At 54.8% G+C, this 40,840-nt stretch carries 41 protein-coding genes and 8 pseudogenes; 19 read left to right on the top strand and 30 right to left on the bottom strand.

The window, feature by feature from the left end; genetic code table 11:
* The 9 genes and pseudogenes from JCM2850_RS21500 to cutA all read right to left on the bottom strand — a co-directional run.
* Window positions 1-494: zinc-ribbon domain-containing protein (locus tag JCM2850_RS21500; RefSeq protein ID WP_199898376.1), on the bottom strand; the 494-nt coding region annotated here is incomplete at its 3' end.
* A gap of 9 nt (window positions 495-503) precedes the next feature.
* Window positions 504-1,390, bottom strand: a pseudogene (gene prmA, locus JCM2850_RS19905) (50S ribosomal protein L11 methyltransferase).
* Window positions 1,390-2,738: pseudogene (gene accC, locus JCM2850_RS19900) on the bottom strand (acetyl-CoA carboxylase biotin carboxylase subunit). The pseudogenes prmA and accC overlap by 1 nt, the downstream one beginning before the upstream one ends.
* An 8-nt stretch (window positions 2,739-2,746) precedes the next feature.
* Entirely contained in the window at window positions 2,747-3,199 is a 453-nt protein-coding gene (gene accB / locus JCM2850_RS15285) for an acetyl-CoA carboxylase biotin carboxyl carrier protein (RefSeq protein ID WP_025873023.1), read from the bottom strand.
* A 25-nt stretch (window positions 3,200-3,224) separates the two neighbouring features.
* Entirely contained in the window at window positions 3,225-3,680 is a 456-nt protein-coding gene (aroQ, locus tag JCM2850_RS15280; protein ID WP_025873021.1) for a type II 3-dehydroquinate dehydratase, read from the bottom strand.
* Between the two features lie 101 nt (window positions 3,681-3,781).
* The gene (locus JCM2850_RS15275; RefSeq protein ID WP_025873019.1) at window positions 3,782-4,342 is read right to left on the bottom strand and encodes a TlpA family protein disulfide reductase; all 561 of its coding nucleotides are present in this window, start codon (window positions 4,340-4,342) and stop codon (window positions 3,782-3,784) included.
* The gene (gene dsbD / locus JCM2850_RS19895; RefSeq protein ID WP_234406308.1) at window positions 4,323-5,768 is read right to left on the bottom strand and encodes a protein-disulfide reductase DsbD; all 1,446 of its coding nucleotides are present in this window, start codon (window positions 5,766-5,768) and stop codon (window positions 4,323-4,325) included. Before dsbD ends, JCM2850_RS15275 begins: the two co-directional genes overlap by 20 nt.
* Window positions 5,726-6,256: a protein-disulfide reductase DsbD N-terminal domain-containing protein gene (locus JCM2850_RS23165; protein WP_234406307.1), complete on the bottom strand. Its 531-nt coding sequence runs from the start codon at window positions 6,254-6,256 to the stop codon at window positions 5,726-5,728. Before JCM2850_RS23165 ends, dsbD begins: the two co-directional genes overlap by 43 nt.
* Window positions 6,253-6,663, bottom strand: a complete 411-nt coding sequence (gene cutA, locus JCM2850_RS15265) for a divalent-cation tolerance protein CutA (RefSeq protein ID WP_025873017.1) — start codon at window positions 6,661-6,663, stop codon at window positions 6,253-6,255. The genes JCM2850_RS23165 and cutA overlap by 4 nt, the downstream gene beginning before the upstream one ends.
* Here cutA and JCM2850_RS15260 point away from each other — a divergent pair.
* Both JCM2850_RS15260 and JCM2850_RS19890 read left to right on the top strand, forming a co-directional pair.
* Window positions 6,662-7,126 (top strand): FxsA family protein, encoded by a 465-nt coding sequence (locus tag JCM2850_RS15260; protein ID WP_025873015.1) that lies wholly within the window; start codon window positions 6,662-6,664, stop codon window positions 7,124-7,126. The two genes, cutA and JCM2850_RS15260, sit on opposite strands and share 2 nt — an antisense overlap.
* 61 nt (window positions 7,127-7,187) lie before the next feature.
* Window positions 7,188-8,212, top strand: a pseudogene (locus JCM2850_RS19890) (CDP-6-deoxy-delta-3,4-glucoseen reductase).
* 69 nt (window positions 8,213-8,281) lie between these two features.
* On the opposite strand, the gene JCM2850_RS23160 reads toward JCM2850_RS19890, so the two are convergent.
* From JCM2850_RS23160 to JCM2850_RS19875, 10 genes are all read right to left on the bottom strand, one after another.
* Window positions 8,282-8,875, bottom strand: a complete 594-nt coding sequence (locus JCM2850_RS23160) for a heme biosynthesis protein HemY (protein WP_234406306.1) — start codon at window positions 8,873-8,875, stop codon at window positions 8,282-8,284.
* The gene (locus JCM2850_RS23155) at window positions 8,856-9,299 is read right to left on the bottom strand and encodes a heme biosynthesis HemY N-terminal domain-containing protein (protein ID WP_234406305.1); all 444 of its coding nucleotides are present in this window, start codon (window positions 9,297-9,299) and stop codon (window positions 8,856-8,858) included. Before JCM2850_RS23155 ends, JCM2850_RS23160 begins: the two co-directional genes overlap by 20 nt.
* Window positions 9,290-9,460, bottom strand: coding sequence for a hypothetical protein (locus tag JCM2850_RS23150; protein ID WP_234406304.1), 171 nt, complete (start codon window positions 9,458-9,460; stop codon window positions 9,290-9,292). The genes JCM2850_RS23155 and JCM2850_RS23150 overlap by 10 nt, the downstream gene beginning before the upstream one ends.
* A complete protein-coding gene (locus JCM2850_RS15245) occupies window positions 9,460-10,551 on the bottom strand; it encodes a uroporphyrinogen-III C-methyltransferase (RefSeq protein WP_025873013.1) in 1,092 nt (363 codons plus the stop codon). Before JCM2850_RS15245 ends, JCM2850_RS23150 begins: the two co-directional genes overlap by 1 nt.
* Before the next feature lie 9 nt (window positions 10,552-10,560).
* Window positions 10,561-11,148 (bottom strand): uroporphyrinogen-III synthase, encoded by a 588-nt coding sequence (locus tag JCM2850_RS19880; protein ID WP_369384944.1) that lies wholly within the window; start codon window positions 11,146-11,148, stop codon window positions 10,561-10,563.
* Window positions 11,142-11,327, bottom strand: coding sequence for a uroporphyrinogen-III synthase (locus tag JCM2850_RS24180; RefSeq protein ID WP_369384943.1), 186 nt, complete (start codon window positions 11,325-11,327; stop codon window positions 11,142-11,144). Before JCM2850_RS24180 ends, JCM2850_RS19880 begins: the two co-directional genes overlap by 7 nt.
* A 6-nt stretch (window positions 11,328-11,333) precedes the next feature.
* A complete protein-coding gene (gene hemC / locus JCM2850_RS15235) occupies window positions 11,334-12,338 on the bottom strand; it encodes a hydroxymethylbilane synthase (RefSeq protein WP_081775107.1) in 1,005 nt (334 codons plus the stop codon).
* A 98-nt stretch (window positions 12,339-12,436) separates the two neighbouring features.
* Window positions 12,437-13,192, bottom strand: coding sequence for a LytR/AlgR family response regulator transcription factor (locus JCM2850_RS15230; protein WP_025873009.1), 756 nt, complete (start codon window positions 13,190-13,192; stop codon window positions 12,437-12,439).
* Window positions 13,189-13,344, bottom strand: a complete 156-nt coding sequence (locus JCM2850_RS24175) for a sensor histidine kinase (protein WP_369384942.1) — start codon at window positions 13,342-13,344, stop codon at window positions 13,189-13,191. The genes JCM2850_RS15230 and JCM2850_RS24175 overlap by 4 nt, the downstream gene beginning before the upstream one ends.
* Window positions 13,345-13,436: 92 nt before the next feature.
* Window positions 13,437-14,186 carry a sensor histidine kinase gene (locus JCM2850_RS19875; RefSeq protein WP_369384941.1) on the bottom strand — a complete coding sequence of 250 codons (750 nt, stop codon included), beginning with the start codon at window positions 14,184-14,186 and terminating at the stop codon, window positions 13,437-13,439.
* A 59-nt stretch (window positions 14,187-14,245) separates the two neighbouring features.
* On the opposite strand from JCM2850_RS19875, the pseudogene argH reads away from it, so the two are divergent.
* Window positions 14,246-15,649 (top strand): annotated as a pseudogene (gene argH, locus JCM2850_RS19870) (argininosuccinate lyase).
* Between the two features lie 87 nt (window positions 15,650-15,736).
* On the opposite strand, the gene JCM2850_RS21310 reads toward argH, so the two are convergent.
* The 8 genes and pseudogenes from JCM2850_RS21310 to JCM2850_RS15185 all read right to left on the bottom strand — a co-directional run bounded on the left by JCM2850_RS21310 (window position 15,737) and on the right by JCM2850_RS15185 (window position 22,269).
* Window positions 15,737-16,144 (bottom strand): GGDEF domain-containing protein, encoded by a 408-nt coding sequence (locus JCM2850_RS21310; protein WP_088177772.1) that lies wholly within the window; start codon window positions 16,142-16,144, stop codon window positions 15,737-15,739.
* A complete protein-coding gene (locus tag JCM2850_RS19865; protein WP_051525458.1) occupies window positions 16,141-17,313 on the bottom strand; it encodes a GGDEF domain-containing protein in 1,173 nt (390 codons plus the stop codon). The genes JCM2850_RS21310 and JCM2850_RS19865 overlap by 4 nt, the downstream gene beginning before the upstream one ends.
* A 198-nt stretch (window positions 17,314-17,511) precedes the next feature.
* Window positions 17,512-18,780 carry a radical SAM family heme chaperone HemW gene (gene hemW / locus JCM2850_RS15210; protein WP_025873007.1) on the bottom strand — a complete coding sequence of 423 codons (1,269 nt, stop codon included), beginning with the start codon at window positions 18,778-18,780 and terminating at the stop codon, window positions 17,512-17,514.
* Window positions 18,749-18,991 (bottom strand): hypothetical protein, encoded by a 243-nt coding sequence (locus JCM2850_RS15205; RefSeq protein WP_025873005.1) that lies wholly within the window; start codon window positions 18,989-18,991, stop codon window positions 18,749-18,751. The genes hemW and JCM2850_RS15205 overlap by 32 nt, the downstream gene beginning before the upstream one ends.
* Window positions 18,988-19,593 (bottom strand): RdgB/HAM1 family non-canonical purine NTP pyrophosphatase, encoded by a 606-nt coding sequence (rdgB, locus tag JCM2850_RS15200; protein WP_025873003.1) that lies wholly within the window; start codon window positions 19,591-19,593, stop codon window positions 18,988-18,990. The genes JCM2850_RS15205 and rdgB overlap by 4 nt, the downstream gene beginning before the upstream one ends.
* Before the next feature lie 2 nt (window positions 19,594-19,595).
* Window positions 19,596-20,311: pseudogene (rph, locus tag JCM2850_RS19860) on the bottom strand (ribonuclease PH).
* A 114-nt stretch (window positions 20,312-20,425) separates the two neighbouring features.
* Window positions 20,426-21,328, bottom strand: coding sequence for a PP2C family protein-serine/threonine phosphatase (locus JCM2850_RS15190; RefSeq protein ID WP_025873001.1), 903 nt, complete (start codon window positions 21,326-21,328; stop codon window positions 20,426-20,428).
* On the bottom strand, window positions 21,325-22,269 hold the full coding sequence (locus JCM2850_RS15185) for a serine/threonine protein kinase (RefSeq protein WP_025872999.1): 945 nt from the start codon (window positions 22,267-22,269) through the stop codon (window positions 21,325-21,327). The genes JCM2850_RS15190 and JCM2850_RS15185 overlap by 4 nt, the downstream gene beginning before the upstream one ends.
* Window positions 22,270-22,407: 138 nt before the next feature.
* Here JCM2850_RS15185 and JCM2850_RS15180 point away from each other — a divergent pair, with 138 nt between their 5' ends.
* The 15 genes and pseudogenes from JCM2850_RS15180 (at window position 22,408) to erpA (ending at window position 35,414) form a co-directional block, all read left to right on the top strand.
* Window positions 22,408-23,274: a YicC/YloC family endoribonuclease gene (locus JCM2850_RS15180; protein ID WP_025872997.1), complete on the top strand. Its 867-nt coding sequence runs from the start codon at window positions 22,408-22,410 to the stop codon at window positions 23,272-23,274.
* A 56-nt stretch (window positions 23,275-23,330) separates the two neighbouring features.
* Window positions 23,331-24,371, top strand: coding sequence for a DUF475 domain-containing protein (locus JCM2850_RS15175; RefSeq protein ID WP_025872996.1), 1,041 nt, complete (start codon window positions 23,331-23,333; stop codon window positions 24,369-24,371).
* Window positions 24,372-24,427: 56 nt separating this feature from the next.
* Entirely contained in the window at window positions 24,428-25,036 is a 609-nt protein-coding gene (gene gmk, locus JCM2850_RS15170; RefSeq protein WP_025872993.1) for a guanylate kinase, read from the top strand.
* 44 nt (window positions 25,037-25,080) lie between these two features.
* The gene (rpoZ, locus tag JCM2850_RS15165; protein ID WP_025872990.1) at window positions 25,081-25,293 is read left to right on the top strand and encodes a DNA-directed RNA polymerase subunit omega; all 213 of its coding nucleotides are present in this window, start codon (window positions 25,081-25,083) and stop codon (window positions 25,291-25,293) included.
* Window positions 25,294-25,388: 95 nt separating this feature from the next.
* A pseudogene (locus tag JCM2850_RS19855) lies at window positions 25,389-27,604 on the top strand (RelA/SpoT family protein).
* A gap of 59 nt (window positions 27,605-27,663) precedes the next feature.
* Entirely contained in the window at window positions 27,664-28,050 is a 387-nt protein-coding gene (locus JCM2850_RS15155) for a RidA family protein (RefSeq protein WP_025872988.1), read from the top strand.
* A 42-nt stretch (window positions 28,051-28,092) separates the two neighbouring features.
* Window positions 28,093-30,186: an ATP-dependent DNA helicase RecG gene (recG, locus tag JCM2850_RS15150; RefSeq protein WP_305080001.1), complete on the top strand. Its 2,094-nt coding sequence runs from the start codon at window positions 28,093-28,095 to the stop codon at window positions 30,184-30,186.
* 12 nt (window positions 30,187-30,198) lie between these two features.
* Window positions 30,199-30,762 carry a chorismate--pyruvate lyase family protein gene (locus JCM2850_RS15145; RefSeq protein ID WP_025872984.1) on the top strand — a complete coding sequence of 188 codons (564 nt, stop codon included), beginning with the start codon at window positions 30,199-30,201 and terminating at the stop codon, window positions 30,760-30,762.
* Window positions 30,759-31,643, top strand: coding sequence for a 4-hydroxybenzoate octaprenyltransferase (gene ubiA / locus JCM2850_RS15140; protein WP_025872983.1), 885 nt, complete (start codon window positions 30,759-30,761; stop codon window positions 31,641-31,643). The genes JCM2850_RS15145 and ubiA overlap by 4 nt, the downstream gene beginning before the upstream one ends.
* 118 nt (window positions 31,644-31,761) lie before the next feature.
* Complete coding sequence (gene rplM / locus JCM2850_RS15135) at window positions 31,762-32,202, top strand: 50S ribosomal protein L13 (protein ID WP_025872981.1); 441 nt, start codon at window positions 31,762-31,764, stop codon at window positions 32,200-32,202.
* Between the two features lie 12 nt (window positions 32,203-32,214).
* On the top strand, window positions 32,215-32,607 hold the full coding sequence (gene rpsI, locus JCM2850_RS15130) for a 30S ribosomal protein S9 (RefSeq protein ID WP_025872979.1): 393 nt from the start codon (window positions 32,215-32,217) through the stop codon (window positions 32,605-32,607).
* A gap of 187 nt (window positions 32,608-32,794) precedes the next feature.
* Window positions 32,795-33,837 (top strand): annotated as a pseudogene (gene argC / locus JCM2850_RS19850) (N-acetyl-gamma-glutamyl-phosphate reductase).
* Between the two features lie 30 nt (window positions 33,838-33,867).
* Window positions 33,868-34,569 carry a DUF6776 family protein gene (locus tag JCM2850_RS20725; RefSeq protein WP_148301309.1) on the top strand — a complete coding sequence of 234 codons (702 nt, stop codon included), beginning with the start codon at window positions 33,868-33,870 and terminating at the stop codon, window positions 34,567-34,569.
* A gap of 39 nt (window positions 34,570-34,608) precedes the next feature.
* Window positions 34,609-34,998 carry a bactofilin family protein gene (locus JCM2850_RS15115; RefSeq protein ID WP_025872975.1) on the top strand — a complete coding sequence of 130 codons (390 nt, stop codon included), beginning with the start codon at window positions 34,609-34,611 and terminating at the stop codon, window positions 34,996-34,998.
* Window positions 34,999-35,060: 62 nt separating this feature from the next.
* Window positions 35,061-35,414 (top strand): iron-sulfur cluster insertion protein ErpA, encoded by a 354-nt coding sequence (erpA, locus tag JCM2850_RS15110; RefSeq protein ID WP_025872973.1) that lies wholly within the window; start codon window positions 35,061-35,063, stop codon window positions 35,412-35,414.
* A 93-nt stretch (window positions 35,415-35,507) separates the two neighbouring features.
* Here erpA and gltA read toward each other — a convergent pair.
* From gltA to JCM2850_RS15095, 3 genes and pseudogenes are all read right to left on the bottom strand, one after another.
* Window positions 35,508-36,799 (bottom strand): annotated as a pseudogene (gene gltA / locus JCM2850_RS19840) (citrate synthase).
* 45 nt (window positions 36,800-36,844) lie between these two features.
* Window positions 36,845-37,942 (bottom strand): anhydro-N-acetylmuramic acid kinase, encoded by a 1,098-nt coding sequence (locus tag JCM2850_RS15100; RefSeq protein WP_025872971.1) that lies wholly within the window; start codon window positions 37,940-37,942, stop codon window positions 36,845-36,847.
* Complete coding sequence (locus tag JCM2850_RS15095) at window positions 37,942-39,288, bottom strand: peptidoglycan DD-metalloendopeptidase family protein (protein ID WP_025872969.1); 1,347 nt, start codon at window positions 39,286-39,288, stop codon at window positions 37,942-37,944. Before JCM2850_RS15095 ends, JCM2850_RS15100 begins: the two co-directional genes overlap by 1 nt.
* Before the next feature lie 106 nt (window positions 39,289-39,394).
* Between JCM2850_RS15095 and tyrS the strand changes: the two genes are divergently transcribed.
* Window positions 39,395-40,597 carry a tyrosine--tRNA ligase gene (gene tyrS / locus JCM2850_RS15090; RefSeq protein ID WP_025872967.1) on the top strand — a complete coding sequence of 401 codons (1,203 nt, stop codon included), beginning with the start codon at window positions 39,395-39,397 and terminating at the stop codon, window positions 40,595-40,597.
* The last annotated feature ends 243 nt before the right edge of the window (window positions 40,598-40,840 follow it).

Below are 40,840 nucleotides of genomic sequence, written 5' to 3'. Positions count from 1 at the left end.
ACTTCCTCAACCGGGACTTCCTCAACCGGGACTTCCTCAACCGGGACTTCCTCAACCGGAGCTTCCTCAGCCGGAGCTTCCTCAGCCGGAGCTTCCTCAGCCGGAGCTTCCTCAGCCGGAGCTTCCTCAGCCGGAGCTTCCTCAGCCGGAGCTTCCTCAGCCGGAGCTTCCTCGTCAGGCGGAGTATCCGCTAGCGCCTTGTCTTCAACTGCAGCAGGCTCGTGGTAGTGGCTGTGCGCTTCGAGGTCGTAGTCCGTGTCCTTGGGCGGCGCACTATCATAGGAAATAGGGGGTATTTTGACTTCAGGGTAAACGTAATCGGGCTTGAGCTCAGGCAGCAGGGACTGCGGCTCCAGCAAGGTATAAAGCCGCGGCCTGACATTGAATACTTCTCGGCATAAGCCGCAGCGGACTTCTGTTTGGGCTGGGCTGAGCTGTTCCTGCCGGACATGGAATAAGGTATTACATGCCGGGCAGGAGGTGACTAGCCGCATATGGCCTGCTTACCTTTTGCTTCCTGTCAGCAATACCCAGCTATCCATGAAGACTGGGGCTTGCATATCAAACCAGGGGGCGTAGATGGCGCTGACCTGCTCAGCCTGCTCACGCAAGATGCCTGAGAGTGCAATCTGGCCACCGGATTTGCAGGCGCTGGCAAGCGCCGGAGCCAGCACTGAGAGTGCGCTGGAAAGAATATTGGCCACCACGATGTCAAACTGGCCACCAGGTAGCTGGTCTGCCAGATAAAAATCGGCGCTGACCTGGTTTTGTTCAGCGTTGTAGACACTGGACTGAATAGCCTGGGCATCAATGTCCACGCCTATCACGCGCTCTGCACCGAGTTTGCTGGCGGCAATCGCCAGAATGCCAGAGCCACAACCGTAATCCAGTACGCTGACATGGCTTTGTACCGTATCAGCCAGCCAGGCCAGGCACAGGTGGGTGGTGGGGTGGCTGCCAGTGCCGAAGGCCAGACCAGGGTCGAGCACGATATTGAGTGCATCCTGGTTGGGGCTTCATGCCAGGTGGGGACTATCCACAAATCATCACGAATGCGTATGGGGGCAAACTGGGACTGCGTTGCACGCACCCAGTCCTGCTCTGCAATCACTTCCGTGCTGTAGCGCAGCTGGCTGACGGCGGTTTCCTGCTCCAATGCCTGGATGAGTGCAGGGACGTCACTGCCTTCTTCCAGCAGTGCGCTTACGACGTTCTGATTCCAGATGCCGGGTGGTGGGTCACCCGGTTCGCCGAAAATAGGCTGTTCATCTGGGGTTTCGGCATTGGCGTCCTCTATACTGGCAGAGAGGGCGCCAAGTTCCATCAGGGTGTCGCTCAGTAGCTCGGCGTTGTCTGCCTGCGCTTCGATTTTCAGCGAAATCCAGCCCATTATTTGGTCGCAATACCCAGCTTGTGTTCCAGATAATGAATGCTGGTGCCGCCTTGATGGAAGGCTGCATCTGCCAGCAGTTCCTTGTGCAGGGCGACATTGGTCTTGATGCCTTCAATCACCATTTCCGACAGGGCGATCTGCATGCGGGCGATGGCCTGCTCGCGCGTATCACCGTAGGCAATCAGCTTGCCTATCATGGAGTCGTAGTTAGGCGGCACCATATAGCCCTGATAGGCGTGGGTATCTACGCGGATGCCGGGGCCACCAGGCATATGGAAGGTGGTCAGACGGCCTGGGGATGGCACGAAGTTGAACGGGTCTTCCGCATTGATGCGGCACTCGATGGCGTGACCAGCCAGCTTGACATCCTTTTGCTGGATGCTGAGCTTTTCGCCCGCGGCAATCAGGATCTGCTGCTTGACGATATCAATGCCAGTGATCATCTCGGTGACCGGATGCTCCACCTGTACGCGGGTGTTCATTTCAATGAAATAGAACTCACCGTTTTCATAGAGGAACTCGAAAGTACCTGCACCACGATAGTTGATGCGCTTGCAGGCATCAGCACAAGCTGTGCCTATTTTTTCACGCAACTGGTTGGTGATGCCGAAGGCAGGCGCTTCTTCCAGCACTTTCTGGTGACGGCGCTGCATGGAGCAATCACGTTCACCCAGATAGATGGCGTTGCCATGCTGATCGGCCAGTACCTGAATTTCGATATGGCGTGGCTGCTCAAGGAATTTCTCCATGTAGACCACGGGGTTGTTGAATGCGGCCTGGGCTTCAGCCTTGGTCATGCTCACCGAGGTCAGCAGAGCTGCTTCGGTATGCACCACGCGCATGCCACGACCACCACCACCGCCAGCGGCCTTGATAATCACCGGGTAGCCAATTTCCTTGGCCGTGCGGATGATTTCATCAGGATCGTCGCCCAAGGCACCATCGGAGCCAGGTACGCAAGGTACGCCAGCCGCCTTCATGGTGTCCTTGGCGCTGACCTTATCACCCATCAGGCGTATGGTCTCGGCGCGCGGGCCTATGAAGGTAAAGCCGCTTTGCTCAACACGCTCGGCGAAATCGGCATTTTCCGAGAGAAAACCGTAGCAGGGTGTATGGCCTCGGCGTCTGTCACTTCGGCCGCACTGATCACGGCTGGAATGTTGAGGTAGCTCTGGCCGGAAGGAGCAGGGCCTATGCAGACAGATTCATCGGCAAGCTTGACGTATTTGGTTTCACGGTCTGCCTCGGAGTGCACGGCGACAGTCTTGATACCCAGCTCGCGGCAGGCGCGCTGGATACGCAGGGCAATTTCCCCACGGTTTGCTATGAGGACTTTATCGAACATGGTGATTCCTAGCCTATGATGAACAGCGGTTCGCCATACTCGACGGGTTGGCCATTCTCGACCAGGATTGCCTTGATGACGCCGGACTTGTCGGCTTCAATTTCGTTCAACAGCTTCATGGCTTCAATGATGCACAGGGTGTCACCCGCACTCACCGAGCTGCCGATATCAACAAAGGACTTGGCATCTGGGGATGGTGCGCGGTAGAAGGTGCCCACCATGGGGGACTTGACCACATGGCCTTCAATCGCAGGCGCGGCACTTTCTGTAGCAGCGGCGCTAGCGGCCACAGGGGCTGCCGCAGGTGCTGCCATATAAGGTTGGGCAAATTGAACTGGAACCTGGCTAGCGGGCAGGTGACGGGAAATGCGTACCTTTTCTTCGCCCTCGGTAAGCTCGAGCTCGGAGATGCCGGACTCTTCGACCAGGTCGATCAGTTTCTTCAGTTTGCGTAAATCCATGGTTAACCTCTAGTGTGTTTGCCCGTCAGGCACGGGTGGTGTTGATTGCATAATCCAGCGCGAGTTGATAACCCTTTGCGCCCAGACCACTGATGACGCCAACCGCGAGGTCAGAGAAATACGAGTGCTGGCGAAAGGATTCTCGCGCATGAATATTGGAAAGATGAACCTCAATGAAGGGGATCTTGACCGCGGACAATGCGTCACGCAATGCCACGGAAGTATGGGTGAAAGCTGCTGGATTGATGATGATCATGCCGACTGGTGCCTGCGCCAGGGTATGAATCTTATCGATTAACGCCGCTTCATGATTGCTCTGGAAGGTTTCAATGGCAAAACCAGCAGCATGGGCTTGCTGCGTCAGGGTGAGATTAATACTTTCCAGGGTAGTCGTGCCGTAATGGGATGGTTCTCGCAGGCCAAGTAGATTCAGATTGGGCCCGTGCAACACCAGTACGGATTTGGGTGACAGATCAGCCATAAAGGGGGCGATAAACGCCAGTGCAACTTTGATGGCTGCAAGTTTGCCGTAGTTTGGGGTATTTTGTCTAGAGAATTGACGAAATTTAGCGAAATTGCCAATCAGGGTTTGGGGCTTAATAAGCCCTGCAAACTATCCATCAACAGGGCCTGGCTGACCCTGCCAAAGTAGCTGCGCAGGATTTTACCATCGCTATCTATGATCACGGTATAGGGCACTACACTTTTGATATTACCCAGTGAGGCGCTCAGGGCCATGCCTTCAATGTCGGCTGCCAGCAGCGGGTAGCTCACCGGGGATTGCTGGGCATAGGCCTGGGTTTTGGCAAGATCATCCAGCGAGATACCTAATACGGTGAGTTGATCAGCATGGGCTTTTTGCAGAGCATCCAGCTCTGGCATTTCCTCACGGCAGGGCGCGCACCAGGTGGCCCAGAAATTAATCACCAGCAACTTTCCGCGCCATTGTGACAATGTCTGGGTTTTACCCGCAATATCCTGCACGTTGGCAGCAAAGAAAGCCTCGGTGGAGGCATGGACCTGCACTGGTGTGGCCAGCACCGCTTCGCTGCTGTTGCGCTGTATGAGTTGTATCAGGCTGATCAACAGCATGATGCCTAGCGCAAGTAGAGCGAAATGCCATTTATTCTGCAGTTTGCGCATGGGCGAGTTGGCCTTTTGCCTGATTGAGGGTTGCGAGGAATGCCTGGCTATCTTGATAACCAATGACGCGCTTGCTGCTTAATTCACGCTGCTGGCTGAAAAACAAGATAGCAGGCGGGCCAAACAAGCCAAACTGTTTCAATAGCGCCTGGTCTTGCGCGTCATTGGCGGTGACGTCGGTTTGCAGCACCAGCACTTGCTGCAAGCTGGCTTGCACTTCTGCATTGCGGAAGGTGAATTGCTCCATTTCCTTGCAGGATACGCACCAGTCCGCATAAAAATCCAACATCACCAGCTGGTCCGGATGGGCAGCCAGTGCCTGCTGTAAGCCAGCTAGCCCTTTGATGGGTTGAAAGGTCAGGCGTGGTGCGGGTGTGCCCGCCCAACCCTCCAGCGGGTGCAATGGAGATTTCGCCCCTGAGGCTGCGCCCACAACCAGGGTGGCACCCAGCAGCAACATGATAATGGCAATGCCTTTCCAGAAGCGCTGCCAGGCGCTGGCACCTTCAGGCAATCTATCCAGCGCACGCATAAAGATGGCGGGGACGATGAGCAAAGCGGCCCAGAGGATGAGTTGCAAGGCGCTGGGTAATAAAGATGAAACCAGCCACAAGGCCACCGCCAGCATCAGCACGCCAAAGAATTGGCGCACCGCCAGCATCCAGGGGCCGGACTTAGGCAGCCAGGCAGCCGAGCTGGCACCCAGCAGTAATAGGGGCAGGCCCATGCCCATGGAAAGTGCAAATAGCGCACTGCCACCCAGCAGCACATCACCGCTCTGGCTGATATACAGCAGTGCGCCCGCCAGCGGCGCGGCAACGCAGGGGCTGACAATCAGTGCGGAGAGTACGCCCATGGCAAACACCCCAGCCAGTTGCCCGCCAGGCAGGCGCTGGCTGGTATGCAATAAACGATTTTCAAGGCGGCTGGGCAGCTTGAGCTCATAAAAGCCGAACATGGAGAGCGCCAACAGCACAAATACCAAGGCACTGGCCAGCAATACCCAGGCATTTTGCAGCGCAGCACTCAACAACTGGCCGGAAAGCCCGGCCGCCACCCCGGCGGCGGTATAGCTCAAGGCCATGCCCAGGGTGTAAGCCAGTGAAAGTTTGAAGCCGCGCCAACGCTTGCTGCCCGTTGCTGGCTGCTTACTGTGCTGAGCCTCAGCGGCAGTGCCGACTATGATGCCGGAGAGAATCGGGATCATGGGCAAGACACAAGGTGTCAGGCACAGCAATAAGCCAAAGCCGAAGAAGCCCGCAATAATCAGCCAGGTGTTGCCGCTGGCCAGCAAGGCGCTGGCCTGGTCATGGGCTGGGGGTGGGCTGTCGTTGTCTGGCGCGTTTTCTGCAGGGGTATTGCGCGGCAAGTTATTTGAACCTGCTATGCCTGGCGGGGTCGCATGCTTGGCATCAAGTTCAAACACCTGGTGCGCGGGCGGGTAGCACAAACCTTTTTCGCTACAGCCTGATAGCTGGCCTTGACTCTGAATGCGCCTGTGGCTGCTTGTTGCAGGGTCAGTGGGGTACTAAAGCTGTGATGGAAAACTTCACTACGGCCAAAAGTGGGGTCTTGTTTCCAATCACCCGCTGGCAGGGCAAGCGCATCAAGTTTTAATGTGGCAGGCTCCAGCTCGAACTTGATTCTGTCCTTGTATAAATAGTGGCCAGGGGCGATTTTGAAGGCTGCGCGCAGGTGTTGCGCATCAATTAATTCGACCTGGAGCTTGAAAGCTTGCTCAGGCGACAGAATATTAGCGCTATCGTCGCCGAGGAAAGTCTGGCGTCCCTTGCTGATCCACTCACCAAACTGGCTGCTACCTGCTGCTTGGGTCAGCATAGGCAAAACCAGCGTCAGGGCGATGAGTGTGGAAGTGAGTAAGCGCTTAGTAAAGCGTGGCAATGCTGAGATCAAGCCTGCGGGTCCTGTGGTGATGAATTTGCCTGGGGCGAATGTTCCAGAGAGGAAGCTTTCTGAGAGGCAGTTTCTTGCACCAGCCAGGTCAGATAAGCCTCAGAGCCGCCGCTGATAGAGACATGAATGATTTCGGGAAGTTCGTAGGGGTGCAGGGCCTGAAGACGCGCTTCAAGCTCGGCATAACGGGCTGTAGTGGTCTTGATCAGTAGTGGTATTTCCTCAGCCTGTTCAAGTTTGCCTTGCCAGCGGTAGGTGGAAACACAGGCTGCCAGTTGATTAACACAGGCGGCGAGACCGCTTTGTACTAGCTCACGCGCAATTTTATCGGCGCATTGTTGGTCTGGCACATTGGTCAGCACCAGCAAGCCGCCTGGCTTATTTGAAGATGGAGAAAGTGTTTTCATGCGGTTTATATTCCTTTTGTTGATTTTACTCGCATTCCCGGTTGCCGAGATATGGGTGCTGGTGGAATTGGCGGCCCGTTATGGCTGGCTGGTATTGGTGTATCTGATATTGGTAGGTGTGCTGGGCTTGCGCCTGATTCGCGATGAAAAGTCCATGATGCTGGGTCGCATGGCGCAAACCATACAAAGTGGCGGCACGCCTATGCGCGCGTTGTTTGGCAGTGCCAAAAACCTGTTTGCCGGGGTGTTGTTGTTGATTCCTGGGGTGATCACCGATGCCTTGGCGGTGATTCTGCTGCTGTTGCCGGGTGGGGCCAAACCCGTTAACGCTGGCTCTGCGGTGAATGATGATGAATACGTTTCACGTGAAACCACGCAGCAAACGCGGCGCGGTACGCAACGTTCAGGGGCAGGTTCACAAGGTGGCGACGTGATTGAGGGTGAGTTTAGGCGCGAGGATTAGCCTGTGCTAGACTGCGGCGCTTTTCAAGCCTGGTAAGCACTGGGCCGATTCAAGGAATGCCATGTCGTTTCAAGTCATTATCAAACCCAGTGATAGAGTCCTGACCGTCACAGACGGTGCCACTGTGCTGGATGCCGCCATAGAGGCTGGCATCAATATGCCTTATGGCTGCCGCAATGGTACTTGTGGTGCTTGCAAGGGGCAGGTGCTGGCGGGCGATGTCGATTATGGCGATTACTTCGAAAGTGCCTTGAGCGACTATGAGAAAAAAGCCGGCAAGGCTTTGTTCTGTTGCGCCCAGCCATTGTCCAACCTGGTGATTGACTGCCGCGAGGTGGCGGGTGAGGGCATACCGCCCCGTATCATGCCGGTGCGCGTGGAAAAGCTGCAACGCTTGTCCCACGATGTCATGGGCATGACACTGAAGCTGCCCAGTAATGAGCGGCTGCAATTCATGGCCGGGCAATATCTGGAGTTTTTGCTCAAGGATGGCAGGCGGCGCGCGTTTTCCATTGCCAGCGCACCGCATCAGGACAGGTTTCTGGAGCTGCATATGCGGCTGGTGCCAGGCGGGCAGTTTACCGCCTATGTGTTTGAGGAAATGGCCGAGAAAACCATATTGCGCATGGAAGGGCCGTTTGGCAGTTTCTTTCTGCGTGAAGACAGCCACAAGCCCATTATTCTGTTGGCGGGCGGCACGGGTTTTGCGCCAGTCAAAGCCATGGTGGAGCATGCGCTGCAACATGGGCTGACACGCCCGATTCAATTGTATTGGGGGGCGCGGGCGCTGGAAGATCTGTATCTGGATGCGCTGCCGCGACAATGGACGGAGCAGAACCCATTGATCCAATATATTCCGGTGTTATCAGAACCTGCGCCGGAAGATGGCTGGTTGGGCAGGACTGGCTGGTACATGAAGCGGTATTGCAGGATCACCCTGATCTGGCGGCTTACCAAGTGTACTGTTGTGGCGCACCGCAGATGGTGGAAGTGGCACACAGAGATTTCCAGCGCCACGGTCTGCCTGAACATGAGTTCTTTTCTGACGCCTTCACCTTTGCCAATCCGCAGGCCAATAAATCCTGACCTAAGTGCGGGCTGTGGTGTAGGCTTTTTGCGGCGGCGGCTGGGCCGCTGCCGCCAGATAATACCGCGCTATTCCGCGCGGCAGAATTCCACACTTAATCGATAGTGACGATTGGCGGCATCACTCTCGCCACGGCTTTCCAGCAGGCGCGCCAGTGTCAGGTGCGCCTCGGCACTGGGGGCCACGCTAATGCTGGCTTCCAGATAGCTTTGCGCCTTGCCCCATAGGCTGAGGCGTATACACATCTTGCCCAGTGACAGCAGCAGGTTGGCATCGCCCTCATGGCTAAGCAGCCAGTGCTCGGCCTGTTGCAATTGCTTGTGCGGGTTGGTGCTATGGCAATCACCCAGCTTGGCAGCCAGCTCGCTGTTCCATTGCTTGGTCAGGCTCATTTCCAGCACTTCCTGTGCCTGATTGCCCGCGCCCAGCTTGATGAAGGCTTCCGCACCCATCAAGGCCACACGGCCATTAAGCCTGTCTTCTTCCGGCACTTTTTTCCAGTAGGCCATCAAGGCATTGAGATCGCTGCCATGGCGCAAGAGCAAATGCTGGTGCGCCTGATGGCGGATTTCGCGTGCTTGCCAGCTTTCCATGCCGTCATATTTTTCCAGTTGCTGCAGCAGCACCAGCACTTGTTCCCAGTTATTCAGGCGCAGTTGCACCTTTGAGTTCCAGACGCATGGCAGGGGCAAAGCGGGCTTCCAGTTTCTCGATTTTTTTCAGTACCGCCAGGGCCTGGCTGTAAAGCCTATCGTCCAGCAGCAATTCTGCATTGAGCAACAAGCGCGCAACATCGGCTTCCGGCGCCAATCGCTCAGCTTCAGCCAGGTAGTAATCGCGCTGGCTCTTTTGCTTGAGCTTGTGCGAAGCGCGCGCGGCCAGCAAGGCGGTCAGGCTTGGGTCTTCACCCAGATCCAGCGCCTTGGAGGCGGCTTTCTGCGCCAGTTGGTATCTGCCCTGGCCCAGTGCATGCAGGGCTTCGAGCAAGGCAGCATGACCTTTGCGTATACGGCGGTTTTCGCGGTAGTTGCGCACATTGGCGGGCAGCTCGCGTGCATAGTTGATAAAGCGCAATATCAGGTGCAAGGAGCAAAGGCCAGAATCACCAAAATCAGCAATAAATTAAGCGATAACTCCAGGCGATAAGGCGGGCGCACGATCAGCACATAACCCTCGTTGCTGCCCACTATCAGTGATACGCCTATGGCCAGCGCCAGTATCAGCAGAATCCAGATCAGTACACGCACTATTGACCTCGTTCCAGATTGTTACGGTCATGAGTGCGCTCCGAGTTGTTGGATCGCTCCAGCGTCAATTTATATTTGCTGGCCAGGCCCAGGGTTTCCGAGATATCAGGCAGCTGAATCACGATGCTGTTGGACGACAATTGCTTGAGCGTTGCCAGAGCGGTGGTGGTGGGGTTTTCCCGCAGATCAAAGTAATTGCGTATCCACTTGTCCGCCTGCTCCAGATCGGCGCGATAGGACGGCTCGTCATGCTGCAACAGGGCAATGCGCGCTGTCAGCAAGTGCAGCTTGAGATTTTCGCGCAGGAAGAAGGTCTGGTCTGGTGCCAGCAGGGGCGGTTCTGGGCGGTCTACGCGCTCTAAACGTATCATCTGCTTGAGGTCATCCCATACCTCGCGTACCAGGCGGCGGAATTGATTTTCCTCAACCGGGCTGAACTGGTGCGCCGCTGCCTTGGGGTGGCGCTCACTCACCAAGGGCAGTTTATCCACGCTGTCTATCAGGTTTTCCAGCTTGAGGCTGATGCCAATCAAATCGACCTGTGGCAGCTCTTGCAGGCGCTGGATATCCTTGGCTATGCCTTTGCGTAATTGCACCGCCAGCGGGCTATCCACATGTTGCAGACGCGAATCGGCAGTTTGCAACGCCAGTAGCGCAGGCTTGACGTTGCCCGCAAGTTGCAACTGCTGGTTGGCGATGATGAGTAATTGTTCAACTTCGGCAATCAGGCGTTCGTCATGATTGTTGACCAGCTCCAGGTACAGTGTCTGCAATGATTCCAACTGGTCACGCGATTCTGCCAGTTGCTGCTCCAGACGCATGGTGCGGGCGCTGGCTTCAGTGCTGCGTTCATCGGCATTCTTTGCCAGTGCCAGGCTTTGCTGGTTATAGCCGTTGAACTGCTCCAGGCGCTGGGTCAGGTCCTGTTGTAACTCATTGAGTTTGTGTCGGCTGTTAAGCCATTGCCACGACACCACCGCCAGCGCAATGATGGCCAGCAACAATGCCAGCACGCCTATAAATGAAGAGGGACGGCTCTGGCCAGCGGGGGAAGCTTCTGGAGTCTGGATATCAGGTGATTGTTCAGTCATGGTTGGGCTTTATGCTAACGGTACAGCGCTTAAACAGTGCAACATGGCCTCGTCTCCCGGGGCGTCTGCCACCAGGACACGCAGGCCAAGATTCATGGGCAATTCGGCAATGCGGGCATGATTCACATGGATGGTGCAGTGTTGTAGCCATTCTGCGCTGCCATTGGCGGTCAATGCAAGCAAATGCCGCATGGCTTCGCTACTGGTGACCACCAGAGAATCCAGTTGCCCATTTTGCCATAGGCCTTGTAGTTTATTGCTATTGCTTTGTGGATTGATGCGGCGGTAGCACTCGGCAAATCTGACCTTGGCACCGCGCTGGCCTAGGGTGTCGGCCAGCAATTCGCGGCCACCGACACCGCGCACTATCATGATGTTCTTACCTTCTACCGCATGCATTTCATCCATGGCCAGCAGAGACTCGCTATCAAAGCGCTTGGCGGGTTGTAGTACCTGCTGGATGCCAAATTGCCCCAGCTCAGCCGCGGTGACCGGGCCTATGGCCGCGCATTGGGTATGTGCCGGCCAGCGCGGAAACCTGGCTAGCAGCCTGGGCATGGCATGCTGCACGGCATTGGAGCTGATGAAAATCAGCATATCCTGGACTGGCAACTGCGCGATTTCAGCCTCAAAGGCTGGTAATCCTCTAGCGCACTGATGGCAATCAGCGGAAAGCTCACCGGAGTGCCACCTGCCGCCAGGATAAGTTCTGACAGGCGCTTGGCCTGGTTTTCAGGGCGGGTGATGGCGATATGCCTGCCGTGCAGCTCAGTCATGATGCCTTAATGTTGGCCCAAGCCAGCCAGCAGGCGATCAGCCCCACGCGCAATCAGCTTTTGTGCCAGTGACTGGCCCAGCGCTTCTGGCGTATTGACCGTGCCTTGCAGGGATTCACGCAGGATTTCCTTGCCATCCAGGCTGGCGACAAAGCCCGACATCTGCAAAGTATCGCCATGCAGTTCTGCATAAGCGCCCAGTGGCACCTGGCAACTGCCTGCCAGCGCGCGGCTCATGCCACGTTCAGCCTCCACACAGGCGGCAGTGGCAGCGTGGTTGAGCGGCGCCAGAATGGCATAAAGGTCTTGGCGCTCGGCATTGATCTCAATGCCAAGTGCGCCCTGGCCGACCGCCGGGATGCTGGTTGTGGTATCCAGCGCCTGGCGGATGCGGTGTTCCAGCCCCAGGCGCTTCAGGCCTGCAGCCGCGAGAATAATCGCGGCATATTGGCCTTCATCGAGCTTGCGCAAACGCGTCTGCAAATTGCCGCGCAGGGATTCAATCTTGAGGCCAGGAAAGTGGGCTTGCAACTGGCTTTGCCGTCTTAAGCTGGAGGTGCCGACCACGCTACCTGCGGGCAGTGCTTCTAAAGAATCATAATCATTGGAGACAAAGGCATCGCGCGGGTCTTCGCGCTCGCCTATGGCTGCCAGCGCAAAGCCTGGCGGCAGGTGCATGGGCACATCTTTCATCGAATGCACGGCCAGGTCGGCACGGCCATCTGCCAGGGCTTGCTCCAGTTCCTTCACAAACAAACCCTTGCCGCCTATCAGGGCCAGCGGGGAATCAAGAATCTGATCACCCGTGGTGGTCATGCCTAGTATGCTGACTTCGGTAGTGGGATAGAGCGCTTGCAGTTGGCTCTGGATATGGCGGGCCTGCCACATGGCAAGCGCGCTTTCACGCGAGGCAATGACCAGTTTCTTCGGGGCATAGTCGCTAGAACTCAAGTTGGAACTCAAATTGGGATTCAAGCTGGAATTCTGGTCGGCATTCTGGGATGCATTCATGGACGAAAAGTGAGCCGTGACAGCTAAAGTGAACAGGCTGCTATCTTAACATAGCCGCCCCAGGCTTTAACCCCGGCCCGGGCAAAGCCAGTTAGCGTTTAAGGTGTTGAGAGCTTGCGCAGCAGGTGCATTTGCCTACGGCTGACGGCGATTGTTTCTGGCACATCCTTGAGTAGCGCCACGCAGGCAGCCTCACCCTCATGCTCGCGCTTTTCGTAACCCAGGATGCTGGCCTGCGCCACCAGGCAATTGCGGTGCAGACGCAGAAAACGCTCACCCAGCTCCTGCTCCAGCGTAGTCAGGGATTCTTCTATCAGGTATTCCTGATCACGCGTGCGCAAGGTGAGGTATTTCAGCTCTGCCCGCAGGTAAATGACTTCCGCAACCGGGATCAGCAACATACGGCCATGGTGCTGCACACTGAAATGTGTGCGCGCACGCTGCAAGGGCTTGATGGCGGCGAGCTGCGAGGGCAGCAGCAGGCGTGCCTTGGTCAGCGCGGTGTTGAGACGCTCCTGACGGATAGGCTTGAGCAGATAGTCGACAGCATTCATATCGAATGCCTGTATGGCATAGCCATCAAAAGCAGTGGTGAAGATGATGGCGGGTGGCTGTGGCAGCTTGAGGGCATGACCTGCGGCTTCAATACCATCCATGCCTGGCATGCGGATATCCAATAACAGCAGCTGCGGTTGCTGCTGCTGGGTGAGCTCCAGCGCTTCCAGGCCATTTTGCGCCTCGCCGACTAGCGTGATGTCAGGGCACTCGCTGAGTAGCTCTCGTAGCCGATTGCGTGCCGGGGCTTCATCATCGGCAATCACAACCTTCAAACTGGCAGTTAGCGCGGTGGTCATGACTGAGCACCCTGGCGGTAGGGCAGGGTGATATGCACTTGGTATTCGCCTGCTGTCTGGCGTATCTCCAGGCTGGCTTCGGCATCAAAATGCAACTGCAGGCGCTCGCGGATATTGTTCACCGCCATGCGATTGCCCTGATGATGCGCCACTCCAGCCTGATAAGGATTGCTGAGGCGGATATGCAGCTCTTTGCGCGTGCTGTTGATCTCTATGCGGATAACGCCGCCCCCTTCCAGCGGCTCTATGCATGGTAGACGGCATTTTCCAGCAGGGGCTGCAATATCAGCGGCGGAATCATGGCATCTGGCGGCATAGTATCTATCTGCCAATCCAGATTGAGCCTGTCCTCCAGGCGCAGCTTTTCCAGCGCCAGATATTGCCGACACAAGGCTAACTCTTCGGCCAGCGAGGTCAGCTCACGATTGTCGGCCATCAGCACCCGGAACAGGTCTGCCATATCCATCAAGGCGTTTTCTGCCTGCCTGGGATCGCTACGCACGATAGAGAGCACAGCATTGATGCTGTTGAATAAAAAGTGCGGACGTATTCTGGCCTGCAAGGCTTGCAGCCTGGCCTCGGTCAGGGCAGGGGCCAGGGAGCGCTGGCGCAGATGCAGATAACCCAACACCGCCAGTGTGAACAGCAACACAATGCTGCTGGTGCGGGCAGCACTGCCCAGGCCACTGATACCCAGGGCCTCGCTGGCCAGCACATGCACTAGCAGCCCAGCCGCAGTAGTGACCAGCACTATGCAGCCCACACCATAATGCCAGGGTAATCTCGCGAGCGCGCGGTGCAACCCGGCCAACGTCAACAGGCTTAGCATCAGCACGGGCAGGATAAAGGTGCACCAGCGCGCAAATACGGGCAAGATCTCACTGAGGTCTGTGCTGCCTACCAGGGCGGCAAACAAGCCCAAAAGGTTGACCAGCACCAGAACGCGCAGGGCGATACCCAGGTTGCGGAAGTCAGGCAACCTGGCGGAATTCATGGTGTTTTGCTTTATAATGCCCATACTTTTTGCGTGTCCCGCAATCATCCCGCAACGTCATCTTAGAGAAGCCTACAATCTTGAATCAACAAGCCAACAAGACCTGGTCAGGTCGTTTCAATGAGCCGGTTGCCGAGCTAGTCAAACAATATACTGCATCGGTGGGCTTTGACCAGCGCCTGGCTGAATACGATATTCAAGGTTCCCTCGCGCATGCCCGCATGCTGGGTGCCCAAGGCATTATCAGCCTGGCTGATGTGGCCTGATAGAGCAGGGTTTGGCCGCTATTCTGCAAGAAATCCGCCAGGGTGAGTTTGTCTGGCTGCTGGACCTGGAAGACGTACACCTCAATATCGAGAAACGCCTTACCGATAAGATTGGTGACGCAGGTAAGCGCCTGCATACTGGCCGCTCGCGCAATGACCAGGTGGCTACCGATATACGCCTCTGGCTGCGTGATATGACCGATGCCGCTATCCGTGGCATACGTCAGTTGCAGCAATCTATCGTAGACCTGGCAGAAGAACATGCGGATACCGTCATGCCAGGCTTCACCCATCTGCAAGTGGCGCAGCCTGTGACCTTTGGTCATCATTTGTTGGCTTACTTCGAGATGCTGCAACGTGACGCTGAGCGTTTGGCCGATGCCCGCAAGCGTATCAACCGCTTACCTCTGGGTGCTGCCGCGCTGGCGGGCACCAGCTACCCCATAGACCGTGAGCGCGTGGCACGTGAGCTGGGCTTTGACAGCGTGTGCGAAAACTCACTGGATGCGGTTTCTGATAGAGACTTCGCCATCGAATTCACCGCCGCCGCCGCCTTGCTGATGACGCATCTGTCACGTTTCTCGGAAGACTCATACTCTGGTCCAGCCCACGTTTCGGCTTTATTGATATCGCCGACCGTTTCTGTACCGGATCTTCCATCATGCCGCAGAAGAAAAACCCGGATGTGCCTGAGCTGGTGCGCGGCAAGACCGGGCGCGTCAACGGCCATCTAGTGGCCTTGCTGACCCTGATGAAGAGCCAGCCCCTGGCTTACAACAAGGACAACCAGGAAGATAAAGAACCCTTGTTTGATACCGTGGATACCCTGCTGGTGACGCTGGAGATCTACGCCGATATGTTGCGCGGCATCAAGGTAGATAAAGCCGCCATGCGCCTGGCTGCGGCTGAAGCTTTGCCACCGCCACAGACCTTGCCGATTACCTGGTGAAAAAAGGCATGCCGTTCCGCGATGCACATGAAGTGGTGGCCTTGGCTGTACGCCATGGCGTAGAACAGGGCTGTGATTTATCCGAACTGAGTTTAGAGCAACTACAGCAGTTCAGCGCCATGATAGAAGATGACGTCTACGGCGTACTGACACTGGAAGGCTCACTTGCCAGCCGTAACCACAGAGGTGGCACAGCGCCTACCCAGGTGCGGGAAGCCTTGAAACGCGCCAAGGCCTTGCTGAGTTAGGTAGTGAGTAAGTGCATGGCGGTGACTAGACTAGCGCCATGAATTGAATAAGCTTTAATGAAAAACCCCCGCATGCGGGGGTTTTCATTACTGGGTGATATGCGCTTGTTCCATGTTATCCGCACCTATCACGCGGTTGCGGCCGCTATTCTTGGCGCGGTAAAGCGCGCGGTCAGTACGGCCTATCACGGCGTCAGCCGCCTCGCCTGAGCGCCGCTCTGCCACGCCTGCGCTGAAGGTGATCAAGACACGGTTGTTGTCATGCATAAAGAAATTACGCGTGAGCTCGCGCTGCGCGCGCGTGATGACGCTGATGGCATCTTTTTCTGCCGTGCCTGGCAGCAAAATAATGAATTCCTCGCCACCATAGCGCGCTATCACGTCGGTGGCGCGTAATGACTCTTTAATCACAGAGGCCAGATGGGCCAGCGCCTGGTCACCCGTAGCATGGCCCATGCTGTCGTTGATCTGCTTGAAGTGGTCTATATCCATCATGCGATGCTGAGTGGCATGCCAAATCGATCCGCACGGTTGAATTCGCGCAGCAGCGCTTCATCCATGCCACGACGGTTGAGGGTGCCAGTCAAATAATCTTCGTGCGCGATCTCGTTGATATGGTCTAGCTGCAAGGTCAGTTCGTAGATTTGCTTTTCGGCCTCACGCACCTTGTTCTGTGCTTCCAGTATCTCCACACGTGAGCGCTGGGTGACGGTGGAAATAACCTGGGTGTCTTCCAGCAGGCGGCTCAATACCTGATTGAGATCCTGAATTTCGTCGCTATGGCTGATTTCCTCACGGTAATTTTCCAGTTTGGATTGGTAATCACCCGTGGCTTCGCTGATCTCGGAAAGCTGGCTAACAAAGATGGAAGCCATCTTTTTCAGGGTTTTCTTCGCCTCTATCAAGCCAGGCTTGAGCTGGCCCTGCATAAAGATCAGCTCTTTCAGTGTGGTTTCTGCCTTGGCCAGAGATTCGATATTCAAAGGCTGGGAGAGGATGTCACGCACGGCCGCGGTGGGGCCTTGCAGCCATTTGTCTTCCAGTAGCAAGGCTTCCATGCTGACTAGCAGCAGGCGCAGCAATTGCAGCAGATGCAGTTGCAACTGGCTTTGGGTATCCAGATGCATTTCCAGGGTGAAGAGGATTTCCTTGAGGGCGTCTTCCAGCCCGAGGATGGTGTCGCGGGTCTGTGCTTCACGGGCTTTATGCAGCAGGTCCTGGGCACGTTGCTGTGCCTCTGGCATATCCTTCAACTGGGGCACTACCACCAAATCCAGTGTTTTCACCAGCATGGTGCGCCAGAGTTCCACCATGTCTAGGTGTTGCTCGGAAGGGGCATGGTAAGGGGTATGTGGCAGGGGGGCGGTGAGTGGCAGGTTGGCAAACAGCTTGCGTAATGCAGGCTCCAGTTCTGCCCAGTTCTGCGTTTCAATCTGGAAGATAATCTGTCTTACGGAGTCTTCATGGTGTGGGTGTTGCGAGCCAATCTCTGACAAGACCTTGCCCAATAATTGGCTGACGGCGGCGCTGCCGTCTGCGGTGGATTTGCCAACAATGGCGTTGTACACCTTGCGGTAATTGTCAGGTGTGGGTTCGATGCGGCTTTTGGCAAGCTGCATCAGGGTTTGTCTTGCAGTTTCTACTGATTTGTTATGTTGATCCATAGCTGATCCGTGGTTTTAAAGCCATGTTTTTGTTCAGTTACCCCTCTTATCCAGTGTCAAGTCTTTGGTGTGCATCGTGAATGCCGTCAGCAGAAATTCCCCATCGCTGTACGCGCCTGACTTCCAGAACCGCTGTATTGTAATACAGACAATCTCCTACAAATGGTAAGCCCTTGTAAATTTCGATTAAATTCAGTACTAAATTAGGAATAGTTGCAGTAGTTCATTCAAAAAACGCTGGCCTAATGCAGTAGGCGCAATGGTCGTGCTGCTCAAATTTTCAGCACCCGCCACATGATTTGGCGCTTGGCTTATCTGCGTACGGCTGAGCAAACCTTTGCTGATCGCCAGTTGCAGCGTGTCTTCAATCTCAGATAAGGCCAGCCCGGTGCGCTGCTCGAATAACTCGGCCGAAAACCCTGAGGTAAGGCGCAAGGCATTCATCATGAACTCAAATGGCAGTTCATCTCGCGGGATAGACCATTGCTGATCCATGGCATTGCCCTGGGCTGCATGTTGCAGGTATTGCCTGGGGTGCTTGTGGCGGCTTTCGCGCGTGATACGGTCATGAAAACTCAGCTTGCTGTGCGCGCCCGCGCCTATGCCCAGGTAATCACCAAACAGCCAGTAGTTCTGGTTATGGCGGCATTGCTTGCCGGGGCGGGCAAAGGCCGAGGTTTCGTAATGCTGGTAACTATGGCCGATCAAGATGTCTTCAATCGCTTCCTGCATGCTGGCGCTGGTGTCGTCGTCAGGAAGTGCCGGGGGTGTACGATGAAATGGGGTGTTGGGTTCCAGCGTCAGGTGATAAAAGGACAGATGCGCTGGCCCCAGCTGGCAGGCGCGCTCGGCGTCGGCAAGGGCATGCGCCAGGGTCTGGCCCGGCAAGGCATACATCACATCGAAGTTGACCGAATCAAAGGTGGATAAGGCCAGCTCGGCAGCGGCCATGGCCTGATGCTCATCATGAATGCGGCCCAGTTTTTCCAGATAATGGCTGTCAAAGCTCTGTATACCCAAGGACAAGCGATTGACCCCGGCATCGCGGTAGCCACGGAAATGCTGGGCATCCACCGTGCCTGGGTTGGCCTCCAGCGTGACTTCGGCATGGCTGCTGAGCGGCACCAGGGCGCGTACCTGACTCAGGATGCGGTCTATGGATTCGGCCGAAAACAGGCTAGGGGTGCCGCCACCAAAGAAGATGCTTTGCACGCGCCTGCCCCAGATACGCGGCACGGATTGCTCCAGATCGGCCACCAGGGCATCTACATAAGCCGCTTCCGGGATTTCGCTACGCGATTCGTGCGAGTTGAAATCACAGTAGGGGCATTTGCGCACGCACCAGGGAATGTGGATGTAGAGCGATAAAGGCGGCGAAACGGTCAGGCCGGAAGAAACAACTTCTTCCTGCTCTGGCGCCTGTGACGAGGTAGCGTCAGTCGGCGTTATTGGAATTATTTGGCTGATAAGGGTTCACCAGTTCATCTATCAATTGATGCAAGGCCTCGCGCATTTGCGCTTCTGAGACTTCCATCAGCAGTCCATCTTCCAGGGCATCCTGGGTAATCTGGCGCAGTTCGTCAAAGTTCTCGGTCATGACCTTGACCTTTTCGGTGCAGGACACCACGCTGCCGTCATCGCGCAGCCATTTTGGCCAAGCATTTGCAGGCTTGCTCATAAGGCCAGCCTTTCAAGTTGATGCAAGAGCCGACTCAGCGCATGACCACGGTGGCTGATGCGATTTTTAATCTCTGCAGACAGCTCAGCCGCGGTTTGCCCGGTCTTGGCATCCAGAAACAGCGGGTCGTAACCAAAGCCACCCTCGCCACGGGCGCTGGTGAGAATTTCACCTTGCCAGATACCCTCGGCTATCAGGGGTTGCGGGTCATCGGCATGGCGCACCAGCACCATCACACAATAATAGTGCGCGTGGCGATCTTGCACGCCGCTCAGGCTTTGCAGCAGTTTTTCGTTATTGCGGGCGTCGGATTTAGGCTCGCCGGCGTAGCGCGCGGAATATACCCCGGGCGCACCTTGCAAGGCATCCACACAAATACCGGAATCATCTGCCAGCGCAGGCAGGCCAGTATGACGGCTGGCATGGCGCGCCTTGGTCAGGGCATTCTCGACAAAGGTGACAAAAGGCTCTTCCGCCTCGGGCACATTGAAGGCAGACTGCGGCAGCACTTCCAGCGCAAGAGGGGCCAGCAAAGCCTGAATTTCTTTGAGCTTGCCCTGGTTGCCGCTGGCGATGACCAGTTTTTGGAAGGGTAGGGCCACGATCAGATACCCAGCGCCGCTTTCTGCTTGGCCAGCAGATCACGAATACCAGCTTCGGCCAGTGACACCATGCTGTTCATGCTTCACGCTGGAAGGGTTCTCCTTCCGCGGTGCCCTGAATTTCCACAAAGCCACCCTTGCCAGTCATGACGATGTTCATATCGGTATCACAGTCAGAATCTTCGATATAGTCGAGATCGAGTACTGGAGTGCCTTTGTAGACACCCACGGAAATTGCCGCCACTGCATCACGCAGGGGCGATTGCTGAATCTGGCCTTTTTTCAACAACACACTGATTGCGTCATGCAGGGCGACATAGGCCCCGGTAATGCTGGCGGTGCGGGTGCCGCCATCGGCCTGGATCACGTCACAGTCGAGGTGTATGGTACGTTCGCCCAGTTTGTGCAGGTCTATGATGGCGCGCAGGCTACGGCCAATCAAACGCTGGATTTCCTGCGTGCGGCCAGACTGCTTGCCCCGTGCAGCTTCTCTATCCATGCGGCTACCCGTGGAGCGGGGCAGCATGCCATATTCAGCAGTGACCCAGCCCTGGTTTTTGCCACGCAGAAAAGGTGGCACTTTGTCTTCTATACTGGCGGTACACAGCACATGGGTATCACCAAACTTGATCAGTACCGAGCCTTCGGCGTGTTTGGTGTAGTGACGGATGATCTCGACTTCGCGTAACTGGTCGGCGGCGCGTTGACTGGGGCGCATGGAAATTCCTGGACTTTGCAAAGAGGACATTATAAGCCAAGCCGTCCATGGCGCTATTTCAGCAGGCTATTTTTTCGCAGCAATCAGGCAATGCTGGGCCTGAGATAGCCTGTGCTAACGCTTGCTGCGCTGTATGGCGACATTGATCTCCGCAATTGCGCGCTCTATGTCATCGTGGCTCAGCTCACTCAGGCCTTCATCTGGCAGCGGCTGGATGATGGTGCGTGCCTGATCCAGCGCCGTGGCCAAGCCGGAAATGGTCAAGTCCTGATCCAGTATGTCTTCCCATTGCACACCTATGGCGCTGAGGTTGTCACCCTGGGCGCCACCGAGCTGCTCGGCAATATCCAGCATGCTGTTGATGAAATGGGGCATGCCGCGACCTGAATCCAGTATTTCTAGCATGCGATCAGCGCTGAGATAAGACCACAGGCCATCGCTGCAAAGCATGATGGTGTCATCCGAGTGCAATCTGCGCGTAGGGCTGATATCTATGGTGGGCGGTATATCCCCGCCCAGACAGTTGTAGACCTTGTTGCGATCAGGGTGGGCGGCCACATCATTGGGTGCCAGGGTGCCTTGCTTGAGCAGGGCCTGTACCACCGAATGATCTTCGGTGGTGAAGATGCATTGATGCTGACGGAAATGGTAGAGGCGCGAATCGCCGATATGGGCGCAGACCAGGCGGTTGTTTTGCAGCACTGCCACCACCAATGTGGTTTTCGGCGTTTCTTCCAGCCCCTGATTGTGTGCCAGCTGATGGATAGCATCCTGGATTTTGTTGATCTCGCTCAGCAGAAAATCCTGCACATCATCCAACAGCGGCTGGGCCTTGCGCTGAAAGGCATCGGTGAGCATTTTCACTGCCAATTGCGCCGCGACATCGCCGTGCAGATATCCGCCCATGCCATCGGCCAACACCATGAGCAAACTCTGCTTGCTATAAGAATAGGCCACCCTATCCTGATTGCTGGGGCGGCCACCATTACGGCTATTCTGGTGAATGGTGAATCTCATTTGATAATGTCCTGATTCAAGAATGCAGCAATGCGATTGAACCAGCCGTCATTCGTGGGGTAATCGACTTCTTCCATCAAGGATTTCTGCAATGCAAACACGCTGGGTGGCCTGTCCATGGGGTCAAGCGCCAGGCAGCTATCGATCACGGCGAGTAGTTGCGGAGAATAAATGCCTTTACCCAATTTGACGGCAGAAGTGAGTTGATCATTCTTCATGCGCTGGTCCGCAGCCTGGGGAGAAGCCTGCAGCAAGCAGGCATACATGCTGGCACCTACGCTGTAGACATCGCTCCAGGGGCCCAATTCCTTATGGTGGCGATACTGTTCCGGCGAGGCAAAGCCTGGGGTATAGCTGGGGGGTAATTGACTGGTTTCTTCAGAGAGCGCCATGCGTGCAGAGCCAAAATCCAGCAGCACCGGGCTGCCATCACGGCGGATATAGATATTGGCGGGTTTGATATCCAGATGTAGCAACTTCTGTGCGTGTACCTCACGCAAGCCATTGAGCAGTTGGCTGAAGATGCTGCGTAACTTGGGCTCGGCCATGGGCTCATTCTTGGACAGTATGCATTCCTGCAGCGATTTGCCACGTTCATACTGCATGACCATATACACCGTTTCATTGGCACGGAAGAAATTCAGCACGCGCACAATATTCGGGTGATTGATATTGGCCAGTGCGCGGCCTTCTTCAAAAAAGCATTTCAGGCCAAAGCGAAACCCTGCCATGGTTTCGTTAGTAGGTACTCGCACCTGGTCGCCACTTTGGCGCAAAGCCAGGATGTTGGGGAGGTATTCCTTAACGGCAACCGTGGTTTGTTCTTGCTGATCGCGGGCGATATAGACAAAGCTGAAGCCACCAGAGCTCAGAAGCTTTTTTATCTCATACCCCTGTAGCTGATAGCCTGGGGGCAGGGCGCTGTTTTGGTTTGCATGCATGGGCGATGACGGTGCTGTCAGCCGTTGTCTGGGCAGATTCTGATGACGGACGACGGCGATTATTTGTCGCTTATTCTGTCATGAATCGTCGCGGATTTGATACCATGGGCCCAAATTTAATCAGGAACTTGCTCTCAGATGATTTTCAGCATGACGGGTTATGCCTCCCTTGAGCAGGAGGTGGCCAACGGCGTTCTGGTACTTGAACTGCGCTCGGTCAATCATCGTTATCTCGAGCTGCAGCTCAAGCTGGATGACAATGTGCGCAGCTTTGAACCCCTGGTGCGTGAACTCATGACCACGCACCTCAAGCGCGGCAAGGTGGAGTGCCGTATCAGCCTAGCGCAGCGCCATGCCGAAACCAGGCAAGCCCATCTCGATGAGCATGTGCTGCAACAGTTGGCGCAAATGACAGTCAGCGTACAAAGGCATTTCCCTGAAAGCCGTCCACTCAGTGTGGCAGATATCCTGCGCTGGCCTGGTGTTATGCTGGGTGATGCGCAAGACCATGAGGCCTTGGCACAAGCGATTCAGGCTAGCCTGCTCAAGGCCTTGCAACAGATGACAGACGCGCGGGCGCGCGAAGGTAACAAGCTCAAAGTGATCATTCTTGAACGCCTGGCCGAGATTGAAGCCCAGGTAGCCAAAGTGAGGCCATTGCTGCCCAGCCAAATGCAGTTGTATCAGGAGCGTTTGGCTACCAAGCTGCGCGATGCGCTGAATGGCGTGGATGAGGAGCGTGTGCGCCAGGAGTTGGTGATCTTTGCCCAACGCATAGACGTGGATGAAGAGCTGAGTCGACTGGGGGCGCACGTAGCCGAGGTCAAGCGTATTCTGGAGTCGGGCAGCCCGGCAGGCAAACAACTGGATTTCCTCATGCAGGAGCTTAACCGCGAAGCCAATACCCTGGGCTCAAAATCGGTTTCCACCGAAGTGTCTCAGGCCGCCATGGCGCTCAAGCTGCTGATAGAGCAGATGCGCGAACAAATTCAGAACATAGAGTAGTCATACCAACAGGCGCTGGCAGATGCACAGCGCCTGTATTTCATGCGGAAACCCTCATGCGCGATTTCAGATATTCCATTCTTGTCACCTTTATTTGTCTGGCTTTGGCTGGTCTTTGGGGCTATGAGCTCAAAAACAGCATAGACGGCATTTGGCCTGCACTGAGTGTGGCGCTGATCCTTGGCATCATGGAGGTGAGCCTGTCTTTTGATAATGCCGTGGTCAATGCCTCCATCCTCAAGGAAATGGATGAAAAATGGCGGCATATCTTCCTCACGGTCGGCATTCTGATTGCGGTGTTTGGCGTGCGGCTGGTGTTTCCGCTGTTGCTGGTGGCGGTGGCCACTGGTCAGGGTTTGATCGAGGTGGCGCAACTGGCAATCAATAATCCTGTGCTGTATGCCGATTATCTGGATGATGGTCATACCGCGATTGCGGCATTTGGCGGTTCTTTCCTGTTTCTGGTGTTCCTCAGCTTTATCTTTGATTCTGACAAGGAGCTGCACTGGCTGGGACGTATGGAAGCGGGCCTGGGTCGATTGGGGCGCATGGAATCCATCAGCATTGTCGTGATTTTGTTGATTTTGCTGGCCTTGCAGAATTTCCTGCCTATCTCGCAAGAAGAGCGTTTGACCATACTGCTATCTGGACTCTGTGGTGTGGTGCTGTATGTGCTGATAGACAGCCTGGGTAATTTCTTCAGCTCACAGGCCGAGGGCGATGCCATTGCCAAGACTGCCAAGCGCAATGGCGCCATGGGTTTCCTCTATCTGGAAATTCTTGATGCCTCGTTCTCATTTGACGGTGTGATAGGTGCGTTTGCCATCACCCGCGATGTGGTGATTATTATGCTGGGCCTGACCATAGGTGCCATGTTTGTGCGGTCACTGACCGTGCGCATGGTGTACAAGGGCACGCTGGATAATTATGTCTATCTTGAACATGGCGCACATTACGCCATAGGGGTGCTGGGTCTGGTGATGTTCTACTCCATCTATCAGCACGTGCCGGAAGTTATCACTGGCTTGATAGGGGTGGTCTTCATCATGGCCGCTTTGTTGTCATCCATTCTTTACAAGCGCAGACTGGCGCATTAAGCCGCCGCGCTGATTCGAGAAGCTTTAAGACCAACACTACGACGGAAAATATAGTCATGAAAGGCAATCTTTTTATCATCACCGCCCCCTCAGGTGCAGGCAAAACCTCGCTGGTGGGCGCATTGCTGGACGGTGACGAACACCTCAAGCTTTCGGTTTCGCATACCACGCGTCAACCGCGTCCAGGCGAGATCGAAGGGGTGCACTACTACTTTGTGCCTGAGGCGAAGTTTGTTGAGATGCTGGGCCATGGCGATTTTCTTGAAAGCGCCCAGGTGCATGGGGGCTATTACGGCACTTCAGGTTCCACGGTAGATGCAGTGTTGCAACAAGGTTTGGACCTGATACTGGAAATTGACTGGCAAGGCGCGCAACAGGTGCGCCAGCAATATCAAGACGCTATAAGCATCTTTATTCTGCCGCCTTCCATAGAGGCGCTGGAGCAGCGCCTCAACAATAGAGGCCAGGATAGTGCCGAGGTGATTAAGCGCAGGCTGGCAGCGGCGCGCGAGGAGATGAGCCACGTTGCCGAGTTTGACTATGTTACAATCAACGACAGATTTGAACATGCGCTGGAAGACCTGCGCGCAATCATACGCAGCCAGAGATTAAGGCGCGACAAGCAACTGGCCCGTCATCAGGACGTGGTGCAAAACCTGCTCTAGCAAAACCCTGGCCGCATCCCCATATTTCAGGAGAAATTCATAACATGGCCCGTATTACCGTAGATGACTGCTTGGAAAAAATCCCTAACCGTTTCCAGTTGACCCTGGTGGCCGCGTATCGTGCGCGTCAGCTTGCCAACGGCTCCGAACCTCTGGTGAATGTGCACGGTCACAAGGACAAGCCCACTGTTTTGGCCTTGCGTGAAATCGCTGCCAGCAAGGTAGGTCTGGAAGTACTTAATCGCGGACAAGCCTAAGCCGCCATCTAGCTGTTGCTGGTGATACCGGGGTCATGTGCAGCATGACGCTCGGTATGGCGCATCCTTTGTGTTGAGTCCTTATTCAGAAATCTATGTCCAAGACCACAGCCAAACGACCAGCAGAAATTGCAGTACCCGCGCCTTTGCTGCCCGCAGACAGTGAAGAATCTCAGCTTACCCTGCGCCTGCGCGAATACCTTAAGCAGGACGATATAGACTCCATCTGGGCGGCCTACCGCTTCAGTGCCGCGGCCCACGAGGCCAGATTCGCCGTAGTGGCGAACCCTACGTCATTCATCCGGTCAGCGTCGCCGGCATACTCGCAGAACTACATTTAGATCCTCCCACCCTGATCGCGGCCTTGCTGCATGACGTGGTCGAGGATACTGGCGTTACCAAGCAAGAGATTAGCGAGCAGTTTGGCAAACAAGTGGCCGAGCTGGTCGATGGTTTGTCCAAGCTGGATAAAATCGAGTTCCAGAGCGCCACCCAGGCGCAGGCAGAAAACTTCCGCAAGATGTTGCTGGCGATGTCGCAGGATGTGCGCGTCATTCTGGTCAAGCTGGCCGACCGCCTGCACAACATGAGCACGTTGGATGTCATGAAGCCGGAAAAGCAGAAGCGCATTGCCAGGGAGACCCTGGACATCTATGCGCCGATTGCCAACCGTCTGGGCCTCAATGAAATTTACCAAACACTGGAAGACCTGAGCTTCAAGTATCTCTACCCCATGCGCTACCGCGTCATTTCCAAGGCGGTGATGGCTGCACGTGGCAACCGCAAGGAAGTGGTGGGCAAGATACTCGACTCCATACGTCAGCGCTTGAAAGACCAGCATATAGACGCTGAGGTAACCGGGCGCGAGAAGCATCTCTACAGCATTTACAAGAAAATGACCGGCAAGACCGTGACGTTTTCGCAGATTTACGATATCTATGGCTTCCGCGTCGTGGTGCGCGATCTGCCTACCTGTTATCACACTCTGGGCTTGCTGCATGGGCTGTACAAGCCCATCCCTGGCAAGTTCAAGGACTATATCGCCATCCCTAAGGCTAATGGCTATCAGTCATTGCATACCACTTTGTTTGGCCCGTTTGGCACGCCGATAGAAGTGCAGATACGCAGCCGCGAGATGCACAATATTGCCGATGCTGGCGTGGCCGCGCACTGGTTGTACAAGACCACCGATGCGCATCTGACAGCCTTGCAGCAACAAACCCATCAGTGGCTGCAACGCCTGCTGGATATCCAAAGCGAGAGCAGTGATTCACTGGAATTCCTTGAACACTTCAAAGTGGATCTCTTCCCCGATGAGGTCTATGTATTCACGCCCAAGGGCACCATCATGGCCTTGCCCAAGGGCGCCACGGCTGTCGATTTTGCCTATGCGGTGCATACCGACATCGGCAATCGCTGTGTGGCGGTGAAGATTAATCAGGAGTTGGCGCCATTGCGCACCGAGCTGCACAACGGCGACCATGTAGAGATCATCACTGCGGCCCATGCCCACCCTAATCCTGCCTGGCTTAACTATGTGCTGACCGGCAAGGCGCGTGCGCATATCCGCCATTATCTGAAATCTATGCAGTCTACTGAATCGGCCCTGCTGGGTGAACGTATGCTCAACCAGGCACTGCGCGCGCTGCATGCCAACCCATCCACCATAGATGACAATGCCTGGCAGCGTTTGGTACGAGACTATGGTGCCAAGAGCAAGGATGAAATCCTGGCCGATGTCGGTTTGGGCAAACGTCTCAACGTCATGGTGGCCCATCAGCTCATGGCGCAGGCAGGGCAGCAGGAAGGAGGCGCGCCCAAGCTGCCTTCCAAGGTGCTGGATACCATTACCATCCGTGGCTCGGAAGGCATGGCGGTGCAGTTTGCCCAGTGCTGCCGTCCCATCCCTGGCGACCCCATCCTTGGCTTTATCAACAAGGACAAAGGCCTGGTCATCCACACCCATGATTGCCCGGCGATACGCAAGTTCCGCCTGGACCCTGACAAGTGGCTGGATGTGGAATGGGACCCGCAAGGCCACAGGCTATACAAGGTCAGCCTCAAGCTGGTGGTTGCCAACCGTCGTGGCATGCTGGCCAAGATTGCCTCCACCATCGCCGAGGCAGAATCGAATATCGATAATGTCAGCATGGAAGAAGCCGATAACAGCACCTACACCAATATGAATTTCACGGTGCAAGTGGAAAACCGCGTGCACCTGGCCGAGCTGATGCGCCGCCTGCGCAAAATTCCCGACGTGGTGCGTATCAACCGCGTCAAGGGGGCTGGCAATGAACAGCGTGTGCAGTAGCCTGGCCTAAGCATTCATCAATTTAAACTTCAAACACAAAAAACATTCAGGAGAGACAGATGGCCAAGCAAATCATCCATACCGACGGCGCACCGCAGGCAATCGGCACCTATTCCCAGGCGGTCAAAGTCAATGGCAGCACGGTTTACCTATCCGGCCAGATTGGTCTGGACCCTGCCAGCATGGAAATGGTGGATGGCATAGAGGCGCAGGTGCACCGCGTGTTCAAAAACCTCAAGGCGGTGGCAGAGGCTGCTGGTGGCTCGCTCGCCGATGTGGTCAAGCTCAACATCTTCCTCACCGATCTTTCGCACTTTGCCCTGGTCAACACCATCATGGCCGAATACTTCACTCAGCCTTACCCTGCACGTGCTGCCGTAGGCGTGGCACAACTGCCAAGAAATGCGCTGGTGGAAGCGGATGGCGTTTTGGAGATTGGTGCTTAAACGCATACGCCTTAAGCTGATACCGCTGAACCGGAAGTAGACTTGAAGCAAGGCCAACACAAGCAGACAGACCCAGACCCGGCAGCACACGTGAGTGCAGGTAGCTTGCAGGGCTACAAGGGGCTGACGCCGGCCTTGCTTACCAAGCTGGCCAAGCTTGGTATCAGCAATATGCAGGGCCTGTTGTTGCACATGCCTTTGCGCTATGTCGATGAGACACGCATCACCGCCGTGCGTGATTTGCGCAGTGGTGAGCAGGCGCAGGTGCAGGGTGAAGTGGTACATGTGGAGGTGCAATACCGTCCACGCAAAGTCTTGATCTGCCGCTTGAACGATCAAAGCGGCCAATTGGTTTTACGCTTTCTGCATTTTTACCCCAGCCAGCTTGCCAGCTTAAAAGAGGGCAAGCAGATTCGCGCCCTTGGTGAGGTGCGTAGCGGCTTCTTTGGTTGGGAAATGGTGCATCCGCAGTACCGCGTCGTCGGTGACGAAACCGAAGTGGCCACTGCCCTGACCCCGGTCTATCCCACCACCGCTGGCTTGTCCCAGGCCGTCATACGCAAATGGATAGCCTGGGCACTCAGCCACGCTGATCTGAGCGATACCCTGCCTGCCAGTGTTTCTCAGTCCTTAAATTTACCCAGCTTTGCTCAGAGTCTGGCCTGTTTGCACCATCCGGCGCCCGAGGCTGACCTTGCCAGCCTAGAATCGCGAGAGCACCCTGCCTGGCAGCGCCTGGCTTTTGAGGAGTTGCTGGCACAGCAACTCTCTATGCGCAGGCATTACGCCAGGCGCAAGCACCAGGGGGCGCCTGCCCTCAAGCCTTCCAAGACCTTGATCACAGCCTTGCTGAAAAGCCTGCCGTTTGCCTTGACCCAGGCACAGCAAAAGGTGGCGCTGGAAATTGGCAGAGATCTGGAAAAACCCTATCCCATGCAACGCTTGCTGCAAGGTGATGTAGGTAGCGGCAAAACCATAGTGGCCGCCATGGCGGCCATGCAGGCCATAGAGCAGGGTTGGCAGGCGGCCATCATGGCGCCTACTGAAATTCTGGCGGAGCAGCATTATCAGAAAATGCAGGGCTGGCTGGCACCATTGGGGATACAAGTGGCCTGGCTCGCTGGCAGCCAGGGAAAGAAACAAAGGCGCGAGATGCTGGCGGCGATAGCCGACGGGCAAGCGCAACTGGTGATAGGCACCCATGCCTTGTTCCAGGAGCAAGTGGTATTCCAACGCCTGGCATTGGCGATTGTTGATGAGCAACACCGTTTTGGTGTGCAGCAGCGCCTGTCATTGCGGCAAAAAGGCGGACAGCCACATCAATTGATGATGAGTGCCACGCCTATCCCGCGCACTTTGTCCATGAGCTATTTTGCCGATCTTGATGTCTCGGTGATTGATGAGTTGCCGCCTGGGCGCACGCCCATCGTCACGCGCCTGATTTCAGATGCCAGACGCGATGAAGTGCTGGAGCGGGTGCAAGACGCCTGCATGCAGGGCAGGCAGGCTTATTGGGTATGTCCGCTGATAGAGGAATCCGAGGCCTTGCAATTGCAGACGGTGACCGATACTTATGAAACCCTGCAGCAATCATTTCCGCATCTCAAAGTAGGCTTGGTACATGGGCGTATGAAGCCCGCAGAGAAGCAGACGGTGATGGCGGCATTCAGCGCTGGCGAAACCCAGTTGCTGGTGGCCACAACGGTGATTGAGGTGGGGGTGGACGTGCCCAATGCCAGCCTGATGGTGATAGAGCATGCGGAACGTATGGGGCTGTCCCAACTGCACCAATTGCGCGGGCGTGTGGGGCGCGGGGCGGCCAAGAGTAGCTGCATACTGCTTTACCAGGATGGCAAGCTTTCCGAGATGGCCCGTGCCAGGCTCAAGACTATCTATGAATCCACAGATGGCTTTGTGATTGCGCAAGCTGACCTTGCCCAGCGCGGCCCAGGAGAATTTATGGGCATACGCCAGAGTGGGGTGCCCATGTTGAAGATTGCGGACTTGGAGCGCGACCATGAATTGCTGGAAGCCGCGCGTGAACTGGCTGAGCGTTGGCTGGAGACAGAACCTGTGCTGGTGGATAAGCACCTGGCACGCTGGCTGGGTCATGCAGAAGAATTGGTCAAAGTCTGAGATAATCGCCGGGTGAAAATTTCTGCATTTCTTGCGCCTACGCGTGATCGCTGGCTACGCCGCCCTCTGGGTAGTGCGGCATTCAAGCCTTGGCTGCTCAGTCCAGGTTCCTTGACCAAACGTTTGCAACAACACAGTCAGCAATTCAGGGTGCATGCCATTTCTCAAAAGCGCCAGCCCAGCAGGCTTAGCGAAACCAGCTTACTGAGATTGCCTGCCCGGCGAGCCGCCTTGTTGCGGGATGTGCTGCTGCATTGTGATGATCAACCCGTGGTGTTTGCACATAGTGTATTGCCAGTAAATGCCTTGGCTGGAGGCTGGCGTCAGTTGCCAAATTTGGGCAATCGCTCACTGGGTAGCACCTTGTTTGCTGACCCGCGTACCTGCCGTACACGCTTGCAGTTCAAAAAGCTCTATAGCGGACATTTTCTTTATAAGCTGGTGGGTGCCAGCCAAGCTGCTGCGCAAGGCCCGTTGTGGGCCAGGCGCTCGGTATTTCGTTTGCAGGGCAGGGCGATTCTGGTGACAGAAGTATTCCTGCCTGCAGTATTGGCATTGCAAGAGCAAACACCATGAACACTAGCCAGCCATCTAACACAGGTTTGCATCACAAGTTGAATGCCTATGTACGCTTGACGCGCCTGGATAAGCCTATTGGCATCCTGCTGCTACTGTGGCCCACGTTATGGGCGTTATGGTTGGCGGGCGATGGGTACCCTGGAGGTTTGGCGCTGACCGTGTTTATCGCGGGCACTGTACTGATGCGCTCTGCTGGTTGTGTCATGAATGACCTTGCCGACCGTAATTTTGATGGCCATGTGGCACGAACTAAACAGCGGCCATTGGTCAGTGGAGATGCCAGCGTTAAAGAGGCGATCCTGCTGGCGGCAAGTCTTAGTTTGCTCGCCTTCGGGCTAGTCTTGCTGCTACCCATGCTGGTGGTCATGCTTTCATTCCCTGCATTATTCCTGGCAGCGAGTTATCCGTTGACCAAGCGCTTCCTGGCTATACCGCAAGCCTATCTGGGTATCGCCTTTGGCTTTGGCATACCCATGGCGTTTGCGGCTGTGCAGGGCAGTATCCCGCTGGAGGCATGGGTAATGTTGCTGGCCAATGTATTCTGGGCCATGGCTTACGATACCGAGTACGCGATGGTGGATAGGGAAGATGACCTGAAAATAGGCATACGCTCATCGGCGATATTCTTTGGCCGTTGGGATGTTATTGCTATCATGCTCTGCTATGCCATGTTCCTGGGCTTGATGGCCTGGGTGGGGTTTAGCCTGCAACAGCGCTGGCCATATTTCGCAGGTCTAGGGCTTGCAGCCATGATGGCAATCTATCATTACCGCCTGATCCGGCAGCGTGAACGTGGCCCCTGTTTCCAGGCTTTTTTGCACAATAATTGGCTGGGGGCGGTGGTGTTTGCGGGTGTGCTGGCGAGCACCTATCTCTGACGCGGCAATTTAAGTATTGATGCTGATTGGATAATTTGCCCGATAAATGTTTGACAAGGCGGGAAAGTCTAGCTTACAATCCGCCTCTTAATTTTTTCAGCGAATATTGGTTTGTCCGATGAAGACCTTTTCTGCAAAAGCGCATGAAGTAAAGCGCGACTGGTTCGTAGTAGATGCTACGGATTTGGTGCTGGGCCGTTTGGCGAGTGAGATTGCACACCGTCTGCGTGGTAAGCACAAAACAATTTACACACCGCACGTGGATACGGGCGATTATATCGTTGTGATCAATGCCGACAAGATCAAGGTCACTGGCAACAAGGCGCTGGACAAGAAATACCATCGCCACAGTGGTTACCCTGGCGGTATCTCCACAACAACTTTTGGCAAGATGCAAGAGCGTTTCCCAGGCCGTGCCCTGGAAAAAGCTGTCAAGGGTATGCTGCCTAAGGGCCCACTGGGTTACGCCATGTTCCGCAAGCTCAAGGTGTATGCTGGTGAGAAGCATGACCATGTTGCACAACAGCCGCAACCATTGGTAATCCAAAGTCAAGCGTAAGGATAAGCAGCGATGATTGGTAAATATAACTACGGTACTGGCCGCCGCAAAAGCTCGGTAGCTCGTGTCTTCCTGAAGTCTGGTAGCGGCAACATCGTTGTAAACGACAAGCCTGCTGATGAGTACTTCTCTCGCGTGACTTCCCGCATGGTGCTGCGTCAGCCACTGGCATTGACCGAAAACGAAGGCAGCTTCGACATTCTGGTTAATGTAAGCGGTGGTGGCGAGTCCGGCCAAGCTGGTGCAGTTCGTCACGGTATCACCCGTGCTCTGATCGATTACGATGCAGCGCTGAAGAGCGCCCTGTCCAAGGCAGGTTTCGTAACACGTGATGCACGTGAAGTTGAACGTAAAAAAGTCGGCCTGCGCAAAGCGCGTCGTCGTAAGCAATTCTCCAAGCGCTAAGCTTTACGCATTGCTATTCAAAAAAGCCGCACTTGTTGCGGCTTTTTTGTTTTGCGGCTGATGGCGGGAATAGATTTAGGCAATATGCGATATATCGCAGCGATTTGATACTATTGAACCTCTTTGCTGTAGGGCATCAAAGATAAGTCACAGCAAGGTAATGAATCGCGTAATTCGGAGATAAGTAATGGCTAGCAAGAAGATCAAGGTCGGTATTGTCGGTGGCACTGGATATACAGGGGTAGAGTTGTTGCGCTTGCTGGCGCTGCACCCTGATGTGGAGTTGAGTGCCATCACCTCGCGTAGTGAGGCTGGCTTGCCAGTCGCGGACATGTATCCCAGCTTGCGTGGCTATGTGGATCTCAAGTTCTGTGACCCTGCCGATGCTGCCCTGGGCCAATGTGATGTGGTGTTCTTTGCCACACCTAACGGCGTGGCCATGCAGCAAACCCGTGCCTTGCTGGAGCAGGGGGTGCGGGTGATTGATCTGGCTGCTGACTTCCGCATCCGCGATGTGGCGGTATGGGAGAAATGGTATGGCATGACCCATGCCTGTCCCGAATTGCTGCAAGAGGCGGTCTATGGCCTGCCAGAGCAGAATCGTGATGCCATACGCAATGCCAGATTGCTTGCCAATCCTGGTTGTTACCCCACCGCGGTGCAGCTGGGCTTTATGCCTTTGCTGGAAGCCGGCATTGTGGATAGACAATACCTGGTGGCCGACGCCAAGTCTGGCGTCAGTGGTGCTGGCCGTAAAGCGAGGTGCATACCTTGTTTGCCGAGGCGGGAGATAATTTCAAGGCGTATGGCGTGGCTGGGCACAGGCATTTACCTGAGATCAGCCAGGGTCTGGTACGCATGAGCGGTGATCAGCCTGTGGGGCTGACCTTTGTGCCGCACCTGACCCCGTTGATTCGCGGTATTCATGCCACGCTCTACGCAAGGTTAACCAAGGAAGTGGATTTGCAGGCTTTGTTTGAACAGCGTTATGCCAATGAAAGCTTTGTGGATGTGTTGCCTGCTGGTGCTCATCCTGAGACGCGCTCGGTACGCGGTTCCAACCAGTGCAGGATTGCCATCCACAGGCCACAGGGCGGCGATACGGTTGTGATACTGTCCGTGATCGACAACCTGGTGAAGGGTGCAGCAGGTCAGGCAGTACAGAACATGAATATTATGTTTGGCCTGGAAGAGCGTGCCGGCCTCAATATTGTGCCCTTACTGCCTTAAGTTAATGGTCAGCCCAAGGCAATGAAGCGCTTGTCGCGCCGTTTTAAGCGGCATTTCAACAAGCCCAGCAAGCGCGTGGCCATCAAGTCGCATCGCGCCTGGTATTGGCAGGCGATTGCCGCTTTGATTTTGATTGCGCTGGGCTATTTGCTGGCGTATTGGCAACTGACCGTGGCCGAGGGCTTGCATCCGCCCGTAGTGGCCAGGCCTGTGTTATCGGATAGGGAGCTGCTAGGCAAAGTGGTGTTTGCCGAGCGTCAATTGCAAGTGCAGAAGGCCGCCCAGGAAAATCTGGCACGGGAATTGGCCGTGGTGCAGGAAGAAAGCATCAAGCTCAAGGAAAATGTGGCTTTCTATCAAAGCATACTCGAAGAGAGTGCAGGCAGTGACCGGGTGCGATTGAATCGGGTGCAGATAGATAAGACCGAACAAACTGGGCGTTACCGCTATCTGGTGGTACTTTCGCAGCAGGGATCACATAGCAAACCGGTGGCCGGAAATTTGCAGTTCAAGTTGCTCGGTGTGGATGGTGAGGGCAAGCCAAGTAGCGTGCCGCTGAAGTTGGCGCCGGATAATGCTGCCCAGGCTACGGTGAAATTCCGTTATTATCAGCGCCTCGAAGGTGGATTCGCGCTGCCGGAGGGCTTAACTGCAGAGGCGGTTGAGGTCAGTTTTCTTGAAAATGGTAGCAAGCAACCCAATATCAGCCAGCAGGTGAAGCTACCAAACTGAAGCAGACTTAGTACAAGCTAAGTAATAGGGAGATTCACCATGTTTTCCAGAAACAAGAACAAAGCCCAGACCAGGATAGATACCCTGATCAGTACTGATACCAGGCTTGAAGGCAATATCAGTTTCAGCGGTGGCTTGCGCGTAGATGGCAAAATACGTGGTGATGTCAGTGAAGCTGCTGCTCCTGCCATGTTGGTGCTGAGTGAGCACGGTCGCATTGAAGGTGCCGTCACTGTAGCGCGCATTATTTTGAATGGTGAAGTGCAGGGGCCTGTGCGCTCTAGTGAATTCTTGGAGTTGCTGGCCAAGTCACGAGTGCAGGGTGATGTTTATTACAAGTCACTGGAAATCCATACGGGTGCCATTATTGATGGCAAATTAGTGTACATGGGTGAGAACGCGAGCGCGGCAATTGCCGAGGGCGAATAGGCATTGACCACCTGCGGGTAGCGCAGGATAATGAATTCAATACGAAATTTAAGGAGTTAATCATGAATGCAGTGACAGAAGAAATCCCTAGCCCCTTGGTCTTTACAGACAATGCTGCGCGCAAGGTCAAGGAACTGATAGACGAAGAAGGCTCGCCTGACCTGAAATTGCGCGTCTTTGTCAGTGGCGGTGGTTGTTCCGGTTTTCAGTATGGCTTCACTTTTGAAGAAACCGTGAATGACGATGACACCCAGGTGCAAAAGGATACCGTCACTCTGTTGATCGATCCTATGAGCCTGCAATATCTGGTGGGTGCAGAAATTGATTACCAGGACAGCCTGCAAGGTTCGCAATTCGTGATTCGTAATCCGAATGCTACCACTACCTGCGGTTGCGGTTCTTCGTTCTCGGCTTAAGCCGCAGTATCTCGTACTCAGCAACACACCTGCTGAGGCAATAAAAAGGGGCCTTTCGGCCCCTTTTGCATTACTGCTGCTTGCAACGCTTGATTAACGATTTTGCAGCGGTACAAAGTCACGACGATGTGGGCCAGTGTACAGTTGGCGTGGACGGCCAATCTTGGAACCTGGTCCGACATCATCTCATTCCATTGTGCTACCCAGCCCACAGTACGTGCCAGCGCAAAGATGGCGGTGAACATGGAGTTGGGGATGCCCATGGCACGCATCACAATGCCGGAGTAGAAATCGACATTGGGATAAAGCTGGCGTGTGACGAAATAATCATCTTCCAGCGCAATCTTTTCCAGTTCCAAGGCCAGCTTGAACATAGGGTCATCATGCAGACCCAGCTCATCCAGTACCTGGTGGCAGGTTTGGCGCATGATGGCAGCGCGCGGGTCCATATTGCGATAGACGCGGTGACCAAAGCCCATCAGACGGAAAGAATCGGTTTTATCCTTGGCGCGGTTGATGAATTCACCTATACGGCTGACATCGCCAATTTCTTCCAGCATCTTCAAGGTGGCTTCATTGGCACCACCGTGAGCCGGGCCCCATAAAGAAGCTATACCCGCAGCGACACAGGCAAATGGATTGGCTCCGCTGGAACCTGCCAGGCGTACAGTCGAAGTCGAGGCATTTTGCTCGTGATCAGCATGCAGAATCAGAATGCGCTCGAAAGCCTTGGATAGAATCGGATTGGGTTCATAGTCCTCACAAGGCGTCGCAAACATCATATGCATGAAGTTCTCAGCATAATTGAAGCGATTTTTCGGGTACATAAAGGGCTGGCCTACATTGTACTTATAGCTCCAGGCCGCAATGGTAGGGACCTTGGCCAATAATCTATGTGCGGCGAACTCACGATTCTTGGGGTCGCTGACATCTATGGCTTCATGGTAGAAGGCCGACATAGAGCCAACCACACCGACCATGACCGCCATAGGGTGTGCATCACGGCGAAAACCGCGGAAGATGTGGGTCAGCTGATCATGCACCATGCTGTGGCGCGTGATGGTATTGGTGAACTTGGCTTTTTCCTCTGCATTAGGCAATTCGCCATGCAGCAGCAGATAGCTGACTTCCATAAAGTCAGAATGCTCGGCCAATTGCTCTATGGGGTAGCCGCGATAGAACAGCAAACCTTCTTCGCCATCAATAAAGGTGATATTGGAATCACAGGACGCCGTTGAAAGAAAACCGGGGTCATAAGTGAAATAGCCATGCTTGCCCAGAGAGCGGATATCAATGACGCTGGGGCCAAGCTCACCTTGCAGGATAGGAAGTTCGATAGGTGCGGAACCATCGTCGAAAGTAAGTGTGACTTTGCTAGGTTTCATATTCTGGAATCTAAGGTTGAACGGTTGCTGTGCGCTTACTCAGCTTCATGCAGCATAAACTGCGCCAAGTATTCTATGACCTTGCGCACCGGTGACATCGGGAAGATTGCCGGGCAAGCGATAGAGTGCTTGTCTTGCCAACCAGGCAAAGGCGGCTGCCTCCATGGTATTGACGGTAATCCCCAGCACATCGCTAGTCTGGATTGTTGCAGGCTGAAGCAGTTGCTGCAAGCGTTGCATCAAAACGCCATTATAAGCCCCTCCGCCACATACATATAGCTCTTGTACGTTAGCGCAATGTTGTGACACTGCTGAGGCAATGGAAACGGCGCTAAGCTCCAACAGTGTGCGTTGCACATCTTCAGGGCGGTATTGACCTGGCTGTAACAGTGTCTCCAGCCAGGCTAGGTTGAACAGATCCCGGCCTGTGCTTTTTGGAGGTGCTGCCTGGAAATAAGGATGGCTGAGCATGGTTTGTAGTAGCTCGGGCAATACCACGCCACTCGCTGCCCATGCTCCATCTACGTCATACCGCAAGCCTTGGTGCAGCCCTATCCAGGCATCCAGCAGCATATTGCCGGGGCCAGTATCAAAGCCGGTGACCTTGCCATTAGGCGGTAAATCGCTGAGGTTGGCGATGCCGCCTATATTCAATACCACGCGATGCAACTGCGGGTGAGAAAACATAGCGGCATGGAATGCAGGCACCAGAGGCGCGCCGTGGCCGCCAGCAGCAATATCACGGCTGCGAAAATCGGCAATCGTGGTGATGCCAGTTAATTCAGCGAGCAGTGCGGGGTTGCCAATTTGCAATGTAAAACCGAGCTCGGGTCTATGGCGTATGGTTTGCCCGTGGCAACCCATTGCCTGAATTTGACTGGCGGGTGTGTCGGATAGCGCGAGCAACTCGCTGACGTTCTCGGCATAAAGCCTAGACAAGGTATTCGCGGTGAGGGCGGTGAGTTCTAACTCATTATGGCTGGGATGATGCAGTAGCAATAACTGGTCACGCAAAGACTCGGGGTAGGGAGTGAAGTGCTGATGCAACACCTGGCAGTGCTGATCAGCCACTTCTGCTATGACACTGTCAACACCATCCAGGCTGGTGCCTGACATCAGGCCTATGAATAACTCGCTCGGCACTAATCAAGCGAAGCAACAGCACTTGCGCTGAGCAGGCGTAACTGGGCGCTCAGGTTGCTGCTATGAGCCAGGAAATCGGCCTTGTACTGAGGAGCAATAGGCAGGGCAGCTGGCAAGGCAACCTTGAGTGGGTCGCGATGAACGCCATTAAGCAGGAATTCATAGTGCAAATGCGGGCCTGTGGCCATGCCTGTCATGCCGACAAAGCCGATGATATCGCCCTGAGACACCTTCATGCCGCTACGTAAACCTGGAGTAAAGCGCGACAGGTGGCCATACACGGTGCTGACGCCACTGGCGTGCTGCAAATAGATAACATTGCCATAGCCACCCTTGACGCCGACAAAGCTCACCACACCATCAGCAGGTGCCTTGATGCGGGTGCCAGTTGGTGCTGCAAGATCCACGCCTTTATGCGCGCGCATTTTTTGCAGTACAGGATGGAAGCGGCCCATGGTAAAGCCGGAACTGATACGTGTGAATTCGAGAGGGGAGCGCAGGAAGGACTTGTGCAAGCTCTTGCCTTCAGGCGTGTAGTAAGCCACTTTGCCTTCTGGGCTGCGGTACATCACCGCTTTGTAGGTTTTACCTTGATTGGTGAACTCAGCAGCCAATACTTGGCCAGTATTGACCAGATTGCCATTGTCATACCTGGCTTCATAAATCACGACGAAGCGATCACCCTTGCGCAGGTCAGAATGGAAATCGATATCGGAAGAGAAAATCTCCGCCATCTGAATGGCAATTGAGTCAGGAATATCGGCAGCATCAGTCGCTGCAAACAAAGAGCTGCGGATTTCTGCAGTCTTCAGAACACTATGAGTTTCCAACACAGGTTCGCCAGTCTTGGCCTGATAACCAGAGTCGGTACGCTCTATGGTCAGCGTGGCAGATGGGCTAAGTTGATATTGCAGCTTAAGCAACTCGCCATTGGCATTGACTTGGGCCTGAATGGCGCGGCCTGGGCGTAACTGTGATGCCAAGGCACTGGCTTCTGGATTGCGGCGCAGGAAATCCAGCGCTTCAGCATTTTGTACGTTCAGTCTGGACATCAAGCTGGCCAATGTGTCATCTCGGCGTACTTGATCAGCCTGCCAGTAGTTCTGGTTTTCCAGATTCTCACTGACTAAAGGGGTGCTGAGTTCGGGAAGTTCGATTTCCTCGACGATGGTCGAGATGGCGATATCTTGGGTGCTGGTTTGTGGTGCAATACCGAAGGCAGTAATGATGCCGAAGAGTGGGAGGCTGGAAATGGCAAGCAACCAACGCAGGCGTAGTTTACGTTCTTTTAATGCTGGGTTTTGCGCTAAAATAATCGTTTTATTGCTTTGCTCAGTTTGCTGCACTGGTCGCTACCTCATTACTGTTTCAAATCAACGATGGGGCATGCTAACAGAAAAATTTGGCATGGTGAAGGCAAAGCTGCACATAAGATACGGATATTAATCAGATATGGCCAATTTGAATGACAGTCTTGCATTGATCAAACGAGGGATTGATGACCTTATTGGAGAGCAAGAACTTGTAGAAAAACTGAAGACTGGCACCCCGCTCAGGGTCAAGGCCGGATTTGACCCCACGGCACCAGATTTGCATCTGGGTCACGCAGTGCTGATCAACAAATTGCGTCAGTTCCAGGATCTTGGTCACCAGGTCTTGTTCTTGATTGGTGACTTCACCGGCATGATAGGCGACCCCAGTGGCAAAAGCGTCACGCGTCCACCCTTGACCGCTGAGCAAGTGCAACAGAATGCGCTGACCTATCAGGAGCAGGTGTTCAAGATACTCAAGCCCGAACAGACAGAAGTTGTGTTCAACTCAACCTGGATGAATGAATTGGGTGCGGCAGGCATGCTTAAGTTGGCGTCTACCCACACAGTAGCGCGTATGCTGGAGCGCGATGATTTTGAAAAGCGCTATAAGAGTAACCAGCCTATTGCCATACATGAATTCCTCTATCCCTTGTTGCAAGGCTATGACTCTGTAGCGCTGAAGGCAGATATAGAGTTGGGAGGCACAGACCAGCGCTTTAACCTATTAATGGGTAGGGAGTTGCAAAAGCATTATGGTCACGCACCGCAATCAGTACTGACCGTGCCTTTGCTTGAAGGCCTAGATGGCGTCAACAAGATGTCCAAGTCTCTGGGTAACTATATAGGTATCGCGGAACCTGCCAACACCATCTTCAGCAAGCTCATGTCTGTGTCTGATGATTTGATGTGGCGTTATATTGAATTGCTGTCATTTGAATCGCTGGCCACCATCGCGCAATGGCGTGAGGCTGTCGCGGCAGGTGAGAACCCACGCACTACCAAAGTAAGGTTTGCCCAGGAAATTGTCGCGCGCTTCCATAATCGCCAAGCGGCGGAAGACGCCTTGGCGGATTTCGAACTGCGCGCCAAGGGCGGCGTGCCGGATGATATTGCCGAGCTTACTATCAATATTGCAGATGCCAATATTGCGATTGGTGCCTTACTCAAGCAAGCAGGATTAGTAGCCAGCACCTCTGAAGCCATCAGAATGATAGAGCAGGGTGGCGTTAAACTTGATAGTGAAAAGGTCAGCGACAAAGCTTTATCGCTGGCGGCGGGTAGTGTGGTGGTGGCGCAAGTAGGTAAACGCAAGTTTGCCAAGATCACCATCAAGCAAGGATAAAAACCAGCACATATATAAGTATGTTTTGGCGATGTGAATCTGATGACATCGCTTGGTTTAGGGTGTAAATGTAATTATTTTGTAACAGCCGCGTAAAACCCTTGACCAAATTTCCTGGGTGCGTAGAATGCGCACCTCGCTTCAACGGCGAGCCAGCAACGAAGATTAAGCAGTTAAAAAATCTTCTTGACCGAATCAAAAAGGTCTGTAGAATGCGCGGCTCGCTTGAGAAAGCGATGCGCA

It is taken from the genome of Methylobacillus glycogenes JCM 2850 (genome assembly GCF_000617925.1).
Lineage (GTDB): Bacteria > Pseudomonadota > Gammaproteobacteria > Burkholderiales > Methylophilaceae > Methylobacillus > Methylobacillus glycogenes.
Note: the sequence above shows the minus strand (reverse complement) of the source record. Positions and strands in the feature narration are given on the sequence as shown.

Bases quoted from the DNA above. Each gene is read 5' to 3' on its own strand.
- JCM2850_RS15205 (WP_025873005.1), bottom strand. From the start codon at position 18,991: ATGAGCAAGCCTGCAAATGCTTGGCCAAAATGGCTGCGCGATGACGGC.
- JCM2850_RS15175 (WP_025872996.1), top strand. From the start codon at position 23,331: ATGCGCGATTTCAGATATTCCATTCTTGTCACCTTTATTTGTCTGGCT.
- JCM2850_RS15115 (WP_025872975.1), top strand. From the start codon at position 34,609: ATGTTTTCCAGAAACAAGAACAAAGCCCAGACCAGGATAGATACCCTG.
- JCM2850_RS15190 (WP_025873001.1), bottom strand. From the start codon at position 21,328: ATGAGATTCACCATTCACCAGAATAGCCGTAATGGTGGCCGCCCCAGC.
- tyrS (WP_025872967.1), top strand. From the start codon at position 39,395: ATGGCCAATTTGAATGACAGTCTTGCATTGATCAAACGAGGGATTGAT.
- JCM2850_RS15245 (WP_025873013.1), bottom strand. From the start codon at position 10,551: ATGACTGAACAATCACCTGATATCCAGACTCCAGAAGCTTCCCCCGCT.
- accB (WP_025873023.1), bottom strand. From the start codon at position 3,199: ATGGATTTACGCAAACTGAAGAAACTGATCGACCTGGTCGAAGAGTCC.
- rplM (WP_025872981.1), top strand. From the start codon at position 31,762: ATGAAGACCTTTTCTGCAAAAGCGCATGAAGTAAAGCGCGACTGGTTC.
- cutA (WP_025873017.1), bottom strand. From the start codon at position 6,663: ATGAAAACACTTTCTCCATCTTCAAATAAGCCAGGCGGCTTGCTGGTG.
- JCM2850_RS15185 (WP_025872999.1), bottom strand. From the start codon at position 22,269: ATGCATGCAAACCAAAACAGCGCCCTGCCCCCAGGCTATCAGCTACAG.
- erpA (WP_025872973.1), top strand. From the start codon at position 35,061: ATGAATGCAGTGACAGAAGAAATCCCTAGCCCCTTGGTCTTTACAGAC.
- JCM2850_RS15155 (WP_025872988.1), top strand. From the start codon at position 27,664: ATGGCCAAGCAAATCATCCATACCGACGGCGCACCGCAGGCAATCGGC.
- JCM2850_RS15180 (WP_025872997.1), top strand. From the start codon at position 22,408: ATGATTTTCAGCATGACGGGTTATGCCTCCCTTGAGCAGGAGGTGGCC.
- JCM2850_RS15275 (WP_025873019.1), bottom strand. From the start codon at position 4,342: ATGCGCAAACTGCAGAATAAATGGCATTTCGCTCTACTTGCGCTAGGC.
- aroQ (WP_025873021.1), bottom strand. From the start codon at position 3,680: ATGGCTGATCTGTCACCCAAATCCGTACTGGTGTTGCACGGGCCCAAT.
- ubiA (WP_025872983.1), top strand. From the start codon at position 30,759: ATGAACACTAGCCAGCCATCTAACACAGGTTTGCATCACAAGTTGAAT.
- rpoZ (WP_025872990.1), top strand. From the start codon at position 25,081: ATGGCCCGTATTACCGTAGATGACTGCTTGGAAAAAATCCCTAACCGT.
- JCM2850_RS15230 (WP_025873009.1), bottom strand. From the start codon at position 13,192: ATGACCACCGCGCTAACTGCCAGTTTGAAGGTTGTGATTGCCGATGAT.
- hemC (WP_081775107.1), bottom strand. From the start codon at position 12,338: ATGAATGCATCCCAGAATGCCGACCAGAATTCCAGCTTGAATCCCAAT.
- gmk (WP_025872993.1), top strand. From the start codon at position 24,428: ATGAAAGGCAATCTTTTTATCATCACCGCCCCCTCAGGTGCAGGCAAA.
- JCM2850_RS19880 (WP_369384944.1), bottom strand. From the start codon at position 11,148: ATGCTGATTTTCATCAGCTCCAATGCCGTGCAGCATGCCATGCCCAGG.
- JCM2850_RS21310 (WP_088177772.1), bottom strand. From the start codon at position 16,144: ATGATGGATATAGACCACTTCAAGCAGATCAACGACAGCATGGGCCAT.
- rpsI (WP_025872979.1), top strand. From the start codon at position 32,215: ATGATTGGTAAATATAACTACGGTACTGGCCGCCGCAAAAGCTCGGTA.
- JCM2850_RS24180 (WP_369384943.1), bottom strand. From the start codon at position 11,327: ATGACTGAGCTGCACGGCAGGCATATCGCCATCACCCGCCCTGAAAAC.
- JCM2850_RS19875 (WP_369384941.1), bottom strand. From the start codon at position 14,186: ATGAATTCCGCCAGGTTGCCTGACTTCCGCAACCTGGGTATCGCCCTG.
- JCM2850_RS15260 (WP_025873015.1), top strand. From the start codon at position 6,662: ATGCGGTTTATATTCCTTTTGTTGATTTTACTCGCATTCCCGGTTGCC.
- JCM2850_RS19865 (WP_051525458.1), bottom strand. From the start codon at position 17,313: ATGGATCAACATAACAAATCAGTAGAAACTGCAAGACAAACCCTGATG.